The organism is Streptomyces sp. NPDC038200 (genome assembly GCF_055600785.1).
Window position 1 is genome coordinate 1,008,825 of the sequence record NZ_JBVJYH010000001.1, and the last position, 55,201, is coordinate 1,064,025.

At 73.2% G+C, this 55,201-nt stretch carries 54 protein-coding genes and 1 riboswitch (2 of these 55 only partly in view); of the genes, 23 read left to right on the forward strand and 31 right to left on the reverse strand.

Annotated features, from left to right (window positions below; translation table 11 throughout):
- The 6 genes from ACZ7KF_RS04260 to ACZ7KF_RS04285 all read right to left on the reverse strand — a co-directional run.
- Positions 1-794 carry the 5' portion of a hypothetical protein gene (locus tag ACZ7KF_RS04260; protein ID WP_471069278.1) on the reverse strand. 37 nt of this gene lie to the left of the window's left edge, so 794 of the gene's 831 nt are visible here — the first part of the coding sequence; it begins with the start codon at positions 792-794; the stop codon falls past the left edge of the window.
- Positions 795-993: 199 nt separating this feature from the next.
- Complete coding sequence (locus ACZ7KF_RS04265; protein ID WP_471069280.1) at positions 994-1,884, reverse strand: hypothetical protein; 891 nt, start codon at positions 1,882-1,884, stop codon at positions 994-996.
- A 41-nt stretch (positions 1,885-1,925) separates the two neighbouring features.
- Positions 1,926-2,684, reverse strand: coding sequence for a calcium-binding protein (locus ACZ7KF_RS04270; protein ID WP_471069282.1), 759 nt, complete (start codon positions 2,682-2,684; stop codon positions 1,926-1,928).
- A gap of 81 nt (positions 2,685-2,765) precedes the next feature.
- Positions 2,766-3,548, reverse strand: a complete 783-nt coding sequence (locus tag ACZ7KF_RS04275) for a calcium-binding protein (RefSeq protein ID WP_471069284.1) — start codon at positions 3,546-3,548, stop codon at positions 2,766-2,768.
- Positions 3,549-3,660: 112 nt separating this feature from the next.
- Positions 3,661-6,789, reverse strand: coding sequence for a sacsin N-terminal ATP-binding-like domain-containing protein (locus ACZ7KF_RS04280; RefSeq protein WP_471069286.1), 3,129 nt, complete (start codon positions 6,787-6,789; stop codon positions 3,661-3,663).
- A gap of 261 nt (positions 6,790-7,050) precedes the next feature.
- On the reverse strand, positions 7,051-8,013 hold the full coding sequence (locus ACZ7KF_RS04285) for a YihY/virulence factor BrkB family protein (protein ID WP_471069288.1): 963 nt from the start codon (positions 8,011-8,013) through the stop codon (positions 7,051-7,053).
- Positions 8,014-8,166: 153 nt separating this feature from the next.
- On the opposite strand from ACZ7KF_RS04285, the gene ACZ7KF_RS04290 reads away from it, so the two are divergent.
- Positions 8,167-9,795, forward strand: a complete 1,629-nt coding sequence (locus tag ACZ7KF_RS04290) for an alkaline phosphatase D family protein (protein WP_471069290.1) — start codon at positions 8,167-8,169, stop codon at positions 9,793-9,795.
- 1 nt (position 9,796) lies between these two features.
- On the opposite strand, the gene ACZ7KF_RS04295 is transcribed toward ACZ7KF_RS04290, so the two are convergent.
- Both ACZ7KF_RS04295 and ACZ7KF_RS04300 read right to left on the reverse strand, forming a co-directional pair.
- Positions 9,797-10,051 (reverse strand): DUF397 domain-containing protein, encoded by a 255-nt coding sequence (locus tag ACZ7KF_RS04295; RefSeq protein WP_471069292.1) that lies wholly within the window; start codon positions 10,049-10,051, stop codon positions 9,797-9,799.
- A complete protein-coding gene (locus tag ACZ7KF_RS04300) occupies positions 10,048-10,893 on the reverse strand; it encodes a helix-turn-helix domain-containing protein (RefSeq protein WP_471069294.1) in 846 nt (281 codons plus the stop codon). Before ACZ7KF_RS04300 ends, ACZ7KF_RS04295 begins: the two co-directional genes overlap by 4 nt.
- Before the next feature lie 113 nt (positions 10,894-11,006).
- Between ACZ7KF_RS04300 and ACZ7KF_RS04305 the strand changes: the two genes are divergently transcribed.
- The gene (locus ACZ7KF_RS04305; protein WP_471069296.1) at positions 11,007-11,471 is read left to right on the forward strand and encodes an ATP-binding protein; all 465 of its coding nucleotides are present in this window, start codon (positions 11,007-11,009) and stop codon (positions 11,469-11,471) included.
- Between the two features lie 60 nt (positions 11,472-11,531).
- Here ACZ7KF_RS04305 and ACZ7KF_RS04310 read toward each other — a convergent pair whose 3' ends face one another.
- Positions 11,532-12,473, reverse strand: a complete 942-nt coding sequence (locus ACZ7KF_RS04310) for a DUF3027 domain-containing protein (RefSeq protein WP_471069298.1) — start codon at positions 12,471-12,473, stop codon at positions 11,532-11,534.
- Between the two features lie 289 nt (positions 12,474-12,762).
- Between ACZ7KF_RS04310 and ACZ7KF_RS04315 the strand changes: the two genes are divergently transcribed.
- The 4 genes from ACZ7KF_RS04315 (at position 12,763) to ACZ7KF_RS04330 (ending at position 16,353) form a co-directional block, all read left to right on the forward strand.
- A complete protein-coding gene (locus ACZ7KF_RS04315) occupies positions 12,763-14,160 on the forward strand; it encodes an MFS transporter (protein WP_471069300.1) in 1,398 nt (465 codons plus the stop codon).
- A 132-nt stretch (positions 14,161-14,292) separates the two neighbouring features.
- A complete protein-coding gene (locus ACZ7KF_RS04320; protein WP_471069302.1) occupies positions 14,293-14,796 on the forward strand; it encodes a DUF2771 family protein in 504 nt (167 codons plus the stop codon).
- Complete coding sequence (locus ACZ7KF_RS04325) at positions 14,763-15,515, forward strand: futalosine hydrolase (RefSeq protein WP_471069304.1); 753 nt, start codon at positions 14,763-14,765, stop codon at positions 15,513-15,515. The genes ACZ7KF_RS04320 and ACZ7KF_RS04325 overlap by 34 nt, the downstream gene beginning before the upstream one ends.
- Positions 15,505-16,353, forward strand: a complete 849-nt coding sequence (locus tag ACZ7KF_RS04330; RefSeq protein ID WP_471069306.1) for a 1,4-dihydroxy-6-naphthoate synthase — start codon at positions 15,505-15,507, stop codon at positions 16,351-16,353. The genes ACZ7KF_RS04325 and ACZ7KF_RS04330 overlap by 11 nt, the downstream gene beginning before the upstream one ends.
- A 34-nt stretch (positions 16,354-16,387) precedes the next feature.
- Here ACZ7KF_RS04330 and ACZ7KF_RS04335 read toward each other — a convergent pair whose 3' ends face one another.
- Positions 16,388-16,771: a cold-shock protein gene (locus tag ACZ7KF_RS04335; RefSeq protein ID WP_308406042.1), complete on the reverse strand. Its 384-nt coding sequence runs from the start codon at positions 16,769-16,771 to the stop codon at positions 16,388-16,390.
- A gap of 165 nt (positions 16,772-16,936) precedes the next feature.
- On the opposite strand from ACZ7KF_RS04335, the gene ACZ7KF_RS04340 reads away from it, so the two are divergent.
- Positions 16,937-17,200, forward strand: a complete 264-nt coding sequence (locus ACZ7KF_RS04340) for a hypothetical protein (RefSeq protein ID WP_225824545.1) — start codon at positions 16,937-16,939, stop codon at positions 17,198-17,200.
- Here the strand turns inward: ACZ7KF_RS04340 and ACZ7KF_RS04345 are convergent.
- Positions 17,164-17,808 (reverse strand): HAD family hydrolase, encoded by a 645-nt coding sequence (locus ACZ7KF_RS04345; RefSeq protein ID WP_471069308.1) that lies wholly within the window; start codon positions 17,806-17,808, stop codon positions 17,164-17,166. The genes ACZ7KF_RS04340 and ACZ7KF_RS04345 overlap by 37 nt on opposite strands.
- Positions 17,809-18,032: 224 nt before the next feature.
- Positions 18,033-19,064, reverse strand: coding sequence for a hypothetical protein (locus ACZ7KF_RS04350; RefSeq protein WP_471069310.1), 1,032 nt, complete (start codon positions 19,062-19,064; stop codon positions 18,033-18,035).
- A gap of 98 nt (positions 19,065-19,162) precedes the next feature.
- Between ACZ7KF_RS04350 and ACZ7KF_RS04355 the strand changes: the two genes are divergently transcribed.
- Positions 19,163-21,817, forward strand: a complete 2,655-nt coding sequence (locus ACZ7KF_RS04355) for a helicase-associated domain-containing protein (protein WP_471069312.1) — start codon at positions 19,163-19,165, stop codon at positions 21,815-21,817.
- Positions 21,818-21,842: 25 nt separating this feature from the next.
- Here the strand turns inward: ACZ7KF_RS04355 and ACZ7KF_RS04360 are convergent, their stop codons facing one another.
- The gene (locus ACZ7KF_RS04360) at positions 21,843-22,388 is read right to left on the reverse strand and encodes a hypothetical protein (protein WP_471069314.1); all 546 of its coding nucleotides are present in this window, start codon (positions 22,386-22,388) and stop codon (positions 21,843-21,845) included.
- A 1,029-nt stretch (positions 22,389-23,417) separates the two neighbouring features.
- Between ACZ7KF_RS04360 and ACZ7KF_RS04365 the strand changes: the two genes are divergently transcribed.
- From ACZ7KF_RS04365 to ACZ7KF_RS04375, 3 genes are all read left to right on the forward strand, one after another.
- On the forward strand, positions 23,418-24,077 hold the full coding sequence (locus ACZ7KF_RS04365; RefSeq protein ID WP_471069316.1) for an RICIN domain-containing protein: 660 nt from the start codon (positions 23,418-23,420) through the stop codon (positions 24,075-24,077).
- 106 nt (positions 24,078-24,183) lie between these two features.
- Positions 24,184-25,827: a DNA repair helicase XPB gene (locus ACZ7KF_RS04370; RefSeq protein ID WP_471069318.1), complete on the forward strand. Its 1,644-nt coding sequence runs from the start codon at positions 24,184-24,186 to the stop codon at positions 25,825-25,827.
- Positions 25,828-25,857: 30 nt separating this feature from the next.
- Positions 25,858-26,004 carry a hypothetical protein gene (locus ACZ7KF_RS04375; RefSeq protein WP_471069320.1) on the forward strand — a complete coding sequence of 49 codons (147 nt, stop codon included), beginning with the start codon at positions 25,858-25,860 and terminating at the stop codon, positions 26,002-26,004.
- 14 nt (positions 26,005-26,018) lie between these two features.
- On the opposite strand, the gene ACZ7KF_RS04380 is transcribed toward ACZ7KF_RS04375, so the two are convergent.
- Together ACZ7KF_RS04380 and ACZ7KF_RS04385 are read right to left on the reverse strand one after the other, a co-directional pair.
- Positions 26,019-26,681, reverse strand: coding sequence for a response regulator (locus ACZ7KF_RS04380; protein ID WP_471069322.1), 663 nt, complete (start codon positions 26,679-26,681; stop codon positions 26,019-26,021).
- Positions 26,678-27,826, reverse strand: coding sequence for a sensor histidine kinase (locus tag ACZ7KF_RS04385; RefSeq protein WP_471069324.1), 1,149 nt, complete (start codon positions 27,824-27,826; stop codon positions 26,678-26,680). Before ACZ7KF_RS04385 ends, ACZ7KF_RS04380 begins: the two co-directional genes overlap by 4 nt.
- Before the next feature lie 231 nt (positions 27,827-28,057).
- Between ACZ7KF_RS04385 and ACZ7KF_RS04390 the strand changes: the two genes are divergently transcribed.
- Entirely contained in the window at positions 28,058-29,563 is a 1,506-nt protein-coding gene (locus ACZ7KF_RS04390) for an alpha/beta hydrolase family protein (RefSeq protein ID WP_471069326.1), read from the forward strand.
- 261 nt (positions 29,564-29,824) lie between these two features.
- On the opposite strand, the gene ACZ7KF_RS04395 is transcribed toward ACZ7KF_RS04390, so the two are convergent.
- From ACZ7KF_RS04395 to ACZ7KF_RS04405, 3 genes are read right to left on the reverse strand one after another with little or no spacing between them, the layout of a single operon-like run.
- Positions 29,825-30,154: a hypothetical protein gene (locus ACZ7KF_RS04395; RefSeq protein ID WP_471069328.1), complete on the reverse strand. Its 330-nt coding sequence runs from the start codon at positions 30,152-30,154 to the stop codon at positions 29,825-29,827.
- Complete coding sequence (locus ACZ7KF_RS04400; protein ID WP_471069330.1) at positions 30,118-31,287, reverse strand: glycosyltransferase 87 family protein; 1,170 nt, start codon at positions 31,285-31,287, stop codon at positions 30,118-30,120. Before ACZ7KF_RS04400 ends, ACZ7KF_RS04395 begins: the two co-directional genes overlap by 37 nt.
- 18 nt (positions 31,288-31,305) lie before the next feature.
- The gene (locus ACZ7KF_RS04405; protein WP_471069332.1) at positions 31,306-31,488 is read right to left on the reverse strand and encodes a hypothetical protein; all 183 of its coding nucleotides are present in this window, start codon (positions 31,486-31,488) and stop codon (positions 31,306-31,308) included.
- A gap of 372 nt (positions 31,489-31,860) precedes the next feature.
- On the opposite strand from ACZ7KF_RS04405, the gene ACZ7KF_RS04410 reads away from it, so the two are divergent.
- Positions 31,861-33,942, forward strand: coding sequence for a HelD family protein (locus ACZ7KF_RS04410; RefSeq protein ID WP_471069334.1), 2,082 nt, complete (start codon positions 31,861-31,863; stop codon positions 33,940-33,942).
- A gap of 42 nt (positions 33,943-33,984) precedes the next feature.
- Entirely contained in the window at positions 33,985-34,773 is a 789-nt protein-coding gene (locus ACZ7KF_RS04415; RefSeq protein ID WP_471069336.1) for an LppU/SCO3897 family protein, read from the forward strand.
- Between the two features lie 72 nt (positions 34,774-34,845).
- Here the strand turns inward: ACZ7KF_RS04415 and ACZ7KF_RS04420 are convergent, their stop codons facing one another.
- Positions 34,846-35,454, reverse strand: coding sequence for an ester cyclase (locus tag ACZ7KF_RS04420; RefSeq protein WP_471069338.1), 609 nt, complete (start codon positions 35,452-35,454; stop codon positions 34,846-34,848).
- A gap of 92 nt (positions 35,455-35,546) precedes the next feature.
- Positions 35,547-36,272, reverse strand: a complete 726-nt coding sequence (locus tag ACZ7KF_RS04425; protein ID WP_471069340.1) for an SDR family oxidoreductase — start codon at positions 36,270-36,272, stop codon at positions 35,547-35,549.
- A gap of 129 nt (positions 36,273-36,401) precedes the next feature.
- On the opposite strand from ACZ7KF_RS04425, the gene ACZ7KF_RS04430 reads away from it, so the two are divergent.
- Positions 36,402-37,355, forward strand: a complete 954-nt coding sequence (locus ACZ7KF_RS04430; protein ID WP_471069342.1) for a LysR family transcriptional regulator — start codon at positions 36,402-36,404, stop codon at positions 37,353-37,355.
- Positions 37,356-37,361: 6 nt separating this feature from the next.
- Here ACZ7KF_RS04430 and ACZ7KF_RS04435 read toward each other — a convergent pair whose 3' ends face one another.
- Both ACZ7KF_RS04435 and ACZ7KF_RS04440 read right to left on the reverse strand, forming a co-directional pair.
- A complete protein-coding gene (locus ACZ7KF_RS04435) occupies positions 37,362-38,060 on the reverse strand; it encodes a copper homeostasis protein CutC (protein WP_471069345.1) in 699 nt (232 codons plus the stop codon).
- 89 nt (positions 38,061-38,149) lie between these two features.
- Positions 38,150-38,809, reverse strand: a complete 660-nt coding sequence (locus ACZ7KF_RS04440) for a maleylpyruvate isomerase family mycothiol-dependent enzyme (protein ID WP_471069578.1) — start codon at positions 38,807-38,809, stop codon at positions 38,150-38,152.
- Between the two features lie 185 nt (positions 38,810-38,994).
- On the opposite strand from ACZ7KF_RS04440, the gene ACZ7KF_RS04445 reads away from it, so the two are divergent.
- Positions 38,995-39,639 carry an HD domain-containing protein gene (locus ACZ7KF_RS04445; protein ID WP_471069347.1) on the forward strand — a complete coding sequence of 215 codons (645 nt, stop codon included), beginning with the start codon at positions 38,995-38,997 and terminating at the stop codon, positions 39,637-39,639.
- A gap of 26 nt (positions 39,640-39,665) precedes the next feature.
- A complete protein-coding gene (locus ACZ7KF_RS04450) occupies positions 39,666-40,766 on the forward strand; it encodes a GNAT family N-acetyltransferase (protein ID WP_471069349.1) in 1,101 nt (366 codons plus the stop codon).
- Here the strand turns inward: ACZ7KF_RS04450 and ACZ7KF_RS04455 are convergent.
- Both ACZ7KF_RS04455 and ACZ7KF_RS04460 read right to left on the reverse strand, forming a co-directional pair.
- Positions 40,748-41,023, reverse strand: coding sequence for a DUF4031 domain-containing protein (locus ACZ7KF_RS04455; protein WP_471069351.1), 276 nt, complete (start codon positions 41,021-41,023; stop codon positions 40,748-40,750). The genes ACZ7KF_RS04450 and ACZ7KF_RS04455 overlap by 19 nt on opposite strands.
- Before the next feature lie 7 nt (positions 41,024-41,030).
- A complete protein-coding gene (locus ACZ7KF_RS04460; protein WP_471069353.1) occupies positions 41,031-41,414 on the reverse strand; it encodes a hypothetical protein in 384 nt (127 codons plus the stop codon).
- 56 nt (positions 41,415-41,470) lie between these two features.
- Between ACZ7KF_RS04460 and ACZ7KF_RS04465 the strand changes: the two genes are divergently transcribed.
- The 3 genes from ACZ7KF_RS04465 (at position 41,471) to ACZ7KF_RS04475 (ending at position 44,961) form a co-directional block, all read left to right on the forward strand.
- Positions 41,471-42,376 (forward strand): MurR/RpiR family transcriptional regulator, encoded by a 906-nt coding sequence (locus ACZ7KF_RS04465; RefSeq protein ID WP_471069355.1) that lies wholly within the window; start codon positions 41,471-41,473, stop codon positions 42,374-42,376.
- A 121-nt stretch (positions 42,377-42,497) separates the two neighbouring features.
- The gene (murQ, locus tag ACZ7KF_RS04470) at positions 42,498-43,421 is read left to right on the forward strand and encodes an N-acetylmuramic acid 6-phosphate etherase (protein ID WP_471069357.1); all 924 of its coding nucleotides are present in this window, start codon (positions 42,498-42,500) and stop codon (positions 43,419-43,421) included.
- A gap of 16 nt (positions 43,422-43,437) precedes the next feature.
- Positions 43,438-44,961 (forward strand): PTS transporter subunit EIIC, encoded by a 1,524-nt coding sequence (locus ACZ7KF_RS04475; protein WP_471069359.1) that lies wholly within the window; start codon positions 43,438-43,440, stop codon positions 44,959-44,961.
- A gap of 12 nt (positions 44,962-44,973) precedes the next feature.
- Here the strand turns inward: ACZ7KF_RS04475 and ACZ7KF_RS04480 are convergent, their stop codons facing one another.
- On the reverse strand, positions 44,974-45,633 hold the full coding sequence (locus ACZ7KF_RS04480; protein WP_471069361.1) for a class I SAM-dependent methyltransferase: 660 nt from the start codon (positions 45,631-45,633) through the stop codon (positions 44,974-44,976).
- Between the two features lie 112 nt (positions 45,634-45,745).
- On the opposite strand from ACZ7KF_RS04480, the gene ACZ7KF_RS04485 reads away from it, so the two are divergent.
- On the forward strand, positions 45,746-46,318 hold the full coding sequence (locus tag ACZ7KF_RS04485; protein WP_471069363.1) for a hypothetical protein: 573 nt from the start codon (positions 45,746-45,748) through the stop codon (positions 46,316-46,318).
- 24 nt (positions 46,319-46,342) lie between these two features.
- On the opposite strand, the gene ACZ7KF_RS04490 is transcribed toward ACZ7KF_RS04485, so the two are convergent.
- The 5 genes from ACZ7KF_RS04490 to thrC all read right to left on the reverse strand — a co-directional run bounded on the left by ACZ7KF_RS04490 (position 46,343) and on the right by thrC (position 51,852).
- The gene (locus ACZ7KF_RS04490; protein WP_471069365.1) at positions 46,343-47,467 is read right to left on the reverse strand and encodes an NADH:flavin oxidoreductase; all 1,125 of its coding nucleotides are present in this window, start codon (positions 47,465-47,467) and stop codon (positions 46,343-46,345) included.
- 212 nt (positions 47,468-47,679) lie between these two features.
- The gene (gene groL, locus ACZ7KF_RS04495) at positions 47,680-49,302 is read right to left on the reverse strand and encodes a chaperonin GroEL (RefSeq protein ID WP_471069367.1); all 1,623 of its coding nucleotides are present in this window, start codon (positions 49,300-49,302) and stop codon (positions 47,680-47,682) included.
- A 360-nt stretch (positions 49,303-49,662) separates the two neighbouring features.
- Positions 49,663-49,866 carry a cold-shock protein gene (locus tag ACZ7KF_RS04500; RefSeq protein WP_004929928.1) on the reverse strand — a complete coding sequence of 68 codons (204 nt, stop codon included), beginning with the start codon at positions 49,864-49,866 and terminating at the stop codon, positions 49,663-49,665.
- A gap of 430 nt (positions 49,867-50,296) precedes the next feature.
- Positions 50,297-50,572 (reverse strand): MoaD/ThiS family protein, encoded by a 276-nt coding sequence (locus ACZ7KF_RS04505; protein WP_471069369.1) that lies wholly within the window; start codon positions 50,570-50,572, stop codon positions 50,297-50,299.
- Positions 50,569-51,852 carry a threonine synthase gene (gene thrC / locus ACZ7KF_RS04510; protein ID WP_471069370.1) on the reverse strand — a complete coding sequence of 428 codons (1,284 nt, stop codon included), beginning with the start codon at positions 51,850-51,852 and terminating at the stop codon, positions 50,569-50,571. The genes ACZ7KF_RS04505 and thrC overlap by 4 nt, the downstream gene beginning before the upstream one ends.
- A 17-nt stretch (positions 51,853-51,869) precedes the next feature.
- Positions 51,870-52,026: riboswitch (SAM riboswitch) on the reverse strand.
- Positions 52,027-52,181: 155 nt separating this feature from the next.
- On the opposite strand from thrC, the gene ACZ7KF_RS04515 reads away from it, so the two are divergent.
- The gene (locus ACZ7KF_RS04515; protein ID WP_471069372.1) at positions 52,182-53,135 is read left to right on the forward strand and encodes a glucosyl-3-phosphoglycerate synthase; all 954 of its coding nucleotides are present in this window, start codon (positions 52,182-52,184) and stop codon (positions 53,133-53,135) included.
- Between the two features lie 74 nt (positions 53,136-53,209).
- Entirely contained in the window at positions 53,210-54,649 is a 1,440-nt protein-coding gene (locus ACZ7KF_RS04520; protein ID WP_471069374.1) for an alpha,alpha-trehalose-phosphate synthase (UDP-forming), read from the forward strand.
- Here ACZ7KF_RS04520 and otsB read toward each other — a convergent pair.
- Positions 54,637-55,201: the 3' portion of a trehalose-phosphatase gene (gene otsB / locus ACZ7KF_RS04525; RefSeq protein ID WP_471069376.1), read on the reverse strand. It continues 302 nt past the right edge of the window; only the last 565 of its 867 coding nucleotides appear in the window; the start codon falls outside the window, past its right edge — the gene reads right to left on this strand; it ends in the stop codon at positions 54,637-54,639. The two genes, ACZ7KF_RS04520 and otsB, sit on opposite strands and share 13 nt — an antisense overlap.

Sequence of the window (55,201 nt, forward strand, 5' to 3'; positions counted from 1 at the left end):
GCCGGGGTGGTGGAGGTGCCCGCGAAGCTGAAGCGCCAGTACCCGTCGTAGGTGGCGGTGGTGGTGGTCTTCAGGTTGCCGGACGAGTCGGCGGACACCGTCTTGACGGTGGTGTAGGTGGTCGTGCCCGCCTTGCGGAACTGGAGCGCGACCGGCTGGCTCGCGTAGCCGTGGTACTGGCCGTCCTCCCAGTTGGCCCGGGACAGCTTGCCCGTCACCGTGAGGGTCTTGCCCTTGGCGACCGGCTCGGGGCCCGCGTTGACCGTGAGCTTGGAGTAGCGCTGCACCAGGGTGCTGCCGAGGCCGCTCTGGTCCTTGTAGCCGACCTTGCCCAGGTCGGGGTTGTTCTGGTCCTGCCCGTTGAAGGCGACCGCCTCGGCGGCCACGCTCCAGGAACCGGCCCAGGCGTTCTTCAGGTCGCCGTCGGCCGGGTAGATGTCGACCGTGCCCTTGCAGGTGGCCGTGGTCGCCGAGGTGGCCGTGCAGGTCGCCGGGTCGTCGCCGTACAGCTCGGCGGTCGGGTCGTCGTACGAGCCCTTGTAGAGGGAGGCGTCGGTGAAGAAGTCCTTCGCGGTGATGTCCACGTCGGCGCCGTGGGTCAGCGTGTACGAGTAGGCGGTGCTGACCTCGTTGGTGGTGCCGACCTTGATCGCCTTGGCGAGGGTGACGTTCGAGAAGCTGACGTTCAGCGTGTACGGCGTGCCCGAGTCGCCGGTGGCGTGTGCGGCCGGGACTGCGAGGGCGGAGAGGGCCAGGGCGCCGGAGACGGCGGCCACGGTGGCACGAATGCGCATGTGCGTTCCCTAGGAGGGAGAAGTGATCGTGGAGTCGGTCGACTCGTGTGATCAGATCCCCGAGCGCAGGTCCGGGTTGTACGTGGGGACCGCTTCCCGGCCGGATTTGGAGCGGTGATTACCCGCGCATGGCACAAGTGAGAAGAAACGTTCCGCCTCCGGGGGCGCCGGGCGCTTCCGGAGGCGGAACGGATGCCGCCTACTTCACGTCGACGAAGTCGCCCGCGGCGCTGACCGCCGGGGTGGTCGTGGTGCCCGCGAAGGAGTAGCGGTAGTAGCCGTCGACCGTGGCCTTGGTCGTCGTCCGCAGGTTGCCCGCGGAGTCCGTCTTGAGGGTCTTCAGCGTCGTGTAGGTGCTGGAGCCCTTCTTGCGGAACTGGAGCTTCACGGACTGGCCGGTGTAGCCGTGGTACTTGTGGTCCTCCCAGTTGGCGCGGGAGAGCTTGCCCGTGACGGTGAGGGTCTTGCCCTTCTTCACCGGCTCCGGGGCGGCGTTGACCGTCAGCGTGGAGTTGCGCTGGACCAGGGTCGTGCCGAGACCGTCGACCTGCAGGGCCTCCTTCTCGGAGTCGATGTCGAACGCGATGCCCGCGCCCTTCCAGGTGCCGGCCTGGGTGTTGCGCAGCTTCAGGTCCGCGTCGGTCTCCCGCGGGTCGATCAGGATCGAGCCCTTGCAGGTGGCGGTCGTGGCCGTGGCCGCGACACAGGTCGCGGGCTCGTCGCCGCCCAGGACGTTGTCCGGGGTCGTGGACGAGCCGCGGTAGACGAGCGGGAAGCTGAAGAACGAGTCCGCGTCGATGGCGACGTCGGCACCGTGGGTCAGCGTGTAGGTGACCTTGGCGTAGACCCGGTTGGTCGTACCGACCTTGATCGCCTTGTCGATCTTGAAGTTGGAGAAGGTGACGTCCAGGTCGCCCTCCGCCCTCGCGGAGGCGGTGAAGGCGGTCTTGCCCGACGCGTGCTGCGCGAAGATCTCGGCGATCTCGGCACGGTGGGAGGAACCGCCGTCGGCGGCCTGCGCGGCCGGTGCGACGAAGGCGGAGAGGGCCAGGGCGCCGGAGACGGCGGCCACGGTGGCACGGATACGCATGAGTTGTCCCCGAATCGAGAGGGTGCTGTGGATCGGTCCGCCTACTTCACGTCGACGAAGTCGTTGGCCGAGTTGACCGCGGCGCTGCTGGAGTTGCCCGCGAAGGAGAAGCGGTAGTCACCGTCGGCCGTCGCGGTGGTGGTGGTCTTCAGGTTGCCCTTGGAGTCCGCCTTGACGGTCTTCAGCGTGCTGTAGCTGCTGGAGCCCTTCTTGCGGAACTGGAGCTTCACCGACTGCGAGCCGTAGCCGCCGTACTTCAGCGACTCCCAGTTGGCGCGGGTGAGGGCGCCCGTGACGGTGATCGTCTTGCCCTTCTTGACCGGCTCCGGGGTGGCGTTGGCCGTGAGCTTGGAGGCGCGCTGGAACGAGAAGGAGGAAGCCTTCTCCTTCCAGATGTAGTCGCCGTCGTTGGCCTCGACCCAGGCGTCGACGTACCACGTGCCGGCGCTCTTGTTGGTGAGGTAGTCGGTCTTCGGGTCGATCTTCACCGAGGCGGTGCAGGTGGCGGTGGTGGCGTTGACCTTGGTGCAGGCCGGCTTGCCGGTCGACGCGTACCCGTTGTCGGGGCCGTAGAGGTCGAACCCGTCGGCGCTCTTGATGCCCGAGTTGTCGGTGGCGGTCACGCTGACCTTGACGGTCACCGCGGCGGAGGTACCGACGGACACCTTGTTGTCGCCGTCCACGACCACCTTGGTGATCTTGATGTCGCCCTGGCTGCCGTCGGCGTGCGCGGCCGGTACGGCGAGGGCGGCGAGGGCCAGGGCCCCGGAGACGGTGGCCACGGTGGCACGTATACGCATGGTGTTCCCCCCTGAATGGGACAGACGAGATGGATGGTGCGGTGACGCGGTGGCGCTGTGGCTCGGCGGGGCCCGGGCCGGTTACTTCACGTCGACGAAGTCACCGGCGGCGCTGACCGCCGGGGTGGTCGAGGTGCCCGCGAAGGAGTAGCGGAAGTAGCCGTCGGCCGAGGCCGTGACCGTGGTCTTCAGGTTGCCCTTGGAGTCCGTCTTGACGGTCTTCAGCGTGCTGTAGCTGCTGGAGCCCTTCTTGCGGAACTGGAGCTTGACCGGCTGCGCGGCGTAGCCGGAGTACTTGCCGGCGTCCCAGTTGGCCCGGGTCAGCGCACCCGTGACGGTGAGGGTCTTGCCCTTCGCCACCGGCTCCGGCGAGGCGTTGACCGTCAGCTTGGACAGCCGCTGCGCCTGGAAGGTCTTGACGTTCTCCTTCTTGACGAAGTCGTTGTCCTTGCCCTGGGCGATCGCCCAGACCTTCCAGCCGCCGGCCACGGCGTTGACGAGGTTCTCCTGCGCCGCCAGGGTGTAGGTCGCCTTGCAGGTCGAGGTGGTGGCGTTGACCTTGGAGCAGGCCGAGCGGCCGTCGCTGCTGTTGGCGACGGCACCGCTGTCGGCGTGGTCGATGTCCGAGCCGTGGTACAGGATCCCCTGGGCCCACGCGACACCGGAGTTGTCGGTGACGGTGAACGAGACGGTGATCGTCTTGCTCCCGGTGGCGCTCACGACGACGGGCTTGCCGCCGTTGACCACGACGTTCGAGATCTTCGTGTCACCGCGGCCGTCGTCCGCCGCGTGAGCGGCCGGGACAGCCAGGACGGACAGCGCCAGGGTGCCGATGACGGCGGTGCCCGCGACTCGCATACGCATGGGTGTGTCTCTCCGTGATCATGAAGACTGTTGCCGCATGATCAGATCCGCGAGAACCGGCGTTGGTTGTATGCGATTTTGACGTTCTTTTGTCTTGTGTTCGAGGTCACATTCAGTCGAACCAGCGGTCCCTGGCCAACTCCTCCGTCCGCGACGGGTCCTCCAGCAGCGCGGCCACCTCGAACCGCCGCGGCCACTGCCCGGCGGCCCACGCGAGACCGGCCGCGACCCCTTCCAGGGTGGCCGCGTGCAGCACCCCGTCGTCGGTGAGCCGCCAGTCGATCTCCACGCCGTCCACGACCAGTTCCTCGTGCTCGACGTAGGTCCGGGGCGTCCGCGGACCGAGCAGCACCCGCACCGGGTCCGGTACGTCGTGCTCGGCCCCCTCGGAGTGCACCTCTCCGGTGACGGACTCGCTCAGCCTCCGCACCTGGAACAGCTCCGCCAGTTCGGCGGCCCGCGCGGGCCGGACCGGCAGCAGCGGCACGCCGGAGGTGAACGGCAGCAGGTCCGGCGAGTCGACGACGACGGCCGCACCGGCCTCCACGACCTCCGTCCGCCCGTCCGTCACGGCCCGCAACTCCTCCGGCAGGGTCACCTGCTCGGGCTCCAGCTCCGCCAACGCCCCGTACAGTCCGTGCAGTTGGGCGGGTGTGACCGTCCGCTCCGGATCGGCGAGCCGGTCCAGCAGTTCGGCGGCGCCCCCGGGCTCGTCCAGCAGCGCCCCGACGGAGGTGCGCACCCCGAGGGCCCGCAGCACCTGCTCGTCCTCGAACCCCGTGGCGTCGGCCTCGTCGTACAGCCCGCGCAGCAGCGGGTCCCCGCCGGACGCGAGCAGCCCGGCCGGGCGCCGCCCGTCGAGCACCGGGTGCCCGCGCAGCCACCAGGCGGTGTACGGCCGTACGACCTCGTGGGTGCCGTCGGGCAGCAGGACGCGCACGGGCTGGGTCAGCGCGTCCCGCAGCGGCGGCCGGGCCAGCAGGGAGAGCGCCTCGGGCCAGTGGTCGTCGTCCACCAGGTCCAGGTCGCGGACGGCGACGAGTTCGGTCGCGACGGGCGGCACCGGGCTGTCCGGGAAGCGGTCCAGGATGTCCTCGCACCACACGTCCACGGCGTCCAGCAGCCCCGCGTCGTCGGGCTCGGCGTAGTCGCCCTCCCGGGGCTCCAGCTCGTCCGGGTCCAGGACGACGTCGGTGGCGCGGACGAGCGCGAAGTCCGCGAGCACCCCGCACGCGGCGAGCGGCTGCTCACCCCACTTCTCGGCCAGGTCGGCGTCCACGGCCGCCAGTTCACCCTCACGGATCACCCGGGCGAAGGGGCTTCCGGGGAACACCAGCTCACCGGCGGGTGCCGGCTCGCCGTCCTCGTCGGGCAGCGCCAGCGCACCCAGCCAGGGCTCGTCGCCCGGTTCGAGACCCGCGTCCCGGACCAGGGCGAGCACGGTGTCGGCCAGCTCCTCGGCGTCCGGCGCGTCCTCCTCCCAGCCCAGGCCGCCGTCCTCGTCCAGGGAGTTCGCCACGGCGGCCCGCACCTGCGGGGTGGTCAGCACCGCGCGCGGGGAGGCGGGCAGCGCGCCCAGTTTCTCCAGCAGGGGATGGGCGGCGGCGCTGTGCGCGACCTTCAGTCCGAGCCGCGCGAGCACGTCCGGGTCGATCAGGGCCGCGTCCGGGGTCGGCAGCAGCACCTGCCGGGGCCCGATGGTGGTCCGCCCGTCCGCCAGCGGCACCGGCAGCCCGGACAGCCGCTCGGGGTCGACCCCGGCGAGGCTGTCGTACAGCCGCCACCACCACTCCGGGTCCTTCTCCAGCCCGGCCAGCCGGTCGACGGCGTCGGCGAGCGGCAGCCGGGCCACCCCGAGGGTCCGCAGCTCGACGCGCCGCTCCAGCCCGGCCGGGAGCAGGGTGGGCAGCACCTCGGCGAGCACCCGCACGGTGTCGGCCCCGGCACCCTCCACGACCTCGGCGTCCCGGGGCCGCAGGGCCTCCGGCAGCTCGTCGTCGCCCTTCGCCTCGACGGCCGGGGGCAGGAAGGCGGTCCGCGGCAGCCGCTCCAGCACGGCCTGCCGCAGCGCCCCGTCCAGCTCGCCCTTCCCGAGCGGCCCGGGGACGAGGTCGATGATCCCGGCCCCCACCGGCCGCCACTGGGCGAGCAGCTCGGTGTAGACGTCGGCCGCGCGCTGCACCAGGAAGTCGGTGAGGGGGCCCCGGGCCGCGTGCCGGCGGGTGGTGTCCAGCGGGAACGACGCGATGAGCAGCGCGGGGACGCCGAGCGGCTCGTCACTGGGGGTGGGCGCGTGCACGACCGGACTCGTCCGCGGCCGGACCGGCGCCCCGTAGGCGTCGACGGGTACGGCCCAGGTCGCCGACCAGTGGGGCCGCAGCCGCTCCTCGACCGGCCGGTCGGCGAGCAGGTCGGGGGTGAGCGGCCCGTGCGCGGACGCGGTGCGCCAGTTCGTGATGCCGTCCCGGGAGTCCTCCACGACCGTGAAGGTGCCGTCGGTGCGGCGGCCGAGCGTGCGCGGGGCCTGGCCGTCGATCTCCACGACGACTTCCGTCAGCCCGGGCAGGGCGAGGAGCAGCGCGTCGTCGATGCCGCCCAGCAGCCGCTCGGCGAGATCGGCGGCGGCGGCGTCCCGCAGGGGCAGGATGACGGCGGTGTCGTACGGATCCGGAGCGGTGCCCTCGGCGGCGAAGGGCAGCCGCAGCAGGGGCACGTGACCGTCCCGCCGCCGGACCTCGTCCCCGAGGCCCGGACTGTGCCGGGCGGTGTCGGCGGCCAGCTCCCGTGCCTCGGCGAGGGACCAGCGCACGCCGCCGTGCCGCCCCACGATCGCCGGCTCGTCGGTCACGGCCAGTACGGCGGCGAAACCGACGCCGAACCGCCCGACGGCCCCGTGCGTCGCCTCGGTGTCCCGCTTCGCGGAGGCCCGCAGCGTGGACAGCGACTCGACACCGGTCGCGTCCAGGGGAGCGCCGGTGTTGGCGGCCACGAGCACACCGTCGCGGAGGGTGAGCCGCAAGCGCCCCGGCACCTTCGCCCGTGCCGCGGCGTCGGCGGCGTTCTGGGCCAGTTCGACCACGAGCCGGTCCCGGTAGCCGCCCAGGACGAGGTCCTCCTCGGCGTTGGCGTCCTCCCGGAACCGGGCGGGGCTGGTCGCCCAGGCGTCGAGAACACCGCGCCGCAGACGGGCGGTGCCGAAGGGGTCGGCGCCCTCGGCCGCGGGCCGCACGAACTTGCTCACGTTCACTCTCCTCCTCCGCGTGAGGACGAAGGTACAGCGCTCACGGGAGGACGGTGGCACGGGCGGGGCGGCCGCGGAGCCGGGGCCGCACCCACGAGGAGGCGCGCAGCGTTCCCGACGTGTGCGCGGGAACGTGGCCGTGGAGCGGCGCGAGGAGCCGGGCGAAGCGTTCCTCCGGGAGCGCGCGGGCCGGCCGGGGACCGGCTGCGGCTCGCTCGCCGGGGTGCGCCGCGTCGTCGGCTCCCGACCGCGCGCCGGGTGTCAGGGTCCGGGGCCGGGGTCCGGTTCCACGGCGCGGCCCAGTCCCGCGCGGGCCGCCTCCAGCTGCGCGGCGAACGCGATGCCCAGGAACAGCGCGACGCCCGTCAGGTTGGCCCACAGCAGCAGGGCCACGAAGGCGGTGAGGGGGCCGTAGACGGCGCCGAAGGAGCCGCTGCGGGAGACGTACAGCGTCAGCAGCCAGGTGGCGCCGACCCACAGCACCAGGTGGACGGCCGAGCCGAACGCCAGCCAGGTGTACCCGGGCTGGTCCCGGCGCGGGGACCAGCGGAAGACGACGGCGGAGGCGATCCAGGCGAGGGTCGTGCCCACGGGGATCTCCAGGGCGCCCCACCACGCCGGGGGCGCGGGCCGGCCCAGTGCCTCGGCGGTCGCGGCGCCGACGGCCTCGCCGGCGACCAGGACCAGGAAGCCCAGCACCATCGGCAGGCCGGCGGCGAAGGCGAGCAGCACGGCCCGGCCGTACTTCCGCGGGAAGGGCCGGTCCCGTTCGATGCCGTAGATGCGGTTGGCGCCGCGTTCGACCTGGCCCATGGCGGACGCCAGGTTGAGGACGGAGAAGGCCAGTCCGAGGCTGAGCGCGACCGTGCTCCACGTGCCGGACCCGGCGGTGCGGCGGGTGCCGCGCAGGGCGTCCCGGACGACGTCCGCGCCGGTGCCCGGCACGATCCGGCCCAGGGTCAGCTCGATGACGCGCCCCACGCTCTCGGTGTGCGCGGCCGTGGCGAGGCCGACGAGCGCGATGGTGAACGGCACCATGCCCAGCACGATCTGGAAGCCGAGGGCGCGGGCGTTGGTGAAGCCGTCGGCGTAGCGGAACCGGGAGAAGGCGTCGGTCAGCAGCCGCAGACCGCCGTAGCGCCGCAGCGCGCTGAACGCCTCGTCACCGGACAGCTCCTCCCCGATCATGTCCCGCGTCTGCGGAACGTGCACCACCGTCCCCATGGCCCGTGTCTCCCCTCGCCCCGTCACCGTCCCTCTCCGCATGCCCGCGCCGAACGGTGGCAGACGCGGTTACGGGCCACCGCGCCCGACCGACCGGTACGGTCTCCACGGCCGTTCCCCCGCCGTACGACGCGAGAACAGGAAGGCACCCGCATGGCCGAACTGCGTCTGGGACCACTGCTGAGGTACACCGACGGCTCGTGCGCGACCGTGTGGGTCGAGACGAGCGAACCGTGCACGGCGCGGGTGCGCTGCTCGAACGGCGCGGGCGGCACGGCCCCCTCGTTCCGGGTCGCCGGGCACCACTACGCGCTCGTCACGGTGACCGGCCTGGAACCGGGCACCTCACCGTCGTACGAGGTGTTCCTGGACGACGCGCCCGTCTGGCCGCTGCCGGACAGCCCCTTCCCGCCCTCCGTCATCCGCTCCCCCGGTGCCGGGGACGCCGTCCGCGTCACCTTCGGCTCCTGCCGCTGGGCCGCGCCCCCGGCGGACGGCAAGGACCCGGTCGGCCCCGATGCCCTCGACACCCTCGCCCGCCGGCTGTCGGCCGACCCCGGCGCGAACCCCCCGGACGTCCTGCTGCTGCTGGGCGACCAGGTCTACGCCGACGAGACCTCCGAGGAGACCCGGCGCTGGCTGGCCGCCCGCCGCGACCTCGCCGAGCCGCCCGGCGCCCAGGTGACGAACTACGAGGAGTACTGCCACCTCTACTACGAATCGTGGCTCGACCCCGAGATCCGCTGGCTGCTGTCCACCGTGCCCAGCTTCATGATCTTCGACGACCACGACATCGTGGACGACTGGAACACCTCCGCCGCCTGGCTCGCCGACATGCGCACCACCGGCTGGTGGCAGGAGCGGCTGATGGCCGGCCTGATGTCCTACTGGGTGCACCAGCACCTCGGCAACCTCTCCCCCGCCGAGCTGGCCGAGGACCCGACCTGGGCCGCCGTGAGCGCCGCGCCGGACGGCACGGACGCGCTGCGCGCCCTCGCCGAACGGGCCGACGCCGACCTCGCCTCGGTCCGCTTCAGCTACCGGCGCGACTTCGGCCGGGTCCGGGTGGTGATGGTCGACTCCCGGGCCGCGCGGGTCCTCGACGAGGACCACCGCGCCATGCTCGACCCGGCCGAGGCCGACTGGCTGCGGGAACAGGTACTGGCCGACCAGGGGGCGTACGACCACCTGCTGATCGGCACGTCGCTGCCCTGGCTGCTGCCGCACCTGGTGCACGACATAGAGGGCTGGGACGCGGCCCTGTGCGCCGGGGAACGCGGCCGTCGCTGGGCCCGCTTCGGCGAGTGGCTGCGCCGCGGGGCCGATCTGGAGCACTGGGCGGCCTTCCCCCGCTCCTTCGCGGACCTCGCCGGCCTCCTCGCCGAGGCCGGGTCCGGGCCGGGCGCCCCGGCGAGCGTGTGCGTGCTCTCCGGGGACGTCCACCACGGCTACCTCGCCCGCGCGTCCTGGCGGTCCGACGGCCCGTCCGTCCCCGTCGTCCAGCTCACGTGCTCACCCGTGCACAACTCGGTGCCCCTGACGATGCGGATCGGCTTCCGCGTGGGCTGGAGCGCCCCGGCCCGCCTGCTGGGCCGGCTCCTCGCCCGGCACGGCCGCCTGACCCGGCCGCCGGTCCGCTGGCGGAAACAGGGCGGACCGTGGTTCGGCAACCAGCTCATGACGCTGACCCTGCACGGCCGTTCGGCCCGCCTGCGCCTGGAACGCACGGGTGAGGACGAGACGCTGCGCACCCTGTACGAGACCGAGCTGACCGCGGGCTAGCTCAGCGCCGGGCGGCGTACGAGACGAAGTCCGCCCAGGCGGAGGGAGCGAGGGCGAGCTGCGGGCCGTGGGTCTGCTTGGAGTCCCGGACGTGAATGAGGGAAGGGGCGGGAGCGGACCAGTCGAGGGCCACTTCTACGCAGGAGTCGGCTTCGCTACTACTGCTGTAGCTGCTCTTGAACCAGTCCAGGGCTACTTCGACGCAGGAGTCGCCTTCACTGCCGCTGCTGTAACCGCTCTTGAACCAGCGAATCATGTTGCCCCCAGCAGTCGCTCGATTAAGGACATCGACTCACGTGGAGTGAGCGCCTGCGCCCGGATGATGCCATAGCGCAGCTCAAGGATACGAAGGAGCTTGGGCTCCTCCACCCGGCGGCCGTTGGCCACCGCAGGTGACCTACCGACTGCCGAGCCGTCAGCGAACTTCAGCACTTCGATCCCACCTGCCACTCCGGCATGCTCCTCGCGGTCCATGGGCATCACCTGAACCTCGACGTTCCTCAACTGACCTAGTTGCAGCAGATGTTCGAGTTGCTGGCGCAGCACCATCCTGCCTCCGAGCGGACGCCGCAACGACCACTCATCCTGAATGAAGCTGATTTCCGGCGCAGGATCACGCTCAAATACGGACTTCCGAGCGACTCGGCCAGCAACGCCGCGTTCCACCTCGTCGTCGGTGTAGGAGGGACGACGCATCTGCAGGAGCGCCCGTGCGTACTCCGGCGTCTGCAAGAGCCCATGAATGTTCAGGGGGTCGTAGAGTTGAAGCTCGACGGCCTTGCCCTCCGCCTCCGCCAAGTCCCGAACCTTCTTCGGATACCGGACCTTCTCCACGTCCTCCTTCATCGCGGCCAGCAACCCGCCCGCGCCCAGAACCGTGTCGGCCTTGTCGAGGTACTCCGGCCTGGGGATCCGCTTCCCCGACTCGACCTTGTAGACCATGTCCTCGCCGTACCCCACGGCCTTGCCGAAGTCCGCCGCGCGCATGCCCACCGCTTCTCTGCGCAGCTTGAGCTGGCGTCCCACCGTCGCGATGACGGCGAGGCCCCACTCGTCGTCCGGCTCGACCTCCCAGCCCGGCTCCTCTTCCTCACTCATCCCGGCACCCCCTCCCGTACAGCCCGGACACCGCCGGACAATCCACGGACAGTGACCGTACGCAACCGTCCCGTCACTGTTCACAGGTAGCAGGCGCCGCCACTCTGAGTGATGTGAACGAGGAAATCTCCACCCCCATCCCCCACTTCACGGCGCGGCTCTCCCCCACGCCCCGAGGGGCCCGCCTGGCCCGGCTGCTGACCACGCAGCAACTGCGCTTATGGGGATGGCCCTTGGACCCGGCGGAGCTGATCGTGGCGGAACTCGCCGCCAACGCGGCCACGCACGGCCGGGTGTCCGGACGGGACTTCCGGCTGACGTTGTACGCCGTGGGCGACACCCTGCGGATCGAGGTGACCGACACACGCGGTGACCGGCCCCCCAGGCCGGGCCGCCCCGCACCGGACGCGGAGACCGGACGCGGGCTGTTCCTCGTGGACGCGCTCGCCGACCGCTGGGGCACCACGCCGGGGCTGCCGCCGCGCAAGACCGTGTGGGCGGAGGTCAGGCTCCAGGCCGTTCCGGCCGCGACGGCGGGTGTCCCGACGACGACGCCCCGCGCTCGGCCGTCCGGGTGAACCGGGGCGGGCGGGCGGCACCCCGCGCGGGGGCCCGCGCCCCGCCGGGACCCGGCGCCGCTACGAGTGCCCCAGGTCCGCCGTCTCGTCGTCGCCCGTGTCCGGGACCGAGCCCGAGTCGCGGGCCGGGCGGAGGGGGAACGCGTCGACCTTCATCTCGTCGATGACCGGCGTGGCCGGCTGCGGGGGCTTGGGCATGACCGCCGCCTCCGAGTGGCCGCCGCAGCCGTACGCGAAGGACACCACGCGGCCGTCGGCCGGCGAGAACTCGTTGGCGCAGATGCCGAAGGCCTGGCCGAGGGAGCCGCCGATGGGGGTGAGGAAGCCGCAGCTCATGCAGGTGGCCGGGGCCGCCTGGGCCATCGCGGTCTTGGGACCGAAGGCCTCTTCCCAGCGGTCGGCGGCGACGTGCAGGCCGTACCGGGACAGGACGCGGGCGCGGCGCATGCCGAGTTCCTCGGCGATCGAGGCGATCGAGCCGCGGGCCGGGGTCGTCGGCTGGACGGCGGGGGCGCCGGGGGTGACGTCGGCGTCCTCGGCCTCCGCCAGTTCGCGCATCTCCTCGGACACCACCGAGTGGGACACCACCGAGTTCGGCGGCGGCTCCTCCTCGCCCGTGTACCCGGGCTCCAGGCGCAGGTCGTCCTGGTCGGTGGGGAGCAGATCGCCGGGGCCGAGGTCGCCGGGGCGCAGGCGCTCGCTCCACGGGACCCACTCGGGGGCGAGGAGGGCGTCGGGGCCGGGCAGGAGGACCGCCTCGTCGACGGTGACGACCTTGGCGCGGGAGGCGCGGGCCACCGTCACGGCCCAGCGCCAGCCGCGATAGCCCAGTTCCCTGCACTCGAAGAAGTGCGTGACAACGCGGTCGCCCTCCGACACCAGGCCGGCGTGCTCGCCGACCACGCCGGGCGCGGCGGCCTCCTCGGCGGCGGCGCGGGCGAGGTCGACGGCCTCGGCGCACAGGCGGTCGGGGGTGCGGCTTCGCGTGGTCGCTGCGCTCACAGGTATCGCTTCTCTCCTACGCCGTCTCGTCGAGTGCGGCTGCCTCCGGCGGTTTCGCCTACGGAGCGGACCTGGGGACCGCATCGACGTCTGCATCCGCGCGCCCGGGCGCACCTCTGCCATCCATTCTGCGTTATGGCTGAGATAGGCACGCTACACCGGACGGGATTCGTGGATTTTCCCACCCGCCTTCCTGCCCGGCCCGCCGCGGGGCGAAGGCCCGGTGACGGAGGGCCGTACGCCGCCATACGCGCCGGATCCGCACTACGGAACCCGATCTCGGGGCACTATGAACGTCGTGGCAGCCGCGGACAGGGCGAATGGTCGGGGCGGTTCGGGCCGGGTGGGTGGTGCCGTCCGCGCGGTCGGCCGTGCCCTCCACTTTCCGGTCACGGGCGCGGCGCGGGGCATCCGCAAGGCCACGTACGCGCACGGCGCGGGCGAGTCGGGGCTGGGCAAGCTGATCGAGTTGCACGCGGTGAACGGGGCGGGGGACGTCATGGTCACCGTGGCGCTCGCGTCCACGGTGTTCTTCTCGGTGCCGACCGACGAGGCCCGCGGCCGGGTCGCGCTGTATCTCGCCATCACCATGGCGCCGTTCACGGTCCTCGCCCCCGTCATCGGGCCGCTGCTGGACCGGCTCCCGCACGGGCGGCGGGCCGCGATGGCCGCGGCGATGCTGGCGCGGGCGCTGCTGTCGCTGATCATCTCGGGGGCGGTGGCGAGCGGCAGCCTGGAGCTGTATCCGGCGGCACTGGGCGTGCTGGTGGCGTCCAAGGCGTACGGGGTGGTCCGCAGTGCGGTCGTCCCGCGGCTGCTGCCGCCACGGTTCTCGCTCGTGAAGGCCAATTCGCGGGTGACCCTGGCGGGCCTGCTGGCCACCGGAGCCGCCGCGCCGGTCGCGGCGGGCCTGCACACCGTGGGCGATCCATGGCCGCTCTACGGCGCCTTCGTGATCTTCGTTGCCGGGACGTTTCTGTCGTTCTCCCTGCCGCCCGGGGTGGACTCGGCCAAGGGCGAGGACCGGGCGCTGCTCGCGGCCGACGAACAGCATCTGCACGGGCCGTACCGGAAACGGGTCAAGCGGCCGGGACTGCGGACGGTCGGGCCCGCCGTCACGCACGCGCTCGGCGCCAACGCCGCCCTGCGCTGCCTGTCCGGCTTCCTGATCTTCTTCCTCGCCTTCCTGCTGCGCGAGCACCCGCTGGCCGGGCAGAGCGCGGCGGTGTCGCTGGGGATAGTGGGGGTCGCGGCGGGAGCGGGCAACGCCCTGGGCACGGCGGTGGGGGCCTGGCTCCGGTCCCGCGCTCCGGAGATCATCATCGTGGCCGTCGTCGCGGTGGTGCTCGGGACCGCCGTGGTCGCCGGGGCGTTCTTCGGGACGATCCTGGTGGCCTGTCTCGCGGCGGTCGCCGGGTTCGCGCAGGCGCTGGCCAAGCTGGCGCTGGACGCGCTGATCCAGCGGGACGTGCCGGAGCAGGTGCGGACCTCGGCGTTCGCCCGCTCGGAGACACTGCTGCAGATGGCGTGGGTGTTCGGCGGCGCGGTCGGCATCGTGATGCCGCTCAACGGCACGGTCGGGCTGCTCGTCGGCGCCGCGTTCGTGGCCGTCGGCTGGCTGACCACCCTCAAGGGGCTGCTCGCCTCGGCCCGGCACGGTGGCCGGTCGCGGCCCCGGGTGGCGTGACGCCGGCGCCCCCGACGCCGTCGTCACGATCGGCGCACCGCCCTCACCGCCCCGGGCACGCCTGGCGTAACGAACCGGGCACGCCGCACCCCACGTGGGCGGACGGCTCCGGGCGCCCGATAGCCTTCGGCCATGACCACGCTGCCCCGCGGCGAAGCCGCTGATGTACCCCGCGCCGTGCGACGCCGCCGCGCCGTCGCCGTCGCCGGCGCCGTTTCCGCCGGACTGCTCGTTCTGTCGGCCTGCGACAAGCCGTCTCCTGTCGCGACGATCACCGTCGGCGGGGACTCGGTCAACTCCGAGGCGCTCTGCTACAACGACGGCGAGACGCTGAACGCCGACTCGCTGAAGGACTGCGTCAAGAACGCCGGCGACGTGAAGTCGATCAAGGTCGGCCAGGACGAGACCGTCCGCATCGGCGTCGACCCGAAGATCGCGGACGCGGGCTGGGTCGTGCTGGTCAACGGCCGCCAGTTCACGGACTCCAGCAAGGAGACGTACCGCACGATCCCGAGCAGCGCGTTCTTCAACGTCCAGTACGGCACGCAGGGCGAGACCAACACGCTCGCGATCCAGATGGGCGAGAAGTCGAACAAGGGCGTGTGGTCGTTCAAGCTGAAGAAGGCGAAGGACTGACCACGCCGTCCGTCCCGGTTCTCGTCGCCACCGCGGTCCCCGTCGAGCGGGACGCGGTGGCCCGGGCGCTGCCCGCGCCGGCCGAGGAGACACGGCTGCCGGGCGCGACCCTGAGCCGTACCCCCGGTGGCTGGGACCTGCTCGCCGCCGGCGTCGGCCCGGCGCTCGCCGCCGCCCGCACCGCCGCCGCCCTCACCGCCGCCGCCCTGGCCGGCCGCCCCTACGGCCTGGTCGTCTCGGCCGGCATCGGCGGCGGCTTCCAGCCGGCGGCACCCGTCGGCTCGCTCGTCGTCGCCGACGCGATCACCGTGGCCGACCTGGGCGCCGAGACCGCCGACGGCTTCCTCCCGGTCACCGAACTCGGATTCGGGACCGTCACCCACCGGCCGCCGGAATCATCCGTACGTGTCGTGTCCGAGGCCACCGGCGCCCGTATCGGCACGATCCTGACCGTCTCCACGGTGACCGGCACCGCCGCCCGCGCCGCCGCCCTGCGCGACCGGCACCCCGGCGCGCTCGCCGAGGGCATGGAGGGGTTCGGGGTGGCCGAGGCGGCCGCCGCGCACGGCGTGCCCGTACTGGAGATCCGCGCGGTGTCCAACCCGGTCGGCCCGCGCGACCGCGCCGCCTGGCGCATCGGCGACGCCCTCGCCGCCCTCACCGAGGGCTTCGGGAAGCTCGCGCCCGCATTGGAGAGTTGGAACCCGCATGACCAGTGACGCGCTGCAGATCGCTTACTCGCCCTGCCCGAACGACACGTTCGTCTTCGACGCCCTCGCCCACGGCCGGCTCCCCGGCGCGCCCGCGCTGGACGTGACCTTCGCCGACATCGACCTCACCAACGGCATGGCCGAGCGCGGCGAGTTCGACGTGCTGAAGGTGTCGTACGCCGTCCTGCCGTACGTCCTCGACGAGTACGCGCTGCTGCCGTGCGGGGGCGCGCTGGGGCGGGGATGCGGACCGCTGGTCCTCACGCGGGAAGCGGAAGCCGATCTGACGGGCCGTACGGTCGCCGTGCCCAGCGAGAAGTCGACGGCCTACCTGCTGTTCCGTCTCTGGGCCGCGGACACGTTGCCGGGCGGGGTCGGCGAGATCGTGGTCATGCCGTTCCACGAGATCATGCCGGCCGTGCGGGACGGCAAGGTGGACGCGGGCCTGGTCATCCACGAGGCCCGGTTCACCTACCGGAACTACGGGCTGCACAAGCTCGCCGACATGGGCGAGCACTGGGAGCGGACCACCGGGCTGCCGATCCCGCTGGGTGCGATCATCGCCAAGCGCTCGCTGGGCGCCGAACGCCTCGGCGGGCTGGCCGACGCCGTCCGCGCCTCCGTGCGGGCCGCCTGGGACGACCCAGAGACCTCCCGGCCGTACGTCATGGCCCACGCCCAGGAGATGGACCCGGCCGTCGCCGACCAGCACATCGGTCTGTACGTCAACGAATTCACCGCCGACCTCGGCGAGGACGGCTATGCGGCGATCCGGGGGCTGCTCACCCGTGCGGCGGCCGAGGGGCTCGTACCGCCCCTCGGCCCGGATGCGCTCGCGTTTCCCTGACGGATTCCGCAAGGGGTCCGTCCGAGTCAGCGGCTCAGACGTCCAGCTGGTCGGCGACCGCCCGGAGCAGGCCGGCGATCTTCTTGCCGGAGGCCTTCTCCGGGTAGCGGCCCTTCTCCAGCATCGGCGTGATGTTCTCCAGAAGGGTCGTCAAATCCTGCACGATCGAGGCCAGCTCGTCCGGCTTCTTGCGCTGGGCGGCGGCGACCGACGGCGTCGGGTCGAGCACGATCACCGAAAGTGCCTGGTCACCGCGCTGACCGGCGACGACCCCGAACTCCACGCGCTGTCCCGGCTTGAGCGAATCGACTCCGTCGGGGAGAACCGAGGAATGGACGAAGACGTCACCGCCGTCGTCGCGGGAGAGAAAGCCGAAGCCCTTCTCGCTGTTGAACCACTTGACCTTGCCGGTAGGCACGTCTGTCCTCGTCCTCGTACTCGTCGGGAAAACTACTTCGGAAACGGCTCTTGATAGCACTAGAGCGGGTCCACCATGACCCGCCGCTACCAAGGCTAATGGTCTTGGGGCGGGTGACAAGACGTCCCCCGGTTGTTCTCTCGCGCAGGGAACTACCCTGGTCCGGTGCGTGACAAAACCCAAACGAATTCCGCCGCGCCCGGTGACCGACTGATCCGCGCCGGTGCCGTCGTCTTCTTCCTCGGGGCCGTGGCCACCCTCGTCACGGTGGCCCCGCTGTTCCTCGGAGCGAAGCCTTTTCCGACGTACATGTTCGGCCTGAGCATGCTCATGGCCGTCGGATTCCTCGTCGCCGGCGCGGGTGTCCTGCGGTCCGTCGCCGCCGGACGGCGTCAGTCGCGGAGCGCGGCCCCGGGCGCCTCCCGGTAGCCGGAGAGCCAGGCCGGGAAGCCGGACAGGTCGGCCAGGACGACGTCCGCGCCGGCCGCGTGCAGTTCGTCGGCCGGGCACGGGCCGGTCGCCACGGCGACCGAGAACGCACCGGCCGCGCGGGCCCCGCGCACGTCCCCGACGTGGTCGCCGACGTACACCCCGGCGCCGTACTCGCGCAGCGCCTGCGCCTTCTGCTCGGCCCACAGGTCGCCGACGACCACGTCCGGCTCGATGCCGAGGTGGGCCAGGTGCAGCTTGGCGTTCGGCTCGTACTTGGCCGTCACCACCATCGTCCGCCCGCCGGCCGCCCGCACCGCGTCGATCGCCTCGCGGGCGCCGTCCATGGCGGGCGTGGCGGCGATGGCTATCGAGGGGTACATCTCCCGGTACATGTCGGCCATCGCCGGCACCTGTCCGGCCGGGAACCAGTTGATCAGCTCCTCCGCCAGCGGCGGCCCGAGCCGGGTCACCGCCAGGTCCGCGTCGATGAACGTCCCGGTCCGCTCCGCCAGGGCCACGTAACAGGCGTGAATGCCGGGCCGGGAGTCGATGAGGGTCATGTCGAGGTCGAATCCGACGGTCAGGGTGGCAGCCATGGGGCACATTCTGCCGGGTACCTCCCGCGGCCGGACCGGGCGGGATCGCGCCATCGAGCGTGCGCCCGTCACCCGCCCACGGGCACGTCGTCGCGCAGTTCCCCGCGCCCGCAGCCGGACCGGACCCACACAACCCCCATCAGCACGACGCCCCGGAAGGGGCGCGGGGAACTGCGCGAACAGCCACGACGCACCCGCAGCCGGACACCCACCGCGACCGGCCCCCCGCGGCGCTACCCCTTCCGCTGTGAACGCCACACCAGGTACAGCGCCGAGGCCACCGCCGCCCCCCTGACGACCCAGGGCCACGTCTCCGCGACCGCGTCGTTCATGTGCCCCTGGGCGATCGGCTCGCCCCACCGCCCCTCGTTCCGCCCCCACAGCCACACCAGCCCGGCCGCCACCGCCGTCCCCGGCAGCACCAGCACCGCCCCCTTGGTCTCCGCGGGCGTCAGCCGCCGGGAGCCGTAGGCGATCGCCCAGCCCAGGAGCAGCGCGAACCAGTTGCCGAGGACGGCCCCGGCGGTGAGCGCGGCGGCCGCCAGCAACAGCAGGGGGTTGGACCAGCCGGGGCGCAGTCCGCGTGCGGGGGCGTCGCCCGGGGCGGCCTTCCGGGCCGGGCGCAGGCCGAGGAGGCGGCGGCGCGGAGCGGGCACGGGCGCCGGCGCGGTCTCGGCGAGGTCGGCCGCGGGCACGTCCTCCTCGGCGTCGGCCTGCCGCGGGGGCCGACGGAGCAGCTCGGGAATCTCCACACCGCCGACGAACCCCGGCACCGGATCGGTCTCCCCCAGCGGGCTGCCGGCGCCCGTGCGCCACCAGTCGGGCGATGCCGCACCGTCCCCCAGCTCGTGCGCCGGGGCGAGGTGCGGCGGGGACGCCGCGTCCCGCGGGGCGGACGGCTCCGGCTCGGCGGCGCGCGGGCGCGGTACGACCCGGCGCAGCCCCTTCGGCCGCTCCTGCTCCACCGGCTCCGACGTGAGCCGGGCGGACGCGGGCTGCGCCGGCACGGCGGCGGCCGGGGACTGCGGGACACCGCCGGTGCCGCCCGCCGCCTCCACCACCTCGTCCGGGGTGCCCAGCCGGTCCAGGATCCGGCGCACGGCGACGGGCGAGTCCACCGTCGCCTTCGCCCGGCTCCGGTCGATCTCGTTCCGCAGCTCCGACACGAGCCGCATCCGCGTCGCCGACGGCAGCTGCCGCTGCTGGGCGACGTCTCCGACGCGGCTCAGATACTCGTAGACGACCTGGTCGCTCTCGATCCCCACGGAACCCCTCCGGGGTGCGCCGACTGAAACCCCGGGAGGGACGGTACCGCTTCTTTCCGGCTGCCCCCGGCTCATCGATGTCCGCTACCGTTGGCCGGATGAGCCCCGAGGCCCACCCAGCCCCTCGGTCCCTCGCGGAGGCGCTCCGCGCGCGGGACGACGCCTCCCTGTCCGCGCTGCTGCGCAGCCGCCCGGACCTCGTCACCCCCGTCCCCACCGACCTCACCCAGCTCGCCACCCGCGCCGGCACCCGCGCCTCGGTGCTGCGCGCCCTGGAGCGGCTGGACCGTTTCGCGCTGCAGACGGCGGAGGCCCTGGCCGTGGCCCCGGACCCGGCGTCGTACGACACCCTGCTCGGTCTGATGGCCGGTGACGCGGGGGACGAGACCGTCGCCGAGGCGCTGCCGCGGGCCCTCGGCACGCTGCGCGAGCAGGCGCTGGTGTGGGGCGAGGACGACCGGCTGCGGCTGGTGCGGACCGCCCGCGAGCTGCTCGCCCCGTCGCCGCAGCATCCGTCCCCGACGGGGCTCGGGCCCACCGTGCAGGAGGCCACCTCGGGCATGTCGCCGGGGCGGATCCAGGAGATCGTGACGACGGCCGGGCTGCCCTCCACGCACGACTCGGTGTCCGCCATGACCGCGCTGACCGCGCTGTTCACGCACCGCAAGAAGATGGCGAAGCTGCTCGCCGGGGCCCCGGAGCCCGCCCGCGAGGTGCTGTCCCGGCTCGTGTGGGGGCCGCCGTACGGGCAGGTCACCGCCGATCCGGCGGCGCATCTGCGCTGGCTGCTGGACCGCGGCCTGCTGCTGCCGACCTCCCCCGGCACGGTCGTCCTGCCCCGCGAGGTCGCCCTGCATCTGCGTGCGGGCCGCGCCCACCGCGCGCCCGAGCCGCTGCCGCCCGCCGTGACGCCGGCGGCCACCCACAGCCCGCAGGTGGTGGACGCCACCGCGGCCGCGCAGGCGTACACCGCGCTGGCCACGGTGGAGGAGCTGCTGAAGGACTGGGACGAGGGCGGCCCGGCGGTGCTGCGGGCCGGCGGGCTGAGCGTCCGCGACCTGAAGCGGACCGCCGTCGCACTGGACGTGTCCGAGCCGGTGGCCGCCTTCTGGACCGAGCTGGCCTACGCCGCCGGCCTGATCGCCTCCGACGGGGAGGCGGACGAGCGGTACGCGGCCACCCCCGCCTACGACGAGTGGCTGGAGCAGCCGCCGGCCGAGCGCTGGTCGCGGCTCGCCCGGACGTGGTTGGCGGCCACCCGCACCCCGGGGCTCGTCGGCGGCCGGGACACCAAGGACCGCGCCCTGGCGGCGCTCGGCCCGGGGCTCGACCGGTCCGCCGCGCCCGAGGTACGGCACCGGGTGCTGGCCCTGCTGGCCGGGCTGCCGCAGGGCGGGGCCCCGGACACCGAGTCGGTGCTGGCCCGGCTGCGCTGGGAACGGCCGCTGCGCGGCGTCCAGCGGGACGGCGAGGACGATCTGCGGTCCCGGCTGGCCCGCTGGACCCTGTCGGAGGCGGAGCTGCTGGGCGTGACCGGGCGGGGGGCGCTGTCGGCACACGGGCGCGCGCTGCTGGGGGCACCGCCCGCCGCGGGCCCGCGCGCCGTGAAGTCCGGCGGGTCCGGCGCCCCGAAACCCGGCACGCCGGCCACCGCGGCCCCGGCCCCCGGCACACCGGCAACGGCAGTCGCCGCGGCCGGCGCGTCCGCCTCCGCGTCCGGGACCGCGGCGGACACCGGTCCCGGTGACAAGCTGCCGGTGCACCATCACCGGCCGCCCGGCCGGCTCGCGCCGCTCTCCCCCGCCGAGCAGGCACTCGCGACCGCCGCCGCGGCCCGGCTGCTGGCCCCGCTGCTGCCCGAGCCCCTGGACCACGTCCTGCTCCAGGCCGACCTGACGGCGGTCGCGCCCGGCCCGCTGCAACGTCCGCTCGCGGACATGCTGGGCGTGCTCGCGGACGTGGAGTCCAAGGGCGGCGCGACCGTGTACCGGTTCACCCCGGCGTCCGTCCGCCGTGCCCTGGACTCCGGCCGGACCGCCACCGACCTGCACGCCTTCCTGACCGAGCACTCCCGCACACCCGTTCCGCAGCCGCTCGCCTACCTGATCGACGACGTGGCCCGCAAGCACGGCCACCTGCGGGTCGGCGCGGCCTCGGCGTACGTGCGCTGCGACGACGACACCCTGCTGAACGAGATCCTCGCCGACAAGCGCGCCGCCGCCCTCCGGCTGCGCCGGCTGGCCCCGACCGTGCTGGCCGCCCCGACCGATCCGGCGACGCTGCTGGAGGGACTGCGCGCGATGGGGTACGCGCCCGCCGCCGAGTCCGCCGAGGGCGATGTGCTGATCGCCCGGGCCCACGCTCACCGCAGCCCGCCGCGCACCGCGCCCGAACCGGTGCCGGACGGGCCGCCGCCGCCCGACACCACGCTGCTCGCGGCGGCGGTCCGCGCGATCCGGGCCGGTGACCTGGCCGCCACCGCCCCGCGCAAGACGGTCGGGGAGCCCCCGGCGGGCGGCGAACTGCCCCGGACCTCCTCCGCCGAGACCCTGGCCACCATGCAAGCGGCCGTCCTGACCGGCGACTCCGTGTGGATCGGCTACGTCAACGCCGAGGGCTCCGCCAGCCAGCGGGTCATCGCCCCGATCCGGGTGGAGGGCGGCTTCGTGACGGCGTACGACCATACGGCGGACGAGGTGCGGACGTACCCGCTGCACCGGATCACGGGCGTCGCGGAGCTGGCGGACGACTGAGGTGGTCCCGGCCGCCGCCGGCCGCTCAGCAGTCCCCGACCGGAGCGTCCGGGGGCAGCTCGAAGTGGGCGCGGGCGGCGGCCTCCAGGTCGGTGGACGACGCCCAGTCGTCGGGGCCGGGCTCGGCGAAGAAGCTGAAGTGGTCCTCCACCCACTTCCCGGACCCCTCGCCGTCCGGTCCCTCCTCCCGCGCCACCACGCGGTAGCCGCCGTCCGCGTCCACGTCCCGCCGCAAGCGCACCACCTGCGGGACCTCGGCGCCGGAGCACTCCACCAGGGCGCCCTCGCGCACCCCGTACTCCCGGCACGACGTGGTCACGCCCGCCCGCACCACCCCGTGGTGCTCGTCCAGGTCCCGTGCCTCGGCCCGGCAGAACCACCGCGCCCGCAGGGCCGGCTGCGTCTCCCCGTACCCGCTGCCCTTCGAGTCGGCCACCAGCCGCGCCTCGATCACCGGCCGCACCTGGCCCCACAGCCGGGTGTCGACCTGCCCCGGCCCCATCACCCAGGTGCCGGTGACCACCAGCGTCACCACGGCTCCCCCGCCGATGCCCCACCTGCCAGCCGACATGCCGTGCCCTCCTGACCGCGCCGCGTGCCCGCGCCGCTCCCGCCGGTCAAGACTCCCGGCGGGGCGCGGTGGTTGCGCGCCGCCCGCCACCCCCTTCCGTGGAGGGGCCGCCCGGACAGGCCGCTGACCAGGCCGGACAGGGGCCGCCTGTCCCGGACACGTCCCGGACACCGCACCCCCTTGCTCGCCCCGGACCGCTTCGGCCAGCCTTTCGGTCCAGCGGCCGGACCCGCCTCGGGACCGGCATCGAGCCGACGCGAAGGAGGCACGGTATGCCCGCAGCGACGCGGCCAGGGCCACGGCCGTCGCGGGGGCCGCCCCGGGCGGGTCTCCGGCCACGTTGACCGGAAAGGGTTTTGTTCCATGGCGGGCCCCGCAACAACGATGGGGGCCATGGATCAGAGAGCGCTTGCGCTGCGGCAGTTACGGACCGCGGCGGACCTCAACGCCGAGCTGCGTGAGCTGAAGGCCCGCTCCCGGCTGACCTACCGGCAGCTGGAGCAGCGCGCCGCCCGCAACGGTGAGCTGCTGCCGCGCAGCACACTGGCCGACGTCCTGCGCAACGGCTCCCTGCCCCGGCAGGAACTGCTGACGGCGTTCGTCCGCGCGTGCGGGGAGGGCGCCTACGCGGACGACTGGCTGGCCGCACGGCAGCGCGTCACGGAGCCACCGGGTCCGGTAGCGGATTCGGGGGCGGGATCGGGGTCGGGTCCCCGGTCGGGTCCGGGGGCGGAATCGGGGTCGGGATCGGAATCGGGATTGGGATCGGATCCGGGATCGGGATCGGATCCGGGATCTGAACCGGGGGCGTCGGGGGGTTCGGAGGGGGCGGGGGCCGCCGGGGGTTCGGGGGGCTCCGGGAGCCCTGGGGTCACGGGGGGCTCCAGGGATTCCGGGGGCTCCGGGGCTTCCGAGGCTTCTGATGCTTCTGAGGACTTGGGGGGCTTCGGGGGCTTCGGGGGCTTCGGGGGCTCAGGGGTCGGTCGAGGCGCCGGAGTCGTCGGGGGTGGCGGGGGCGGGGGGTCGGGGATGCGGGTGTCAGGGGCGTGGTGGCGGGTCGTGCGGGGGCGGCGGGGGCGGGGGCTCGCCGGGGTTCTTCTCGTCGTCGTCGTGGTGGTCGCCGTCGCCTGGTCCCTGCGCGACTCCGGGAGCACGGGCGAGGACGGGGACACCGCCACGTCGGGGCCGGCGGGCGCGTCCGCGCCGCTGCCGGGCGGGCAGGTCCTGCTCCGGCCGCTCGGCTCCCCCGGCCTGTGCGTGACGGACGGAAACGTCGCGGACGGGCGGTACCACTCCCTCGTCGCCGTGCAGCGCCCCTGCGAGGACACGGCTCCGCAGACCACCACCCTGGATCCGCTGGGCAAGGACGCCTACCGGATCGCCTGGCACCACCCCGACCACGGCAAGGGCTGCCTGAAGGCGCTCACCTCCGGTCCGGGCGCGGGGCTGCTCGAACCGTGGAACGCCTGTGCGCAGACCACGGTCTTCCACTTCGTCCCCGCCAAGCCCGCGAAGGCCGAGAAGGCGGGGAAGTCGGAGAAGTCCGTCGGCCGGACCTATCTGATCCAGGTCGGCGGCGGGAAGTGCGTGGGCATCAGGGCCGCGAGCGCCGCCGCGGGCGCGGAGGCCGTCGTGGAACCCTGCACGGGCGCGGACGCCCAGCTCTTCCTCGTCGAAGCCGCGCTGTGAGCCCGCCCCGCGCGGCCCGGAGTGCCACCTGACCTCGGCCCTGCCGGCAATCCCGCACAATGAGGCACACTGGACGTTTGGCCGTTGTGGAAAGGGTGTGCCGCGCGTGAATGGTCCACTGATCGTCCAGTCCGACAAGACCCTGCTCCTGGAAGTCGACCACGAGCGGGCCGACGACTGCCGGCGGGCCATCGCGCCCTTCGCCGAGCTGGAGCGGGCACCCGAGCACATCCACACCTACCGCGTCACCCCGCTCGGTCTGTGGAACGCGCGAGCCGCCGGGCACGACGCCGAGCAGGTCGTGGACGCCCTCGTGCAGTACAGCCGCTACCCCGTGCCGCACGCCCTGCTCGTGGACATCGCCGAGACGATGGACCGCTACGGCCGCCTGACCCTCAGCAAGCACCCCACGCACGGACTGGTCCTCACCACCACCGACCGGCCGGTGCTGGAGGAGGTGCTGAAGTCCAAGCGGATCACTCCGCTGGTGGGTGCCCGCATCGACCCGGACACCGTGGCCGTGCACCCGTCCGAGCGCGGGCAGATCAAGCAGATGCTGCTGAAGCTGGGCTGGCCGGCCGAGGACCTCGCCGGGTACGTCGACGGTGAGGCGCACCCGATCGAGCTGCTGGAGGACAGCTGGACGCTGCGCCCCTACCAGAAGCAGGCCGTGGAGAACTTCTGGCACGGCGGCAGCGGCGTCGTCGTGCTGCCCTGCGGCGCCGGGAAGACGCTGGTCGGAGCCGGGTCGATGGCCCAGGCGAAGTCGACCACGCTGATCCTCGTCACGAACACCGTCTCCGCCCGGCAGTGGAAGCACGAGCTGGTGAAGCGGACCTCGCTGACCGAGGACGAGATCGGCGAGTACAGCGGGACGAAGAAGGAGATCCGGCCGGTCACCATCGCCACCTACCAGGTGCTGACGACCAAGCGGAAGGGTGTCTACCCGCACCTGGAGTTGTTCGACTCCCGGGACTGGGGGCTGATCGTCTACGACGAGGTGCACCTGCTGCCCGCGCCGGTCTTCAAGTTCACCGCCGACCTCCAGGCCCGCCGCCGGCTGGGGCTGACGGCCACCCTGGTGCGCGAGGACGGCCGCGAGTCGGACGTGTTCTCCCTCATCGGGCCCAAGCGGTTCGACGCCCCCTGGAAGGAGATCGAGGCGCAGGGCTACATCGCGCCCGCCGACTGCGTCGAGGTCCGGGTCAACCTCACCGACTCCGAGCGGCTGGCGTACGCGACGGCCGAGGCCGAGGAGAAGTACCGCTTCTGCGCGACCACCGCCACCAAGCGGAAGGTCACCGAGGCGATCGTCCGCCGCTTCGCCGGCCAGCAGATCCTCGTCATCGGCCAGTACATCGACCAGCTGGACGAGCTGGGTGAGCATCTGGACGCCCCGGTGATCAAGGGCGAGACGTCCAACGCGCAGCGCGAGAAGCTCTTCGACGCGTTCCGCGAGGGCGAGATCAGCGTGCTGGTGGTGTCGAAGGTGGCCAACTTCTCCATCGACCTGCCCGAGGCCACGGTCGCCATCCAGGTGTCGGGCACCTTCGGTTCCCGGCAGGAGGAGGCCCAGCGGCTCGGCCGGGTGCTGCGCCCCAAGGCCGACGGCCACCAGGCCCACTTCTACTCGGTCGTCGCCCGCGACACCATCGACCAGGACTTCGCCGCCCACCGGCAGCGCTTCCTGGCCGAGCAGGGCTACGCCTACCGCATCATGGACGCGGACGACATCCTGGCGGAGAGCTAGGAGCTGTCCCTCCGATCATGTAACCGTCGTGTGATCTGCTCGTTCTTCCCGGTCGAGGGCGACCACCGCAGCGACTCCGCGGACTCCGGCCACCACCGCAACAGCCCCACCGGCGGCGCCGTCCCCGTCGATGACGTGGTCGGCCCGGTCCAAGCCGTGGTCCGGCCGCTGTGCTGAGTCCTCGGCCGGCGTCAGGCCGGGGGGACCAGGCGGTTCTCGTGGGCGAAGACCACGGCCTGGATCCGGTCGCGGAGTTCCAGCTTGAGCAGGATCCGCCCCAGATGGGACTTCACGGTCGCCTCCGCGAGGTACAGGGCGGACGCGATCTCGGCGTTGGACAGGCCGCGGCCGACCTCGACGAGCACCTCGCGCTCCCGGGCGCTGAGCCGGTCCAGCCGCTCGTCGCGGACGGCGGTGCCCCCGCCGGCCAGGTGCGGACGGAAGTCCTCCAGCAGGCGCCGGGTGATCCGCGGGGAGAGCACCGCGTCGCCCGCCGCGACGTTCCGGATCGCGGTGAGCAGCTCCTCGGGCCGGGTGTTCTTCAGCAGGAAGCCCGAGGCCCCGGCGCCGAGCGCGGCGAAGGCGTACGCGTCCAGGTCGAAGGTGGTCAGGATCAGCACCTTGCTCCCCGGGGAGACCTCGACGACCTGCCGGGTCGCCTCGATCCCGTCCGTCCCGGGCATCCGAACGTCCATCAGTACGACGTCGGGCCGCAGCTCCCGGGAGAGGCGGACGGCCTGGGCGCCGTCTGCGGCCTCGCCGACCGGCGCCATGTCGGGCTGGGCCTCCAGGACCGTGCCGAAGGCCATCCGGAGCAGCGCCTCGTCGTCGGCGATCACGATGCGGATCGTCATACGGCGCCCGTCCCGCCGCTGTCGAGCAGGAGCCGGGTCCGCACACCCCAGCCGCCGCCCGGAAGCGGTCCGGCCCACAGCGTCCCCCCGTAGGCGGCCGCGCGCTCGCGCATGCCGGGGATGCCGTGACCGGACGGTGCGGCGGCGGGAAGCGCCGGCCGGGGGCCGCTGTCGGTGACCTCCACGCCGACGCTCCCGGCCGAGCACTCGACCAGGACCGTCGCGCGGGTGCCGGCGGGGGTGTGCTTGAGGGTGTTGGTCAACGCTTCCTGCACCAGGCGGTAGACGGTGAGTTGTGCGGTGGCCGGCACATGCGCGTGGCCGCCGCGGACCTCCAGGCCGGTCGGCAGCCCGGCGACGGCCATCTGGTCGGCGAGCGCCTCCAACTGGGCGATGCCGGGCAGCGGGTGGCGCTCGGCGTCCGGCTCGTCGGACCGCAGGACGCCGAGCGAGCGCCGCATGTCGGTGAGGGCCTGCCGGCCCGTCTCGGAGATCTGCAGCATCGCGGCGGTGGCCCGGTCCGGGGACCTGTGCTGCGCGTACACGGCGGCGTCGGTGAGCGCGACCATGACGGACAGGTTGTGGGTGACGATGTCGTGCATCTCGCGGGTGATCCGGGCCCGCTCCTCGGCGACGGCCAGCAGCGCCTGCTGCTCCTGGTGCAGCGCCAGCCGTCCGGCCCGCTCCTGTACGGCGGCGAGGTAGGCCCGGCCGGTCCGCACGTTCACCCCGAGGACGGCGGCGGCGACCACCGTCGCGGTGAGCGCGACGAACGGGGTCGGGAACGCGCCGTTCGGTGCCCAGCGCAGGCAGGCCAGCACGGCCCCGCCCTCCACGACGGCGGCGGCGAGCAGCGTGCCGCGCCGGCCCGTGTGCGCGGCCGCCGTGTACAGGGCCACCAGCAGGGCGATGTCCGCGGGCAGTTGGACGTCCACCAGCCACTGGACGAAGGCCGCGGCCACGACGGCGGCGAACACCGCGAGCGGGGCCCGGCGCCGCCCCACCAGGGGCAGCGCCAGGGCGGCGGTGAGCGCCACCGCCACCGGCAGCTCCCGGGCCGGGTACGTGGTCAGGACGTTGAGCAGGAGCAGCGCCGGCAGCACCGAGTCCCCCACCAGGGCTGGCACCCGGTCCCGGTGGCGCACCGTCACACCTCTCCGCCGATCGGTCGTCGTGACGGCCCGGCCGGGGCCGCCACCGCGTACAGCCGCAGCGTAGGCCGCGGGTCCGCGCCGCACATGAGCCCGGCGTCGGAGCGCAATGTGCCGGGGTACGACCACAGGAGGAGACCCGCCACCTCCCGCGGTCGCAGGCCGGCCGCCGATCCGGGGTGCCCGGTTGCCACTCCGGTCGCAGTCGGCGGCGCCCCGGGGCCGATGCGGCGGCGCGGGCCCGGTGCCGAGCATGGCCGGGTGACCGAAACCATCCCGGGCCTGTTCCTGTCCCTTCCGGAAGTCCTCGTCCTGCTGGGCGCCGTCGCGCTGCTGGTGGCGCGCTGGCTCCCCCCGGCCGCCCGCCGGCCCGTCACCGTCGTGGCGGGGGCGGCCCTCGTACCGTCGGCGATCGTGCTGGGCATCGCGGGGATCCGCTGGCAGATGCTGCCGGTCCTGGTCGGCGCCGCCGTCGCCTCGGCGTTCGCCCTCCCGCCCCTGCTGCGGCGCGGTGCGGGCCGACCCGCGTGGCGGGCCCGCTGGTGGCTGGCCCTGCCGGGATCGCTGGCCTGCGCCGGCCTGATCGCCACCGGCCCGGTAGCCGCCTGGGCTTTCCCCGTGCCCGTCTTCCCCGAGCCGACAGGCGCCTTCGCGGTCGGCACCCGGGTGGTGCAGTGGACCGACCCGCTCCGCCCGGAGGGCTTCACCGCCGATCCGGACGACCGGCGCACGGTCGTGGTGCAGCTCTGGTACCCGGCGCAGAAGAGCCCTGCGGGCGTCCCTCGGGCCCAGTACCTGGGACGCACGGAGGGCGAGGCGCGGACCGTCTCCGAGGCCCTCGCCGACGGGGTCGGCCTGCCCGGTTTCCTGGTCGACGGCGTCCCGAGGGCCCGCAGCCGCGCGGTCGTCGACGCCCCGGTGGCCGGCGGGGGAGAGCGGTTCCCGGTCGTCCTCTTCTCCCCGGGGTCGGGCGGGGTGCGGTTCCAGAACACCGCCTGGGCGGAGGAGCTGGCCAGCCACGGCTACCTGGTCGCCGCCCTCGACCACCCGTACGACTCCGCCGTCGTCGTCCTCGCCGACGGCCGCACGATCCGCGCCACCACCGCCTCCTCCGGGGACCGCGACAAGGACGAGGAGCTGGCCGCCGGCTGGACCGCCGTTCGGGCCGCCGACCTCGGCTTCGTCCTCTCCCAGCTGGAGCGACTGGACCGCGGTGAGACCGCCGACCCGCTGACCGGACGCCTGGACACCGGCCGCGCCGCGGTGGCCGGCCACTCCCTGGGCGGAGCCGCCGCCCTCCAGGCGGCCCGGCAGGACCGCCGGTTCGACGCCGTCGTCGACCTGGACGGCTACCCCCACGGCCCCACCGCGCCCGCCCTCGAGCAGCCGGCGCTCGCGCTCACCCAGGAGATCACCGCCGGCACCGACCCGCGCTACCTGCCCCGGCTGACCGAGGCCCTCGAGCACAGCACCGCGAAGAGCTACCGGCTCACCGTCCCCGGCGCCGGGCACCTCACCTTCACGGACGGCCCGCTCTACCTGCCGCCGGTGCCCTCGATCGTCGGCACCCTGGGCCGCACCGAGAGCCCGCGCGTCGTCGCCGCGGCCACCCTCGCCTTTCTGGACGCCACTCTGCGAGGCCGCCCCGGCGACCCGGCCGACACCCTCCGGGCCTACGGCACGGTCTCATCCTCATCAGGGGCTCGGAGAACTGCGACGCCGACTCCGTGATCGGCCTTACGCGCGTGTTCGGCCACCCCCCGGGGTCGGCCTCGCAGTCCCCCGAGCCCCGGAGCTGTCGGGTCGATCATGTAACCGTCGTTTGACCTGCTTGTTCTTCCCGGTGTGGGGCGGGGAGAACGCGGTGATCCGTCGGACGCGGAGTGGGAGCGGAGTGGGAACGGTTACGGCCGTTCCTTCCGGGGCCTGGCAGTGTCGCGGCCGACAAGGCCCTCCCGCGCCGTCGGGCCGGGAGGGCCGTGAGGGTACGGCCTAGAAGAAGGCGTGCTCCTCCATCCAGCCCTTGGTCTTGCCGGACTTGCCGTAGAACCAGGAGCCGCTCTTCGCGGTGCAGTACACCCGCACGTTGCTGCCCGCGAAGACGGACTTCTTCACCTTGGACTTGAAGCTGGGGCTGGTGTACATGTCGGCGTGGTCCCACTGGACGACCTGCAGGGTGCGGTCCTTGATGTTCTTGGTGCAGGCGGAGGAGCCGACGGCAGAGGCGCTGGGCGCGGCCAGGACGGTGGCGCCGAGGGCGAGGGCGGTGACCGCGGTCAGACCGCTCACCGCCTTGCGGATCGAGTGCGTCGAGACAGGCATGCTGGTTTCCCCGTTTGCTCGGTCGAAAGGATCGGACAACGGCTGATCATGCTGTCATACGAGATGAGCAGCCCGAGCGGCAGGAGGCAGTAAGCGGCTGCCAACGGCTGCTGCCACCACGGCAGTTCCAGGTCCAGGTCGCCCTCGTGGGGCACCAGCCACATCGTGCGGGCGGTGAAGACGACGGCCACCAGCGCGGCCGTGCGCGTGCGGCCCTCGGCCCACAGCACCGCGAGCAGCGGGACGCACCACACCCAGTGGTGGGTCCAGCTGATGGGGCAGACCAGCAGGGCCGTGAACGCGGCCAGCAGGATGCCGTGACTCTCCCGGCGGGCCCGGCCCGCCAGCCCGAGGCCCACCACCGCGACCACCGCCGCCGGCAGCGCCCAGGCGAGGCCCGGCGCGGGATCGTGCAGCGCCCGCGCGACGAGGCCCTGGAGGGACTGGTTGTCCACGATCCACGCCTTGCCCACCCGGCCGGTCTCGTACAGCCGCCGGGTCCAGAAGTCCGTGCTCGCGGCCGGGAGCAGCAGGAACCCGAGCAGGGCCGTGGCCGCGAAGCCGGTCGCCGCCGTGGCCGCCTGCCGGGTGCGCCCGCGCAGGAGCAGATAGACCACGAAGACGGCCGGCGTGAGCTTGATCCCGGTCGCGACGCCGACGGCCAGGCCGTGGGCGCGGGCGCCGGCCGGGCGGGTCAGGTCCCACAGGGCGAGGCAGGCGACGGCCAGGTTGATCTGGCCGTACAGGAGTGTCTGGAAGACCGGCTCCAGCCAGACGGCGAGGGCGGTGGCGGCGCAGAGCAGGGGCAGGGGCGGGGTGCGGGACGCCAGGCGGGCGGAGAGGGCGACCAGGAGGGCGAGCAGGAGCGCGTTGCCCGCCAGGAAGGCCGCCTTCAGAGCCGGCACGGGGAGCCAGGCCGCCGGGACGAACAGGATCGCCGCGAAGGGCGGGTAGGTCGCCGGGAGGTGCCACGCGGTGACGGTGAAGCCGTACAGGTCGGTGCCGTGGGCCACGGCCGCGCCCTCGGCGCGGTAGACGAGAAGGTCGGCCATGGGTGCGCCGCGCAGGACGCACAGCGTGACGAAGGAGGCGAGGGAGAGGGCGAGAAGGAGCAGGGCCGTCCGTTTCCGCACGGACGTGACCCTATGCGGTCACCTGCGGTGTACGCCCGCCTCCTCGCCGTACTCGCCGAGGATGAGGACGCCGAACGCGGCCTCCACGAACACCTTGACGGCGCGCAGGGCGTTGCCCAGCGGGTGGTGATGCGGGCCGTCCACGGCCGTGGCACCGGACGGGGGGCGGACAGGAGCTGGAGTGAGGGTTGCTGCGCTCATGCCTCCATGGTGGAACTTCGGGCACGGGACGCGCATCGGTCCACGGGTCCGGTTCCGCGAAGCCTCGCGTAGGCCCCGAGGTGGACCGCCTCCCCTACGCCGGACGGGCGCGTCCCCTAGGGGGAACCAGGACAACCCAGATCGGAAGCCCGTCCGGACGGCCCGGCCACACAGCCCGGCCGGACAGCCGGCCGGACAGCAGACCGGAAGGCCGGGCGGGTCGCGCGCCGCGCGAAAATCCATTGGCGCCCGCGACACCCTGTCACTAAAATCCTCTCTCTTGCCCGCCTCCCCCCGGAGTGCCGCCGCCCGGCCGGAAACCGGACGGCACCGTCGTCGTAGCCACGCAGCAGGTCCACCGGAGGCACCCCCTTGTCCGCGCCCGCTCACGAAACGCCCGCCGGCCTGCCGACCGACCGGTCGGCCGACCCCCTCTCCCGGGAACGCTCCCACCTCGCCTCGTCCCGGTCCGCCCTGCGCGCCATGCGCGAGGACGTGGAGGCCCTGGACATCCGGGACGTCACCGCGAACTGGGTCAACGCCGAGGTGCTCGCCCGCCAGATCGACGACCGGATCAAGGCGCTGGCCGATCTCAGCGACACCCCGCTGTTCTTCGGCAGGCTCGACTATCTGCACGCCCCGGGCGCGGAGCAGGCGGAGGGCGCCGAGGGCGAGCGGTTCTACATCGGGCGGCGGCATGTGCACGACGCCGACGGCGACCCCATGGTCATCGACTGGCGTGCGCCGGTCTCCCAGCCCTTCTACCGGGCGTCCAAGAAGAACCCCATGGACATCGGACTGCGCCGCCGCTTCGGCTACACCGGCGGCGATCTGACCGCCTACGAGGACGAGCACCTCTCCGACCCGGCCGAGGGGGCCGCCACCACCAGCAAGCTCCTCCAGCAGGAGATCGAGCGGCCGCGCGTCGGCCCGATGCGGGACATCGTCGCCACCATCCAGCCCGAGCAGGACGAGATCGTCCGCAGCGGGCTCGGCGGCACGGTCTGTGTCCAGGGCGGCCCCGGCACCGGAAAGACCGCCGTCGGCCTGCACCGGGTCGCGTATCTGCTCTACGCCCACCGGGAGCGGCTCGCCCGCACCGGCACCCTGGTCATCGGGCCGAACCGGTCCTTCCTGCACTACATCGAGCAGGTCCTGCCCGCCCTCGGCGAGCTGACCGTGCAGCAGGCCACGGTGGACGACCTGGTCGCCCATGTCGAGGTGCGCGGCGCGGACGAGGCGGCCGCCGCGATCGTCAAGGGCGACGCCCGGATGGCCGAGGTGCTGCGCCGGGCGCTGTACGCCCAGGTGTCGCTGCCCACGGAACCCGTCGTGGTCGTGCGCGGCTCCCGCCGCTGGCGGATCCCGGCGTACGAACTGGAGGAGCTGGTCCGCGAGTTGCTGGCCCGGGACATCCGCTACGGAGCCGCCCGGGAGGCCCTGCCGCAGCGCATCGCGCACGCGGTGCTGGTGCAGATGGAGCGGGCCGGGGAGGCCCCGGACGACCGGGTGCAGGACGCGGTCGCCCGCAACAGCGCGGTGAAGGCGGCGGTGAAGGCCCTCTGGCCGGCCGTGGACCCGGCCAAGCTCGTGCTGCGGCTGCTCTCCGACGCCGAGTTCCTCGCCGAGCACGCCGCCGGGCTCCTCGACGAGGACGAGCAGAAGACGATCCTGTGGGCCAAGCCGGTGCGCAGCGTGAAGTCGGCGAAGTGGTCGGCGGCGGACACCGTGCTGATCGACGAGGCGGCCGACCTGATCCAGCGCACCCACTCGCTCGGGCATGTCGTCCTGGACGAGGCGCAGGACCTGTCGCCGATGCAGTACCGGGCCGTCGGCCGCCGCTGCACCACCGGCAGCGCGACCGTGCTGGGCGACCTCGCGCAGGGCACGACCCCGTGGGCGACCCGGAGCTGGGCGGAGGCGCTGGGGCACCTCGGCAAGCCGGAGGGGGCGGTCGAGGAGCTGACCGCCGGTTTCCGCGTGCCGACGGACGTCATCGCGTACGCCTCCCGGCTGCTTCCGCACATCGCGCCCGGCCTCGCCCCCGTCGCCTCCGTCCGGGAGAACCCGGGGTTCTTCGAGGTCCGCACGGTCACGGAGACGGCCGAAGTGGTCGCCGCCTGCGCCCGGTTGCTGCGCAACGAGGGCTCGACCGGTCTGATCGCCGCCGACGCCCGGGTCCCGGCCCTCGCCGAGGCACTGACGGCGGCCGGGATCCCCTGCCTCGCCCCCGGTGAGGAGACCACCCGCGAGACCCGCCTCACCCTGGTCCCGGCCTCGCTCGCCAAGGGTCTGGAGTACGACTACGTGGTGCTGGACGAGCCGCGGGCCGTGGTGGACGACGAGCCGGACGAACGCACGGGGCTGCGCCGCCTGTACGTGGCGCTGACCCGTGCGGTGTCGGGCCTGATCGTGACGCACTCGGCCCCGCTGCCCGCGCAGCTCGCCGAGTAGGGTGCTGAGCCGTTCCGGCATGTCCCCCTGGAGAGGCTCCCGTTGAGTACGCCGTTCCCGCACCCCGCGCAGCACCCGTACCAGCAGCAGCCGGGCCCCTACCAGCAGCAGCCGGGCCCGTACCTGCAACCGCCGGGCCCCTACCAGCAGCCGGCGCCGTATCCGCCCGGACCCGGCCCCGGACCCGGGTGCGAGGTGTGCGGGGCGATGCCGGCCACGCCGGTGACGGTGCGCGGGCACCAGGGCATGGTGGTGATCATGCGGTTCCTGCGGCGCCGGGGCGTGCTGTGCCGCACCTGCGGGCTGGCCGTGTTCCGGCAGATGCAGTCGGACACCCTGGTGCGCGGCTGGTGGGGAGCGCTGTCGATGCTCATCACCCCGGTCGTCCTACTGCTCAACCTGGGCGCACTGGCCCGCGTCCGCAAGCTGCCGCCGCCGGCCACGGCCGCCTGGCGCCCGCCGCTGGACCCCGGCCGCCCGCTGCTGAGGCGGCCGGCCGGCCTGATCGGACTCGTCCCGCTCGCCGCGCTCGCCGCGCTGGTGGTCGCCGTTCCCGTGCTGATCCTCGTCGGCGGGTCGACCGAGGAGGGCAGCGGGGTCAAGTTCCAGCCCAGGAAGAACCGCGATCCGCTCTCGGTCGGGGCGTGCGCGCACAACGACCGCGAGTGGCCCCACCAGGACCTCAGGAACGTCCCCTGCGACTCCGCGGACGCCCAGTACCTCATCACCGAGCCGAAGGACGGCTACTGCGCGACCGGCGACTACATCGCCCATCTCCAGTACAGCGTGGACGGCGAGAGCACGCTCTGCCTGCACCCGGTGAAGAACTGACACCGCGACCGGATCCGCCGCAACGGGCGGCTGCGCGGGGGACCCTTTCGCCGGCGCGCGGGAGGAGAGGCGTCAGCCCTTGACGCCCAGCTGGGTCAGCAGGGCCTCGTTGTCCTCGATGTGCCAGTCCTCGACGATCTTTTCGGTGCCGACGTGCTGGATGTCGATGGCGTCGAAGTCGACGCTCTGGCCCTTGCCCCGGACGCCGTTGAAGGAGCCGGTGAAGTGACCGCGGAAGACCAGCCGGGCGGTGATCTTGTCGCCGGTGACCAGCAGGTCGGACAGCTCGCAGGTCAGATCAGGCACGGCGGCGCGGAAGTTCTTCGAGGCGAAGACCGGCCCGGCGGGGCCCTGCGGGCGGCCGGCGGGCAGGGTGTTGTCCCTGAACCGGGGGCTGACGGCGGCGTCCAGGTACGTGCGCTGCCCGGTGTTCCAGAAGGTGTACAGCTGCTGGGCCAGGTGGACCTCCTGGGCAGCGCGCTTCTCGCCGATCGAGTGGTCGACGGTGATCGCCCGCGGCTGGACCAGGCCGGGCGAGCGGTCGATCAGGCGCTGCGGCCAGGCGTGCGAGGCATGGTGGTGGCCGTGGCCGTAGGTGGCGGCAGCGGCGCCACCGGCCAGGCAGGCGACGGCAGCCGCAGCGGCGAGGGCGGCGGTACGGATGAGGATGCGCGAACGCATGAGGAGTGCTCCTTGAGTAAGCCGGTCACGTTGAGCAAGCCGGTCACGCTCGACGGTTCAGGGGTGGTCGACCGCCGCCGGCGGGGCACCGGTCAGGCAAGGCGGCCACCACCGTCGACGTGCAGCACGGTGCCGGTCACGTAGGGGTTGTCGATGGCGTAGAACACGGCCTTGACCAGGTCCTCCGGGCTGCCCACCCGGCGGGCCGGGTTGCGCTCGGCCACACCCCGCAGAAACGCCGGCTTGTCCACGCCCAGACCGTCCCAGGAGCCGGTGTCGACGATGCCGGGGGAGACCGCGTTCACCCGGACCGGGGCGATCTCCACCGCCAGCGCCTGCACCAGGAAGGCCAGCGCGCCGTTGGTGGTGGCCATCACGGTGCGCGCGGGCGCCGGCCGCCAGGCGGCGACCCCGGAGAAGAACGTGAACGAACCGCTCTCGGGCACCTGCCCGGCCAGGTGCTTGGCCAGCAGCAGCGGCCCGATCACCTTGGCCGAGAACGCCCGCTGCACATCGGCCGGTACGAGGTCCCGCAGCGGGCCGTTGGCGGGCATCGCGGCGGTGGAGACCAGGTGGTCGAACCCGCCCACCGCCCCGGCGAAGTCGGCGATCGACCGCTCGTCGGCGAGGTCGAGCGCGAGCACCTCGGACGGCCCGGACAGCTCACCAGCCGTCCACTCCAGCTTGCGCGGATCCGGACCGGCCAGCACGAGCGCGGCGCCGGCCGCCGAGGCGGCCTTGGCGAGCGCGCGCCCGGTGCGCGAACCCGCGCCCACCACGACAAGCCGCTGCCCCTTGAGAGGCGTGCCATCGAACATGAGGAATTCCTTCGAGTCATCGGTTGTCCGGCCGCTCCCTGCTCCCCGCGGCGGTCGCACCACGACCCTCTCTCGGGCGCCAGCGATAAGTCCAAGGCTTGCTCATCACCACAGCGATAAAATCCACTCATGGCGATTCCGACGCTCCGGCAGCTCGAATACCTGGTCACCGTGGTGGACACCGGCTCCTTCACCCGCGCGGCCGAGCGGCTGCACGTGACCCAACCCGCGCTCTCCCACCAGATGCGGGCCCTGGAGAGCACAGTCGGCGGCCCACTCCTCGAACGCCTGCCGCGCTCGGTGCGGCTGACCCCGATGGGCCGGGCGGTCCTGCCGCACGCCCGCGCCGCACTGGCCGAGGCCGAACGCCTGCACACGGTGGCACGGCGCACGGCGGGTCTGGAGGAGGGCGAGCTGGAGGTCGCCGCCATCTACTCGGTCAGCCTCGGCATCCTGCCGCCCGTGCTGCGCGCCTGGCACCACCGCCACCCCGGTGTACGGATCCGGCTGCGCGAGTACCCGCACGCCGACCGGCTCCAGGCCGCCATGGCCGCCGGCCGCGCCGACCTCGCGATCGGCCCCGCGCCCGCCGCCTGGGAAGGACCGATCCGCGAGCTGGGTGTCGAGGAGTTCGCGATCGTCCTGCCCGCCGACGATCCACCGGCCGGACACCCGTCCGGCACCATCGCCCTCACCGACCTCGCCGACCGCGCCTGGGTTCACTACGCCCCCGACAACGGCCTCGCCGATCTGCTCGACCGCGTCTGCGCCCAGGCGGGCTTCCGTCCGCGAGCGGCGGTCCGCGCCGAACAGACCTCCGCGGCACCCCTGCTCGCGGCCGCCGGACTCGGCCCGGCCCTGGTGCCCGCCAACATCGTCCCGCCCCACTTCGACGGCGTCGTGCTCCGTCCCGATCCCCCGGTCTGCCGCACCGTCACCGCCTACACCCGCAGCCGCCCCGACTCCCTCACCGTCGCCTTCGCCGACCTCCTCGCCGACCAGGCCCGCGTCAACCCGGCCGGCTTCCCGGCACCCGCCCCGCATACGGCCCGGGAGCACGCCCCGCGCGGCCGGAACCGCTAGGCCCGGCTAACCGGCGTCCCCGTCCAGCACCGAGCGCCACTGGGCGACCGCGTCGGCCGAGACCGGTCCCCGCCAGCCGTCGGGGCGGGCCGCGCCGCCGATGTGGAACGCCCGGAGACCGCCGGCCCGGAGCTGCGGCACATGAGCGAGGCGCAGTCCGCCGCCGACCAGGATCTGCTGCTCGTACCCGGGTTCGCCGCCGTGCGCCGCCTCGGTGAGCAGTGTGGGCAGGCCGTCGTCCACGCCCGCGGCGGAGCCTGCGGTGAGGTAGGTGTCCAGACCGGGCAGGTCGGCGAGCTGCTTGCGCAGGGCGTCCCGGTCGGCGGCCCGGTCGATCGCCCGGTGGAAGGTCCACCGGCAGCCGCCGAGCGCGCCGGCGACCCGTTCCACCGCGGCCAGATCGACCCCGCCGTCCTCGGCGAGGAACCCGAGCACGAACTGGTCGGCGCCGGCCTGCCGCATCTCGCCCGCCACGCCGACCAGGCGGTCCACGTCACCGGCCGCGAACCCGTCCGCGAGGCGGAGCATCACGCGCAGGTCGATGTCGACGGCGGCACGGATCGCGGCGACGGTGACGGGCGAGGGAGTGAGCCCGTCGGCCGCCATATCGGTGACCAGCTCCAGCCGGTCCGCGCCTCCGGCCTGGGCGGCGACCGCGTCCTCGACGTCGAGGGCGATCACCTCCAGGACTGCACGCTTGCTCATGGCACCCCATTCATCGGCATTCATCGGGCGACTACAGGTCTAGTCCAATTCAAGAGTACGCCGGTCCCCGGGCGCCATGGGGCCCTCACTCATCCGAAGATGTTCAGTTCCCCCTCCCGCACCCCGGCCAGCTCGTAGTCCGCACCGGTCACCGGCCGTCCCGCGTACAGCCGCACGAGCGTGGCGGCGTCGCCGAGGTACCGGGCGGGCGGCCCGTCCCCGGCCCTCGCCCCGAACCGCAGCGGCTCGTCCACGTCGTCCAGGTCGGCGTGCAGCGGCACGTGCCCCCGCTCCCGGGTGACCCGGGCCAGCAGGACCAGCGCGTCCGGCAGCGCGGCCCCCGCGTACGCCCCGGGCGCCCCCAGCGCGTCCCGCACGTCCCCGGCGTGCACCCACTCGCCGAGCCCGAGGATGTCCAGGCCCCCGTCCGTCCGGGCGATCACCGGCCCCGCCCCGGTCATCCCGCGCTCCAGCTCGTCCACGACCTGCGCGTGCGTCCAGTCGGCCCGCTCGGCTATGTCCCGGTCGTTCGACTCGGGCGAGAACACGCCCCGCTCGAACCGGTTCTCCACCACCCGGGTCAGCGCGGCCGAACAGTGCGCCAGCACATCCCGCACCGACCAGCCCGGACACGCCGCCACCGGCAGCGCGAACTCCGTGTCGGGCAGGGACCGCAGCAGGGGGACGAGGGCGTCGCGCTCGGCGGCCAGCAGCCGCCCGGGGAGTTGCGGATCGCGTGCTCGCAGCATGTCCGTCATGGGGATCACGCTAGGGGCGCCGACGGGCGGCCGGTAGACACCGAAGCACGCCGCCCGCCGATCCGGCACACGGCACACGGCACACCGGCCGAAAGCCGCCGCGGAGCGCACCGGCCGAGCGCCTTCGCGCGGCACACCGGCCCCGGCCCGCGCGGAAGAGCGGGAGAATGGGGGCCATGGCCGACCTCGACGCCCTGCGCCTCCGATTCGCCCGCGCCCTGGAAGCGGCCCGCGCCCCCGGCGGCGGCCCCGACCCGGCCGCCTACGCCGACAACCTGCTCGCCCGCTGGCAGGAGCCCCAGCGCCGGTACCACACGGTGGCCCACCTCACCGCCGTACTCGACCACGTCGACGTCCTGGAGACGTACGCCGCCGACCCGGACGTCGTCCGCCTGGCCGCCTGGTTCCACGACGCCGTCTACCTTCCCGACCGGTCCGAGAACGAGGAGCGGTCCGCGCGGCTGGCCGAGCGCGCCCTGCCGGAGGCCGGGGTGCCGGAGGCCAGGACGGCCGAGGTGGCCCGGCTGGTCCGGCTCACCGTCACCCACGACCCGGCCGACGACGACCGCGACGGCCAGGTGCTGTGCGACGCCGACCTCGCGATCCTGGCCGCGCCCCCCTCGGCGTACGCCGCCTACACCGCCGAGGTCCGCGAGGAGTACCACTTCGTCCCGAGCGCGGCCTTCCGCGAGGGACGCTCGGCGGTGCTGCGCCAACTCCTCGGCCTCCCCCGTCTGTTCCGGACCCCGTACGGCCGCGAGCACTGGGAGGCCACCGCCCGCCACAACCTCGCCGCCGAGCTGGAAATGCTGTCGACCTGAGACCGCCGCGCCCGTACTGTGCGCGCATGCGGACGATGAGCGGGGACCAGGTGGAGGCGGCTGTCGCGAGCTGCACGGCGGCACTGCGCGGGGCGCTGGACCGGGACTGGGCGGCAGTGGACGCCGGGCGTCTCGACTGGAGTTGCCGCACCACGGCGTTCCACATCGCCGAGGACTTCGCCGCGTACGCGAGCCGCCTGGCCGGCCGCGCCCAGGGCCGTCTGCCGCTGGGCATCACCCTCCCCGAGGGCACCGACAACGCCGGTCTGCTCCAGGTGATCGAGGCGACCGGTGCCCTGCTGGCCGCCGCCGTGCGCACCGCACCGCCCGGCGTGCGCGCCTTCCACCCCGCCCCCTTCGGCAGCGCCGACCGCGAGGGCTTCGCCGCGATGGGCGTCACCGAGGCGCTGCTGCACACCCACGACATCGCCCAGGGCCTCGGCCTCGCCTTCGAGCCGCCCGCCGACCTCGCCGAGTCCGTCCTGAGCCGGCTCTTCCCGCATGTCCAGCCCGGCCCCGCGCCCTGGCCGACCCTGCTGTGGGCCACCGGCCGCGGCGAGCTGCCCGGCCGCGCCCCGGTCACCGAGTGGACCTGGTACAACAACCTCGTCATCACCGCCGGCCGCCTCGACCTCGTCGGCATCCACCCCGCCGCCGCCCGTGACCTGACCCTCGGCGGCGACGGCGGCTTCGCGTGGCTCCAGGGCGGGCCGTACCAGGGCACGCGCGAGGCCGGCGGCTTCCTGCTGAAGGCGTACGAAGCGGGCGTCCACCGGCCGGAGTTCGGGGTCTTCGCCCTGGTACGACGCGAGGACGGACGGGCCGTCGGCGGCATCGGATTCCACGGCGCCCCGGACGATGAGGGCCGGGTGGAGATCGGCTACGACCTCGTCGAGGACGCCCGCGGCAACGGCTACGCCACCGAGGCGCTGGCCGCCCTGACCGAGTGGGCGCTGGCCCGGGACGACGTCGACACGGTCCTCGCCTCGATCGAGGGGGACAACCTGCCCTCGCAAGCCGTGGTGTCCCGGGCGGGCTTCACCCGGGCGACCGTGGAGCAGGAGCGGACCGCCCACGACGAGCACGACACGGACGCCGGGCTCCGGCTCTACATCCGCCGCGCCTGACGCCCCTTCGGCCGGCGCAGCCCGGAGGACTTCAGCAGTCGCACCACCTCGCGGCTGCTGACCTGGACCGCGCCGGCGGCCACCGCGTCCGCGTACCGGTGGGACGGCACGTCGTAGTGGTCGCCGTCGAAGGCCCGCCGGGGCATGCCCAAACCGGCGGCGAACCGGTGCAGTTCGTCGTACGACACATCGCTGACCAGGTGCGACCAGAGCCGCCCGTGGCCGGGCCAGGTCGGCGGGTCGATGTAGAGCGTCACGGGCACCTCACGAGGTCGGCGCTCCGCCCGTGGCCGAGCCCAGCGAGCCGACCGACGCGACCCTCACCCCCACCTTGTGGCACACCCAGTGGGGATCCGGGCCCAGTTCCGGCTCCACGTCCAGCGCGTGCGGGTCGCCCGAGCCGCACACCGGGCACAGCGGCCAGCGGCCGTACTTCTCCAGCAGCGCGTCCTGCACGTCCTGGGCGACCAGTCCGGCGACGAAGGCCATGCCGTCCGGCCACTGTTCGACCCACCAGCGCCGCTGGACTATGGAGTCCTCCACCAGTGAGACGACATCCGCCTCCGCGACCTCGCCGGCGACCAGATCCGCGAGCACCAGGGCGCGGGCCGCGTGCAACGCCTGCTCAAGGGGGCTGATGGGGTCCATGCCCCCCATTGTGCGCACTCTTGACCGCAACACCGAACCGAAAATATCTTTCATTCGTGACCCAGGACGTGAAGGAAAGTTTCGGCAGTCCGGGCGGCTCGCTCGCCGCCAAGGTGCGCACGCTCGCCCCGTCCATGACCCGGTCCATGCAGCGCGTCGCCGAGGCCGTCGCGGGCGACCCGGCCGGCTGCGCCGCCCTCACGGTCACCGGTCTCGCCGAACTCACCGGCACCAGCGAGGCCACCGTGGTCCGCACCGCCCGGCTGCTCGGCTATCCGGGCTACCGCGACCTGCGACTCGCCCTCGCCGGGCTCGCCGCCCAGCAGCAGTCCGGACGCGCCCCCGTGATCACCACCGACATCGCGGTGGACGACCCCCTCGCCGACGTCGTCGCCAAGCTGGCCTACGAGGAGCAGCAGACCCTCGCCGACACGGCCGCCGGACTCGACACCGTCCAGCTGGGCGCGGCCGTCACCGCACTGGCCGCCGCCCGGCGCACCGATGTGTACGGCATCGGGGCGTCCGGGCTCGTCGCACAGGACCTCACCCAGAAGCTGCTGCGGATAGGGGTCATAGCCCACGCGCACAGCGACCCGCACCTCGCGGTGACCAACGCGGTGCAGCTCCGTTCGGGCGACGTGGCGATCGCCATCACGCACTCCGGATCGACCGGGGACGTCATCGAACCGCTGCGGGTGGCCTTCGAACGCGGGGCGACGACGGTGGCCGTCACCGGGCGCCCGGACTCACCGGTCACCCAGTACGCCGACCACGTGCTGACCACGGCCACCTCACGGGAGACCGAGCTGCGGCCGGCCGCGATGTCCTCGCGGACGAGCCAGCTGCTGGTGGTGGACTGCCTGTTCGTGGGCGTGGCGCAGCGGACCTACGAGACCGCGGCGCCGGCGCTGGCCGCCTCATACGAGGCGCTGGCGCACCGGCACCGGAGTGCTTCGCGTTAGACCGTAGGAGTGGGCGTTGTGGGGCATGCGCGGATCCCTCGTGGCCGGTCGCGCGGTTCCCCGCGCCCCCAGGTAGGTTCACCGCCCCTTGGACACGTCACCGGAGAGAGCCGCCCCCCGTATGACCTCTCATGACCTGCGCACCCAACTGGCCTCGCTGACCACCGAGGCCTTCCGTCCCGAGCTGGCCGACATCGACCGGTTGCCCACCCTCGACATCGCCCGTCTGATGAACGGCGAGGACGCGGGCGTACCCGCCGCCGTGGCGGGCCAGTTGCCCCGGATCGCCGCCGCCGTCGACGCCGTGGCCGCACGCATGAACCGCGGCGGACGACTCGTTTACGCCGGCGCCGGCACCGCCGGACGCCTCGGCGTGCTCGACGCCTCCGAGTGCCCGCCGACCTTCAACACCGACCCCGACCAGGTCGTCGGTCTGATCGCGGGCGGCCCCCCGGCCATGGTCACCTCCGTGGAAGGCGCGGAGGACTCCGCGGAGCTGGCCCGCCGGGACCTCGACGCGCTCAAGCTGACCGCCGACGACACCGTGGTCGGCGTCTCCGCCTCCGGCCGGACGCCGTACGCCGTCGGGGCCGTCGAGCACGCCCGGGCGCTCGGCGCGCTGACGATCGGCGTGGCCTGCAACGAGCACAGCGCGCTGGCCACCGCCGCCGAGCACGGCATCGAGGTCGTCGTGGGCCCGGAGCTGATCACCGGCTCCACCCGGCTGAAGGCGGGCACGGCTCAGAAGCTGGTGCTGAACATGCTGTCGACGATCACGATGATCCGGCTCGGCAAGACGTACGGGAACCTGATGGTCGACGTGCGCGCCTCCAACGACAAGCTGCGGGCCCGCTCCCGCCGGATCGTCTCCCTGGCCACGGGCGCGGGCGACGCCGAGATCGAGAAGGCCCTCACGGAGACCGGCGGCGAGGTGAAACCCGCCATCCTGGCCCTGCTCGCCGGGGTCGACGGCCCGACGGCCGCCCGCCTTCTGGAGGAGTCCGGCGGCCATCTGCGCGCCGCGCTGGCGCACGCACCCCGCTGACCCGCACGCTCGGGACGTGCGCAACGACCCCGCCTCCACCGCCGCCGCCGTCCTCGCCCGGGTCGGCGGCCCGGCCAACGTCATCTCCGTGGCCCACTGCATGACCCGGCTCCGGCTGACCCTCGCCGACCCGGCCGCCGGGGACGAGGAGGCCCTGCGGGCCGTGCCCGGCGTGCTGGCGGTGGTGGCCGCCGGGCCCGGCTGGCAGATCGTGCTCGGCCCGGGCGTGGTGGAAGAGGTCACGGCGGCGGTGGAGGACGCCCTGCGCGACCGGGTCCCGCCGGGGGCCGTCCCGCAGGGCCCGCGGGACGAAGTCCCGGCGGCCCCGCGGGAAGCGACGCCGAAGGACCCGCGGGACGCGGTCCCGGCAGCCGCGCCGGGCGTGACGCTGAACGTCCCTCAGGACGAGGCCCCGGCGGACGCCCCGCCGGGGGCCGCGCTGAAGGAGGTGATCCGGCGCCGGAACGCCACCCCGTTCAAGACCGCCCTGCGCCGCGTCGCGAACGTCTTCGTGCCGCTCATCCCCGCCCTGATCGGCTGCGGCATCCTCGCGGGCCTCAACGGCCTGCTGCTGAACGCCGGCTGGCTGCCCGGCCTCACCCCCGCCCTCGCCGCGATCGCCTCCGCCTTCATGGCGCTGATCGCGGTGTTCGTCGGCTACAACACGGCGAAGGAGTTCGGCGGCACACCCGTGCTGGGCGGGGCGGTGGCGGCCGTCGTCGTGTATCCGGGCGTGGCGAAGGTGACGGCGTTCGGTGTGCAGCTGGCGCCCGGGCAGGGCGGGGTGCTCGGCGCGCTCGCGGCGGCGTTCCTGGCGACCCGGGTGGAGAAGTGGTGCCGGGGCCGGGTGCCGGGCGCGCTGGACGTCCTGCTCACCCCCACCGTGACCGTCCTCGTCCCCGGCCTGCTGACGCTGTACGGCCTGATGTACGCGGCCGGGACGACGGCGACGGCGATCGGCACGGCCGCGAACTGGCTCCTGGAGACCACCGGGGCCGTGGCCGGACTGGTGCTCGGCGGCCTGTTCCTCCCGCTGGTCATGCTCGGCCTGCACCAGGCCCTGATCCCGCTGCACGCCACCCTGATCGACCAGCAGGGCTACACCGTCCTGCTGCCGCTGCTGGCCATGGCGGGCGCGGGCCAGGTCGGCGCGGCCCTCGCCGTCTACGTCCGTCTCCGCCACGACGTCTCCCTGCGTACGACGATCCGGTCGGCGCTCCCGGCCGGCCTGCTCGGCGTCGGCGAACCCCTGATCTACGGCGTCTCCCTGCCCCTCGGCCGGCCGTTCCTGACCGCCTGCGCGGGCGGCGCGGCCGGCGGGGCGTTCGTCGGCTTCTTCGCCATGCTGGGCACGAAGGTCGGCGCCACGGCCATCGGCCCGTCCGGCTGGGCCCTGTTCCCGCTGCTGGCGGGGAACAGGGGGCCGGGGGTGGCGGCGGCCGTCTACGGGGGCGGGCTGCTCACCGGGTACGCGGTGGGCTTCGCGGCGACGTACCTGTTCGGCTTCGCCCGCCGCCCCGGGGTCACCGCGGCGGCATGACGCACCGCCGTCTCACGCGCTCCAGACGAGGGTGTACCGCCAGAAGAGCCGGCGCCGCAGGCGTGCCCCGGGCAGCAGACGGCGGGCCTCACGGGAGATCTCCGCGAAGGTCATCTCGGGGTCGCGGGTGGGGGCGGTCATGGATGCCGGTCTGCCGAACGCCCGGCGCCCCCGGGTCTTCACCCACCCCGTGAGCGCGTTGAGCGGTACGGCGACCAGACCCAGCGCGTGGTCGACGGGACTCTCGGGCCGCGCACAGCCGACGACGACGAGGGTGCCGCCCGGCGCGAGTTCCCGCCGCAGCCGGGTGAGGGTCTCGGCGAAGGGAAGGTGGTGGAGCACCGCGACGCAGGTGATCACGTCGTACGGGCCGGCGGGCAGGCCGTCGGGCGCGGCGGCGAGGGTGTAGGTGACGGGAGAGTCGGGCCTGGTCGACACCCGTGCGCGGGCCAGGATGCGGCGGTCCGCGTCCGCGCCGAGGACCGACTCCGCCCGGCCGGCCAGCAGCCGCGCCAGATCGCCGCTGCCACAGCCCACGTCCAGGGCGGTGCCGAAGCGGCGGGGCAACTGCCGTAACAGCCAACGGTGGTAATGGGCGTTGTGGTCCCACGGGTGGGCGGCGTTGAAGCGGCCCAGGCCATCGAGGAGGCGGGCCGTGAAGGTCGTCGTCACAGGACCCACTCCATCACGAGCCCGCCCCGGCCCGCGCCCGCCCGGGAAACCGTCTCGGGCCGGTGTCGAGCGGAGTCAGGGCACCATGGAGGGGAGGAGGCAACCGACCGATATGAACCACGCCCAGCTCACCGCCCTCGGACGGGCTCTCCGGCTGCTCGGGGAGCACGGGGAGGCCCTGACCGCCGACACGCCGGACGCCCGGCTGCACGAGATCAAGGACGACCTGCGGCGGGCCCTCGACCTGCTGGACGAGAGTGTCACCACCGGTGCGCCCGCCACCCGGTGCCCCGAACACCCGCAGGGACCCGTGGACGAGAGCGCCCCCGATCTGTGTCTGCTGTGCGAGACCCGGCGCCGGGCCGCACGGCGCTCGGAGTTCCAGGGCAGCAGGCCCCGTCCGGGCGAGCCGGCCCCCTCCGCCCCGTCCCGGTACGGCGTCCGCGGTGACCGGCCACAGCCCCAGCAGCGGTGGCTGCCGGAGCTGTGGAACGGGCAGGAGTGGCAGTTGTGCGGCACGCCCCGCCGGGACCGGCACGAGGCGGAGGCGTATCTCGCCGCCCAGCGCCGCGGGTCCCGGCCCGCCATGGCGTACCGGCTCGTCCACGAGTTCACCGACTACGAGGTGCTCCGGGTGTGGGGGACGCCGGTGAAGGTCGACATCGAGCCCCTGGGCAACCTGTAGCCGGGCCGGTCCGGCGGGGGCCGGTCAGCTCAGGGTCTTCACCGCGGAGGCGTCGTACGGCTTCAGCTCGTCGAAGCGGTCGGAGAGGACCTTGGCCGCCCACTCGGGGTCCTGGAGCAGCGCACGGCCGACGGCCACCATGTCGAACTCGTCGGCCTCCAGCCGGTCCAGGAGGTTGTCGATGCCCTGGACCGGGGAGCCCTCGCCCTGGAAGGCGTTGACGAAGTCGCCGTCGAGGCCGACCGAGCCGACGCTGATGACCGGCTTGCCGGTGAGCTTCTTCGTCCAGCCGGCCAGGTTCAGGTCGGAGCCGTCGAACTCGGGCAGCCAGTAGCGGCGGGTGGAGGCGTGGAAGACGTCGACACCGGCCGCCGCGAGCGGGGTGAGTATGGCCTCCAGCTCCTCGGGGGTCTCGGCGAGGCGGGCGGCGTAGTCCTGCTGCTTCCACTGCGAGTAGCGGAAGAGGACGGGGAACTCCGGGGAGACCGCGGCGCGGACGGCGGCGACGACCTCCGCGGCGAACTTGGTGCGGGCCACCGGGTCGCCGCCGTAGGCGTCGGTACGGCGGTTGGTGCCCTCCCACAGGAACTGGTCGAGGAGGTAGCCGTGGGCGCCGTGGATCTCCACGCCGTCGAAGCCGATGCGCTCCGCGGCGGCGGCGGCCTCGGCGAACGCGGCGACGACATCGTCCAGGTCCGACTGCGTCATCGCCTTGCCGGTGGGCTCGGCGCCCGCGGTGACCAGACCGGAGGGGCCGACGGCGGGGGCGTCGGGGAAGGGCGGCTTGCCCTGGTTGCGGACCATGCCGATGTGCCACAGCTGCGGGACGATCGTGCCGCCGGCCGCGTGCACGTCCTCGGCCACCTTCGCCCAGCCCGCCAGCTGCTCCTCGCCGTGGAAGCGCGGGACGCGGTCGCTCTCGCCGGCCGACTCGTGGCCCACGTAGGTGCCCTCGGTGACGATGAGGCCGACGCCGGCGGCGGCGCGGCGCGCGTAGTACGAGCGCACGTCCTCGCCGGGGATGCCGCCCGGGGAGAACATGCGGGTCATCGGCGCCATCACGATGCGGTTCGGGACGGTGAGGCCGCCCAGCGTGATGGGGCGGGACAGGATCCGGGCCGCGCGGGAGGCGGGAGTCGTGTCGGTCACGTGGGGGGCTCCTCGTGCATGAAGTGGTCAACCGGCTGGTATGTGCGTGCGCATTGTTGCACCCACTGAAGTAACTGTGTACACGCGGCCCGGCATTCCGTTCCCCGCGAGAACCCGGGCGTGATCCCGGACACGCCCGAGGGCGGCACCCCCTGCCTGAGACAGGGAGTGCCGCCCTCGTACGGAAGGACTGCTGCCGATCCTCGGAAGGATCAGAAGTCCATGTCACCGCCCGGCATGCCGCCGCCGGCCGGCGCGGCGGCCTTCTCCGGCTTGTCGGCGATGACGGCCTCGGTGGTGAGGAACAGCGCGGCGATGGAGGCGGCGTTCTGCAGGGCAGAGCGGGTCACCTTCGCCGGGTCGATGATGCCCTCGGCGACCAGGTCGACGTACTCGCCGGTCGCGGCGTTCAGGCCGTGGCCCGGGGTCAGGTTGCGCACCTTCTCCACCACGACACCGCCCTCGAGGCCGGCGTTGACGGCGATCTGCTTCAGCGGGGCCTCCAGGGCGATGCGCACGGCGTTGGCGCCGGTCGCCTCGTCACCCTCGAGCTCCAGCTTCTCGAAGACCTGGGACGCCTGCAGCAGGGCCACGCCACCACCGGCGACGATGCCCTCCTCGACGGCGGCCTTCGCGTTGCGGACGGCGTCCTCGATGCGGTGCTTGCGCTCCTTCAGCTCCACCTCGGTGGCGGCACCGGCCTTGATGACCGCGACACCGCCGGCGAGCTTCGCCAGGCGCTCCTGCAGCTTCTCGCGGTCGTAGTCCGAGTCGCTGTTCTCGATCTCGGCGCGGATCTGGTTGACCCGGCCGCCGACCTGCTCCGAGGAGCCGGCACCGTCGACGATGGTGGTCTCGTCCTTGGTGATGACGACCTTGCGGGCGCGGCCCAGGAGGTCCAGGGTCGCGTTCTCCAGCTTGAGGCCGACCTCCTCGGAGATGACCTCGCCGCCCGTGAGGATGGCGATGTCGCCGAGCATGGCCTTGCGGCGGTCACCGAAGCCCGGGGCCTTGACGGCGACGGACTTGAAGGTGCCGCGGATCTTGTTGACGACCAGGGTCGACAGGGCCTCGCCCTCGACGTCCTCGGCGATGATCAGCAGCGGCTTGCCCGACTGCATGACCTTCTCCAGCAGCGGGAGCAGGTCCTTGACGGAGCCGATCTTGGAGTTGGCGATGAGGATGTAGGGGTCCTCGAGCGACGCCTCCATGCGCTCCATGTCGGTGGCGAAGTAGGCGGAGATGTAGCCCTTGTCGAAGCGCATACCCTCGGTGAGCTCGAGCTCCAGACCGAAGGTGTTGCTCTCCTCGACGGTGATGACGCCTTCCTTGCCGACCTTGTCCATGGCCTCGGCGATCAGCTCGCCGATCTGGGTGTCGGCGGCGGAGATGGACGCGGTGGAGGCGATCTGCTCCTTGGTCTCGACGTCCTTCGCCTGCTCCAGCAGGGCGGCGGAGACGGCCTCGACGGCCTTCTCGATACCGCGCTTCAGGGCCATCGGGTTGGCGCCGGCGGCGACGTTGCGCAGGCCTTCCTTGACCAGGGCCTGGGCGAGCACGGTCGCGGTGGTCGTACCGTCACCGGCGACGTCGTCCGTCTTCTTGGCGACTTCCTTGACCAGCTCGGCGCCGATCTTCTCGAACGGGTCCTCCAGCTCGATCTCCTTGGCGATGGACACACCATCGTTGGTGATCGTGGGGGCGCCCCACTTCTTCTCAAGGACGACGTTGCGGCCCTTGGGGCCGAGGGTGACCTTGACGGCGTCGGCGAGCTGGTTCATACCGCGCTCAAGGCCGCGCCGCGCCTCCTCGTCGAAGGAGATGATCTTGGCCATGGGAAGTGGTCCCTCCAGGACTGGGGGTGATTCCTTCGGACCGCGCCCGCGCCCGCGACGGACGGCTCGCTTGCCTCGTGGTTCCTTGCCCCACTTGGCCAACGGGCCTCACCGACCCGGTCCATCTGTCACTCTCACCTTCAGAGTGCTAACGCAATGATTAGCACTCGGCATGGCCGAGTGCAAGGCGCACCCGCGAAGCGGGGCCGTCCGGAGGCGGCCGTCGGACAGCCGGCGGGCACGGGAGGCCGAGGGGGCGCGGGGCGGCCGCCGGCCGTCCGCGACCCGCGGAGCGCGGGCACGGGCACGGGGAAGGGCCCGCACCCTGTGCGAGGTGCGGGCCCTTCGTGCAGAAAACGTTCAGGCGCTGAGGCGAACCATGTCGGCCTGCGGGCCCTTCTGGCCCTGCGAGATCTCGAACTCCACCCGCTGGCCCTCTTCCAGGGTGCGGTAGCCGTCCATCTGAATGGCGCTGTAGTGGACGAAGACGTCCGCACCACCGTCGACCGCGATGAAGCCGTACCCCTTCTCCGCGTTGAACCACTTGACGGTGCCCTGAGCCATGCCTAACTCCCCTATTACTGGCCCTTGCACAGATCCACACTTCGCGGACCCGGGTCAGACCTCACCCCCCATTTGTCGGGGGCGTGCGCCGGAACGCGTCGACCGCGGCTGAATGTATCTGTCCAACTGCCGTCTGCAACAGGTCAATCGGACGAGAATTCTGGACGCGAGCGGTCCGGAATCTGGTGAGAATTCGCCCGACTTCAGGGCAAGTCGGGCTCCACAAAAGCCACAAATGCCGCAGAGAACCCGCACACTTTGGCTACTTCTTGTCGGGCGAGCGGCATGAATCCAGGGCCCGCGACCCGAAGGTCGCGACCGTGTTCCCCAACTCTACCGCGCTCAATCACACAGAATTGCCCCCTCCGCTTCTCTCACGGAGGGGGCAATCCGTTGAACAATCGGTAACCGATGTTACCGAAGGTAATGATCAGCCGCCGGCGACGGCCGGAATGATCGAAACACCGGCGCCGTCCGGCGTGGCGGTCTCCAGACCCTGCTCGAAACGGACGTCGTCGTCGTTGACGTAGACATTGACGAACCGGCGCAGCTTGCCCTGGTCGTCCAGGACACGGGCGGCGATCCCGGTGTGGTTCTTCTCCAGGTCCTGGATGATCTCGGCGAGGGTGCCGCCCTCGGCGGTCACCTCGGCCCGACCGCCGGTGTAGGTGCGCAGGATGGTGGGGATGCGAACGGTCACGCTCATGCGAGGCCAGCCTCTCGGAAGGAGTCCAGGGTCGGGCGGATGGTGGCGGTGAGGCCGGTCCCGGCCACCGCGTCCAGGGTCTTCAGGCCGTCGCCGGTGTTGAGGACGACCGTGGTCTTCGCCGGGTCCAGCACGCCGTCCTTCAGCAGCTTGCGGGTGACGCCGACGGTCACCCCGCCCGCCGTCTCCGCGAAGATGCCCTCGGTGCGGGCCAGCAGCTTGATGGCGTCCACGACCTCCGCGTCCGTCACGTCCTCCACGGCACCGCCGGTGCGGCGCGCGATGTCCAGGACGTACGGACCGTCGGCCGGGTTGCCGATGGCCAGGGACTTGGCGATGGTGTTCGGCTTCTGGGGGCGGACCACGTCGTGACCGGCCTTGAAGGCGGTGGACACCGGGGAACAGCCCTCGGCCTGCGCACCGAAGATCTTGTAGGGCTTGTCCTCGACCAGGCCCAGCTTGATCAGCTCCTGCAGCCCCTTGTCGATCTTCGTGAGCTGGGATCCGGAGGCGATCGGGACCACGATCTGGTCGGGCAGCCGCCAGCCGAGCTGCTCGCAGATCTCGTACGCCAGGGTCTTGGAGCCCTCCGCGTAGTACGGCCGCAGGTTGACGTTGACGAAGCCCCAGCCCTCGCCGGCCGAGTCGCCGATCAGCTCGGAGCAGAAGCGGTTCACGTCGTCGTAGTTGCCCTCGATGCCGACGAGCTCACCGCCGTAGACCGCGGCCATGACGACCTTGCCCTGCTCCAGGTCGTGCGGGATGAACACGCAGGAGCGGAAGCCGGCCCGGGCGGCGGCGGCGCCGACCGCGCCGGCCAGGTTGCCGGTGGAGGAGCAGGAGAGCGTGGTGAAGCCGAAGGCGCGCGCGGCCTCCAGGGCCTGGGCGACGACGCGGTCCTTGAAGGAGTGCGTCGGGTTTCCGGAGTCGTCCTTCACGTACAGACCGCCGGTCACACCCAGTTCGTGCGCCAGGTTGTCGGCCTTGACGAGCTTGGTCCAGCCCGGGTTGATGTTGGGCTTGTCGGCGACGTCCGCCGGCACCGGCAGCAGCGGCGCGTACCGCCAGATGTTCGCCGGGCCCGCCTCGATGCGGCGGCGCAGTTCCTCGGTGTCGTATCCGGAGAAGTCATAGGCGATCTCCAGCGGACCGAAACACTCCTCGCAGGCGAACACGGGCCCGAGGGGCACCCGATGCCCGCACTCGCGACAGCTCAGGGCTGCGGCGGGACCGAGGTCGACGGTGGAGTCGCTGGTGGTGGCAACTGTCTGCACAGCCATGGAGGCGAGGCCCTTTCTCCTCATCTTCCTCACGACGCGTTTCGCCGTGAGACGGATTTGGCACCTTCCCTAGCCGGGAGCCTCGCGAAAACGATCAGAACTGATCTACGAGAACCGACTGGAGGGTTGCCGGGGCTTCATCGGGCCGTGTCCCTCTGCCCCTCTGGATGAGCGGTATTCGGTTGTGGACGCGCGCGACCCCCGACATGCGATGGTCACCGGCGTTGTTCAAGACTGTAACCGAAGGCCAGGACAGTTGAGATAGTCGTCCGAACCGCGAGATGGGTCACACGGTGACGTGTGGTCGTGACAGTGAGGAGCCGCCGACCGTGCTGGAAGAAGTCGAACACTGGCTGAGCACCCGCTCCTGGTCCGTGGCCGATCGCCCGCTGCACCACATCGTGGCCGCTAAGCAGCGCACGGGCCGGACCATCAGTGTCGTCCTGCCCGCGCTCAACGAGGAGGAGACGGTCGGCGACATCGTCGCCGTCGTCCGGCACGACCTCGTGGAGCAGGTCCCGCTCGTCGACGAGATCGTGGTCGTGGACTCCGGCTCCACCGACCGCACCGCCGAGGTCGCCGCGCGCGCCGGCGCCCGGGTCGTCCACCGCGACGACATCCTGCCCCGCCTTCCGGCCGTCCCCGGCAAGGGCGAGGTGCTGTGGCGCTCGCTGCTGGTGACCAGCGGCGACATCGTCTGCTTCATCGACGCCGACCTGCGCGAGTTCTCCTCCGACTTCGTCTCGGGGATCGTCGGCCCGCTGCTCACCGACCCGGACGTCGATCTGGTGAAGGCGATGTACGACCGCCCGTTCACCGGCGCCCCCGGCGCGTCGGGCCAGGGCGGCCGGGTCACCGAACTGATGGCCCGCCCGCTGCTGAACATGCACTGGCCGCAACTGGCCGGGTTCGTGCAGCCGCTGGGCGGCGAGTACGCGGCCCGCCGCTCCCTGCTGGAGCAGCTGCCGTTCCCCGTCGGCTACGGCGTGGAGCTGGGCATGCTGGTGGACGCGCTGCACCTGGTCGGCCTGGACGCGCTGGCCCAGGTGGACGTGGGCGTGCGCAGGCACCGGCACCAGGACGGGCAGGCGCTCGGCCGGATGGCCGCCGCCATCTACCGCACGGCCCAGCTCCGGCTGGCCCGCGGCCATCTGATCCGGCCCGCGCTGACCCAGTTCGAGCGGGGCGAGGACGGCTTCGAGCCGCGCACCTACTCGGTGGACACCGAGGAGCGTCCGCCCATGGTGGAGATCGCGGAGTACGCCGACCGGAAGGTGGCGTGAACCGGCCGTATACGGTCTGCTCCCGCGGCGGGCCGTACGTTTGAGCGTTTCCGGACCGGGCTAGGTTGAGGACCATGGCTTCCACGCAGGGTGCTCCCGAGAGGGCTCAGGTGCTGGTCGCGTCCAACCGCGGCCCCGTCTCCTACCAGGTGGGCGAGGACGGCTCACTGACCGCCAGGAGGGGCGGCGGCGGGCTGGTCTCGGGACTGTCCGCCATCGGGTCGGACACGGACTCCGTCTGGGTGTGCGCCGCGCTGGGCGACGGGGACCGGGCGGCGGTGCGGCGCGCGGACGGCGGGCTGCTGCCGGCCGAGGAGACCGGCGGACAGCGGGTGCGGATGCTCGACATCGACGCGACCGTGCACGCCGAGGCGTACAACGGCATCGCGAACTCGGTGCTCTGGTTCGTCCACCACATGCTCTACCAGACCCCGCTGGAGCCCGTCTTCGACGCGGAGTTCCGGCGGCAGTGGGCGTCGTACGAGGCCTACAACCGGGCGTTCGCCGAGGCACTGGCCGAGGAGGCCGCGCAGGGCGCCGCGGTGCTGATCCAGGACTACCACCTGGCGCTCGCCCCCCGCATGCTCCGCCGGCTCCGCCCCGACCTGCGCATCGGCCACTTCTCACACACCCCGTGGGCTCCGCCGGACTACTTCCGCCTGCTGCCCGACGACATCGCGGCCGAGCTGCTCAGCGGCATCCTGGGCGCGGACCGGGCGGCGTTCCTCACCCGGCGCTGGGCGGACGCGTTCACGGACTGCTGTCACGCGGTGCTCGGGCCCGGCATCCCGTCCGGCACCCGGATCGGGGTGCACGGGCTGGGCGCGGACGCGGACTTCCTGCGCAAGCGGGCCCACGAGCCCGATGTGGACGAGCGGATGACGGCGCTGCGCGAGGAGATCGGACCGGGGCGGAAGACGATCGTCCGGGTGGACCGCACCGAGCTGTCCAAGAACATCGTGCGCGGGCTGCTGGCGTACGAGCAGCTGCTGGAGGACCATCCGGAGTGGCGGGAGCGGGTCGTCCACGTGGCGTTCGCGTACCCCTCCCGGCAGGACCTCGCGGTGTACCGCGACTACACCGCGCAGGTGCGGCGGGTCGCGGACGAGATCAACGAGCGGTACGGCACGGCGGACTGGACGCCGGTGGTGCTGCATGTGAAGGACGACTTCGCCCGCTCCCTGGCCGCGTACCGGCTGGCCGACGTGGCGCTGGTGAACCCCATCCGGGACGGCATGAACCTGGTCGCCAAGGAGGTCCCGGTCGTCTCGGACGAGGGCTGCGCGCTGGTGCTGTCGCGGGAGGCCGGGGCGTACGAGGAGCTGGGCGAGGACGCGTTCACGGTGAACCCGTACGACATCGCCGGTACGGCCCGGGCCCTGCACGAGGCGCTGACGCTGCCGGCGGCCGAGCGGGCGGAGCGGTCGAAGCGGCTGGCTGCCGCCGCGACCGCGCTGCCGCCGGCCCGGTGGTTCCTGGACCAGCTGAACGCGCTGACCGCTCAGCCGAGCTGAGCCGCCAGCGCCGAGAGCAGGTCCACGACCCCCTCCGGGCCGTTCACCACCAGGTCGGCGCGTTCCGCCAGTTCGGTGACCTCGGTGCTGCCGCTGCAGATCAGCAGGCCGGGGGTGCCGTCGGCGCGGAGTTCGTCGATCGCGGCGAAGGCGGGCAGGTCGCCCAGGTCGTCGCCGGCGTAGACGACGCAGCCGGCGCCGACGGCACGGGCGTGGTCGAGCAGGGCCACGCCCTTGTCCATGCCCGGCGGGCGCAGCTCCAGGACCATGCGGCCGGGTTCGACCATCAGGCCGTGCCGGGCGGCGAGGTCGGCGAGGGGGGCGCGCAGCGCCTCGAACGCGGCCTGCGGGTCGGCGGCGCGGCGGGTGTGGACCGCGAGCGCCCGGCCCTTCTCCTCGATCCACGTGCCCTCCGCGGCGCCGACGCGTTCGAGCAGCGCCAGCAGCTCGGCGCGGACGGCGGCGACGCCCGGGTGCGGGGGCGGCGCGGTGACCGTGCCGGTGGCCGCGTCCCAGCGTTCGGCGCCGTAGTGGCCGAGGACGGTGAGGTGC

Excerpts from the sequence above, each read along its gene's own strand:
- ACZ7KF_RS04265 (WP_471069280.1), bottom strand. The coding sequence starts at position 1,884 with ATGCGTATCCGTGCCACCGTGGCCGCCGTCTCCGGCGCCCTGGCCCTC.
- ACZ7KF_RS04270 (WP_471069282.1), bottom strand. The coding sequence starts at position 2,684 with ATGCGTATACGTGCCACCGTGGCCACCGTCTCCGGGGCCCTGGCCCTC.
- ACZ7KF_RS04275 (WP_471069284.1), bottom strand. The coding sequence starts at position 3,548 with ATGCGTATGCGAGTCGCGGGCACCGCCGTCATCGGCACCCTGGCGCTG.
- ACZ7KF_RS04285 (WP_471069288.1), bottom strand. The coding sequence starts at position 8,013 with ATGGGGACGGTGGTGCACGTTCCGCAGACGCGGGACATGATCGGGGAG.
- ACZ7KF_RS04290 (WP_471069290.1), top strand. The coding sequence starts at position 8,167 with ATGGCCGAACTGCGTCTGGGACCACTGCTGAGGTACACCGACGGCTCG.
- ACZ7KF_RS04295 (WP_471069292.1), bottom strand. The coding sequence starts at position 10,051 with ATGATTCGCTGGTTCAAGAGCGGTTACAGCAGCGGCAGTGAAGGCGAC.
- ACZ7KF_RS04300 (WP_471069294.1), bottom strand. The coding sequence starts at position 10,893 with ATGAGTGAGGAAGAGGAGCCGGGCTGGGAGGTCGAGCCGGACGACGAG.
- ACZ7KF_RS04315 (WP_471069300.1), top strand. The coding sequence starts at position 12,763 with ATGAACGTCGTGGCAGCCGCGGACAGGGCGAATGGTCGGGGCGGTTCG.
- ACZ7KF_RS04320 (WP_471069302.1), top strand. The coding sequence starts at position 14,293 with ATGACCACGCTGCCCCGCGGCGAAGCCGCTGATGTACCCCGCGCCGTG.
- ACZ7KF_RS04330 (WP_471069306.1), top strand. The coding sequence starts at position 15,505 with ATGACCAGTGACGCGCTGCAGATCGCTTACTCGCCCTGCCCGAACGAC.
- ACZ7KF_RS04345 (WP_471069308.1), bottom strand. The coding sequence starts at position 17,808 with ATGTGCCCCATGGCTGCCACCCTGACCGTCGGATTCGACCTCGACATG.
- ACZ7KF_RS04355 (WP_471069312.1), top strand. The coding sequence starts at position 19,163 with ATGAGCCCCGAGGCCCACCCAGCCCCTCGGTCCCTCGCGGAGGCGCTC.
- ACZ7KF_RS04360 (WP_471069314.1), bottom strand. The coding sequence starts at position 22,388 with ATGTCGGCTGGCAGGTGGGGCATCGGCGGGGGAGCCGTGGTGACGCTG.
- ACZ7KF_RS04365 (WP_471069316.1), top strand. The coding sequence starts at position 23,418 with ATGCGGGTGTCAGGGGCGTGGTGGCGGGTCGTGCGGGGGCGGCGGGGG.
- ACZ7KF_RS04380 (WP_471069322.1), bottom strand. The coding sequence starts at position 26,681 with ATGACGATCCGCATCGTGATCGCCGACGACGAGGCGCTGCTCCGGATG.
- ACZ7KF_RS04390 (WP_471069326.1), top strand. The coding sequence starts at position 28,058 with ATGCGGCGGCGCGGGCCCGGTGCCGAGCATGGCCGGGTGACCGAAACC.
- ACZ7KF_RS04395 (WP_471069328.1), bottom strand. The coding sequence starts at position 30,154 with ATGCCTGTCTCGACGCACTCGATCCGCAAGGCGGTGAGCGGTCTGACC.
- ACZ7KF_RS04405 (WP_471069332.1), bottom strand. The coding sequence starts at position 31,488 with ATGAGCGCAGCAACCCTCACTCCAGCTCCTGTCCGCCCCCCGTCCGGT.
- ACZ7KF_RS04420 (WP_471069338.1), bottom strand. The coding sequence starts at position 35,454 with ATGCGTTCGCGCATCCTCATCCGTACCGCCGCCCTCGCCGCTGCGGCT.
- ACZ7KF_RS04425 (WP_471069340.1), bottom strand. The coding sequence starts at position 36,272 with ATGTTCGATGGCACGCCTCTCAAGGGGCAGCGGCTTGTCGTGGTGGGC.
- ACZ7KF_RS04430 (WP_471069342.1), top strand. The coding sequence starts at position 36,402 with ATGGCGATTCCGACGCTCCGGCAGCTCGAATACCTGGTCACCGTGGTG.
- ACZ7KF_RS04435 (WP_471069345.1), bottom strand. The coding sequence starts at position 38,060 with ATGAGCAAGCGTGCAGTCCTGGAGGTGATCGCCCTCGACGTCGAGGAC.
- ACZ7KF_RS04440 (WP_471069578.1), bottom strand. The coding sequence starts at position 38,809 with ATGCTGCGAGCACGCGATCCGCAACTCCCCGGGCGGCTGCTGGCCGCC.
- ACZ7KF_RS04445 (WP_471069347.1), top strand. The coding sequence starts at position 38,995 with ATGGCCGACCTCGACGCCCTGCGCCTCCGATTCGCCCGCGCCCTGGAA.
- ACZ7KF_RS04450 (WP_471069349.1), top strand. The coding sequence starts at position 39,666 with ATGCGGACGATGAGCGGGGACCAGGTGGAGGCGGCTGTCGCGAGCTGC.
- ACZ7KF_RS04460 (WP_471069353.1), bottom strand. The coding sequence starts at position 41,414 with ATGGACCCCATCAGCCCCCTTGAGCAGGCGTTGCACGCGGCCCGCGCC.
- murQ (WP_471069357.1), top strand. The coding sequence starts at position 42,498 with ATGACCTCTCATGACCTGCGCACCCAACTGGCCTCGCTGACCACCGAG.
- ACZ7KF_RS04485 (WP_471069363.1), top strand. The coding sequence starts at position 45,746 with ATGAACCACGCCCAGCTCACCGCCCTCGGACGGGCTCTCCGGCTGCTC.
- groL (WP_471069367.1), bottom strand. The coding sequence starts at position 49,302 with ATGGCCAAGATCATCTCCTTCGACGAGGAGGCGCGGCGCGGCCTTGAG.
- ACZ7KF_RS04500 (WP_004929928.1), bottom strand. The coding sequence starts at position 49,866 with ATGGCTCAGGGCACCGTCAAGTGGTTCAACGCGGAGAAGGGGTACGGC.
- ACZ7KF_RS04505 (WP_471069369.1), bottom strand. The coding sequence starts at position 50,572 with ATGAGCGTGACCGTTCGCATCCCCACCATCCTGCGCACCTACACCGGC.
- thrC (WP_471069370.1), bottom strand. The coding sequence starts at position 51,852 with ATGGCTGTGCAGACAGTTGCCACCACCAGCGACTCCACCGTCGACCTC.
- ACZ7KF_RS04520 (WP_471069374.1), top strand. The coding sequence starts at position 53,210 with ATGGCTTCCACGCAGGGTGCTCCCGAGAGGGCTCAGGTGCTGGTCGCG.